Here is a 54,576-nt window from a genome sequence, read left to right as displayed (position 1 = left end):
GCCACCTGGAGCAGCCGGGCTGCCTGCACGCCAACATGGACCTCTACAAGTGGGCGTACAAGCTGCTGCCGGCCCTTTCGAGCGAACTGGTCATGGACTGCTTCGAACTCTCCTGGCGCATCCGGGCCATGGACATGCAGGCTTCCCCGTACGACCTCGCCGAGTGGGGCTATCCCGCCATTCCCATCGAAACTCCGCAGGGTAAGGCTTCCTACGTTGAGCACCAGCGCAATTTTGCCGCCGAGGCTGCCGCCTTGCGGGAGAGGCTTGCCCTGGACCTGGACGCCCTCGCAGCGGGAGCGCCGAGGTGATCGACCTGTCCATCAGCGTCCGCGATGCCCCGGATGCCCCCGAGTACGTTTTCCGGCTGGTGGCGGAGGACGGAACTTTGGCGGCCGAAACCACCCTGCCGGCACCCGAGGCCGCCCTGGCGGCCGTGGAGGAATTCGGGGAAGACATCTTCTTTCCCCGGCCCGGGCCACCGAGGCTGTGCACCCAACAGTACGGGGGACCCCAGGTTGCCGTCGTTTCCGGCACGTTCCATGGGCGCCCGGTCCATTCGGTCTTCACCCGGACGGACGGCTGCGAGATCGCCCGGTGGAAGGCCATGGCTCCCCTGCTGGGCGGTAACGCCACCTGACCGCCGGACGCCGGGCACGAAAAAGGGTCCCGGACGAAAATCGTCCGGGACCCTCCCCCCATGCTCAGGTGATGGTCATGCTCCGGGTACTGCCTGCGCAATGGCCATCTGGGGCGCGCCGGCCGGGGCCTGGGCAGAGCCGGAACCCACCTGCACGTTTACCCAGGTCTTGATGCCGTTGCTGCCCAGGCTCAGCCGCGAAAGGTATTGCCCATCACCCAGGCCGGCCCAGTTCAGGGTGGCCGAGGTGGCCGTCCCGTTGGGTGCCACGATCGGGTTGGGGTTGACGGTGAGGTTGCCGGCGTCGCCCGCAAAGCTCACCGCCTGGACCGAGGCAGTGGCAGGCCCATTGTCCGGGGTGGCGTACAGGTTGGCCACCACGTAATAGGTGCCCGGCCGGGGCGATTCCAGGTCAAGGAATTCGCTCGCCGAGGCCGTTGCCACCTGGGTTGCCGTCAAGCCGCCCGAACCGTTGGGTGCGTACACCACCATGTCCCAGTCGACGTCGTTCGACTGCGCCTGGATGCCCAGCCGCGCGAAGGTGGAGCCGGCGGGAACCTGCACCTGGACCAGGGCGTTGTGGGCATCATTCGTGGGTGCGTACGCGCCCGGGGTCTTGGTGATCGCGGTCTGGTTCAGTGGCGCCAGGCCTTCCACGCCGACGGCGATCGGGCTGTCCGAGCCCGACACCAGCTCCATGGAGCCGCTGCCCGTGCCCGTGGCCGAGCTGAACGAGAACGACGGAGCGATCTGGGCGTCGACCGGGCGGATGGCAATCGGCGATGTGACGGTCCGCGGGCCCTTCCACGTGAGGCTTCCGGTGCTGAATTTGCCGACCGGTGCGCTGACGTTCCGGATGGTCAGTGTTACTTCACGCGTTTGTCCGGCCTTGGCGAAGTTCAGCGCCTTGGGTTCGACATTGACGTTGAAGCCCGGCATGTTCACCTCGGGCCGGTACATGCCCGGCACCAGGGCCGTCAGCTTGCGCTTGACCTGGACCTCACCCACCAGGCTGCCCAAGGCGACCGACGGGAGGTTGAGGTCGCGGGCGGCGATGGAGCCCGCCTGCGGGGCCCCGGTATCAACGCCTTGTCCGTTCAGGAAACCAAGCCAATCCTGGATGCCGGAGTCGTAAACGAGGCCGGGATCGAGCACCCGGGTGGAGTCGATGTGGCCGGCGCCGCCCTGGAACGGATCCGTGTTTGGCGACCCGTCCGCGTTGACCAGCGGGTAGGCGGTGGTCATCATGGCCGACTTCACCATGGCGGGTGACCACTTCGGTTGCTTGCCAAGCACGAGGGCGCCGAAGCCGGCAATGTGCGGTGCGGCCATGGACGTACCGGACATGAAGCCGAACTGGTCGCCATGGTTGCCGATCGTGGAGACGCCGGCAAGGACGTTCACGCCAGGGGCGGAAATATCAGGCTTGAGCAGGTCGCCGCCTGAAGCGAGGGTGGGCCCGCGGGACGAGAAGCCCGCGATCTGGGGCGCCGGCGCCGGGGGAAGTCCGGTCAGGTCACCCTTGACCAGGCTCACCGTCAGTGCCGTGTTTGCCTGCAGCTTGGACTTCAATTCCAGGCTCTTGGGCGCGTTGACGTGGACGGTGGGAATGACGTGGTTGTCGGCGTCCTCGGAGCTGCTGGTGAGATTCACCAGGATCATGCCGACACCGCCCTTGTCCTGGACTTCCTGGCTCTTGGCAGTCCGGTCCACTACTCCACGGTCACAGACCACCACTTTGCCGGCCACCTTGGCGGGGTCCAGGGTTCCGGGCCCGCACAGGTTGGCGTTGGCCGCCCCGGGAGCAGCGGCAGCAGCGGCCACCACGACAGGCTTGTCCGCAACCTCTGATTTCATGATGGAAGCGCCGCGGTACAGCGAACCATCGGAAACCTTGACCGTTCCCACCAGGTCGCTGGGAAAGGTGGAGGCGGCCACGGTGGTCAGCCACGGTGAGGCATGGTTCACGGTGGAGGCCGTCGGGCCGGAGTTTCCGGCAGAGGCCGACACGAAGACGCCTGCGGCGGCTGCGTTCAGGAAGGCGAGCGCCACGGGATCGGTGGTGCTGTTGTTGTTGCCCGAAATTGAGTAGTTCAGGACGTCCACGCCGTCCTTGATGGCCGCGTCGACGGCCTCAACCGACGATGACGAGTAGCAACCGCCGGTGTCCGGGTTGGTGTCCTCCCAGCACACCTTGTAGACCGATACCTTGGCCGCCGGAGCCACGCCGGAGCTCTTTCCGAAGCTGGCCCCATCAATGACCTGCTCGACGTTGGCATTGCCCGCTGCCGTTGTGGCCGTATGGGTGCCGTGGCTGCCCACGTCCACCGGGGAAATCTGCTCCTCGGGGGCCCGATCGCCCGGGGTCACGTACTGGAGGAAGGAGTCGGCGAAGTAGCGGGCGCCGATCACCTTGGAGTTGCAGAGCGAGCCGTCGAAGCCGGCACCGGTTCCCTGGCCTTTTTGGCATTCGCCTTCAAAGGTGGTTCCGTCCGCCTTGAGCATCGCAATCTTGCCGTCGCCGGTGCGGTAGGGGACGCCCACCTGCGGCGTACCCTGCAGGGGCTGCAGCGGTTCGCCCTGGAGGAAGGGGTTGTCCGGGGCGTAGCCGGAATCGATGACGCCCACCACCACGCCCTTGCCGGCGTTGGCTTCACCCCCGAACTGCTTGGCCCAGGCCCCGTCCGGACCGGTGAGCTTGAGGAAGTCGGTGGTGGTGTAGTCGGGTTTGTTCTCGACGTCCGGCGCCACCACGAGCACGCGCTTGTCCTTGGACAGTTCGGCCGCCTGGTGGGCGGTCAGCTCCGCGGTGAATCCGTTGAGGGCGGCGGTGTACTGCTTGGCCGGGGATACTCCCTGGGCTCCCGCAACGTCACGCTGCTGCTGGCGCAGGTGCGCGTCGTAGGCTTTGTAGTTTGGGCTGCCGGCGTCCAGTTTGCGGCCTTGCTGCGGCTTGGTTGCGCCAAGCCCGGCGGCTCCGCCCTCGTAGGCTGCTGCAGCCGGGCCGGCCAGGACCACGATGTACCGGCCGTCCTTGAACTGGCTGTCTTTCGTGGTGGCGGCGGCATTCTCGAGGCTTTGGCTCCCCGGCGCCGCCGTGGCCGGCGTTACTGCCAGCGAGCTTATGAGGAGGGGCAACCCGACAGCCAGGGCGGCTGCCTTCCGAAGTCCCCCAGCCCGCAAGGGGCTCTTTCCAGTTGATTTCACGCGCAACCCTTTCACGATGTACCGCCCAGACTTGGTGGGCGCCCCAGACGACTGGAACTGCAGAAGTAATTACAGATCTTGTAATTAGCTGAGACCAGACTGTTCACAGGGTACAGACTGAGAGCGAGATATGACATAGAGCACATTTTGGAAATTTTCGCTTGTCATATCCGTCCCGCCGGAACATTCGGGCATGCAAAAAGGGCGCCCCGAAGGGCGCCCCGGAGTTGCTGGGGAATGAATTCCGCGCGGCTAGTGGCGTGGGGTCCGCACCACGTCGCTGATCCACTGCCGGGTCTTCTCGTCCAGCGGGCCGGCGACCCGGGTTTCGCGGGCCATGCGGTCCGCCTTCACCTTCTGCAGCACCATCCTGCCCAGGCCGGCAAAAACGGCAGCGGCAACCATCGGCAACAGCACGGACTTGGAATTTTGCGCCATCAACCAATCCTAGTGAACGCCCTCCGGCAACTCCAGAAGCACATCCTTCGGGCCTCCACCCCGGTCCTCCCGGATCGGGGTCTACTCCATGAACATGCGGAATGCGGCGGCATGGGCCCGGGCCGGTAGAATGATAGGGCAAGCTCGCGGAGCGCCCGTCCACCATGTCCCCGACACCCCGGTACGGCGTGAGACGGCACCACTCCGCTGCGCCCTTAACCAAGCTCACGCACAGGAGTTGCCGGATGCCCCGGATCGTTGTTGACGTCATGCCCAAGCCCGAGATTCTGGACCCGCAGGGGAAGGCGATCGTTGGCGCTCTCCCCCGGCTGGGCTTCACCAGCTTCAGCTCTGTCCGCCAGGGCAAGCGCTTCGAACTGACGGTCGACGGCGAGGTGACGGAAGAAATCCTGGCCCAGGCCCGCGATGCCGCCGAGACACTCCTGTCCAACCCCGTGATCGAGGACGTCGTCAACGTCGAGGTCGTCGAGGCCTGAAATGACTGAACTTCCCCTGATCGGCGAGGCCGTGGCCGTCGCCGCAGAGCCGCGCCTCGCCGGCGCCCGGATCGGCGTCGTGACTTTCCCCGGGACCCTTGACGACCGCGACGCCGCCCGCGCCGTCCGCCTGGCCGGTGCCACCGCCGTCGAACTCTGGCACGGCGACACGGAACTTGGCGACGTGGACGCCGTGGTCATCCCCGGCGGATTCTCCTACGGCGATTACCTGCGCGCCGGCGCGATCGCCCGTTTCGCCCCGCTGATGTCAAAGATCATCGACGCCGCGAACAGCGATGCCAAGCTCCCCGTGCTGGGCATCTGCAACGGCTTCCAAATTCTCACCGAGTCGCACCTGCTGCCCGGTTCCATGATCAAGAACGACCACCTGAAGTTCCTCTGCCGCGACCAGGTGCTGCGCGTCGAGAACGCCAACACCGCGTGGACGCTGGACTACCAGGCGGGCCAGGAGATCACCATCCCGCTGAAGAACCAGGACGGCCAGTACATCGCGGACGAGAAGACCCTGGACGCCCTTGAGGCCGAGGGCCGCGTGGTGTTCCGCTACGTCGGTTTCAACCCGAACGGCTCCCGCCGCGACATCGCCGGCATCTCCAACGCCGCAGGCAACGTGGTGGGCCTCATGCCGCACCCGGAGCACGCCGTTGAGCCGGGCTTCGGCCCCGAGGCTGCGTTCTCCCGTGAGACGGGCGCCGGCGGTTCCGACACCGACGGCCTCGGCTTCTTCACCTCCGTACTGAACAAGATTGTGGGAGGCGACAAGTGACCACCGAAACCACCAAGAAGTTCAACATCGACACCGTCGAGAACGCAGCCAAGACCCCGGATACCGAGCTGCCCTGGGCTGAACTTGGCCTGAAGCGGAACGAATTCGACGAGATCGTCAAGGTCCTGGGCCGCCGCCCCACCGGCGCCGAACTGGCCATGTACTCCGTCATGTGGAGCGAGCACTGCTCCTACAAGTCCTCCAAGAACCACCTGCGCCAGTTCGGCCAGAAGGTCACCGAGGAAATGAAGAAGGACATGCTGGTGGGCATCGGCGAAAACGCCGGCGTGACCAACCTGGGGGACGGCTGGGCCGTGACCTTCAAGATCGAATCGCACAACTCGCCGTCGTTCGTTGAGCCCTACCAAGGCGCCGCGACCGGCATCGGCGGCATTGTCCGCGACATCATTTCCATGGGCGCCCGCCCGGTTGCCGTAATGGACCCGCTGCGTTTCGGCGCCATCGACCACCCGGACACGGCCCGCGTCATGCACGGCGCGGTTGCCGGCATCGGCGGCTACGGCAACTCCCTGGGCCTGCCCAACATCGGCGGAGAAATGGTCTTCGACTCCGTGTACCAGGGCAACCCGCTGGTCAACGCGCTCGCCGTGGGCGTCATGCGCCACGAGGACATCCGCCTGGCCAACGCCTCCGGCAAAGGCAACAAGGTGGTCCTGTTCGGTGCCCGCACCGGCGGCGACGGCATCGGCGGCGCCTCCGTGCTGGCCTCCGAGTCCTTTGATGACACCAAGCCCTCCAAGCGCCCCGCCGTGCAGGTGGGCGACCCCTTCGCGGAGAAGGTGCTCATCGAGTGCTGCCTGGAGCTCTTCAAGGGTTCCCTGGTGGAAGGCATCCAGGACCTCGGCGCCGCAGGCATCTCCTGCGCCACGTCGGAGCTCGCCTCCAACGGTGACGGCGGCATGCAGGTTGAGCTGACCTCCGTCCTGCTCCGCGACCCCACGCTGACCCCTGGCGAGATCCTGATGTCCGAATCGCAGGAACGCATGATGGCCGTGGTCACCCCCGAAAACGTGGAAGCGTTCGAGGCCGTGATGGACAAGTGGGCTGTTGAGTATTCCTGGCTGGGCGAGGTGACCGATACCGGCCGCCTGATCATCACCTGGGAAGGCGAGGTGATTGTCGACGTCGATCCCCGCACCGTGGCGCATGACGGCCCGGTCTACGACCGCCCGTTCGCCCGCCCCGAGTGGCAGGACGCCGTCCAGGCCGACACCTTCACGGGCTCGGTGCAGGACGCCGGCCGGCCGGCAGCCCCTGCTGAGCTGGCCAAGGCCGTCACCGAACTCGTGGCATCGCCGAACATGTGCTCCAAGTCCTGGATCACCAACCAGTACGACCGCTACGTCGGCGGCAACACCGCCATGGCATTCCCCGATGACGCCGGCGTGGTCCGGGTGGACGAGGAAACCGGCCTGGGCGTTGCCCTGGCCACCGACGCCAACGGCCGCTACACCTACCTCGATCCGTACCACGGCGCGCAGCTGGCCCTGGCGGAGGCCTACCGCAACGTGGCCACTGCCGGCGCCATCCCCATGGCCGTCAGCGACTGCCTGAACTTCGGCTCCCCCGAGGACCCGGACGTCATGTGGCAGCTCGCCGAGGCCATCCGCGGCCTGTCCGACGCCTGCATGGTGCTGGGAATCCCGGTCACCGGCGGCAACGTCTCGCTCTACAACCAGACGGGCACCACGCCCATCCACCCCTCCCCCGTGGTGGCGGTCCTGGGCAAGCTCGACGACGTCGCCCGCCGCACGCCGTCGGGCTGGCGCGAGGACGGCCAGGCCATCTACCTGCTGGGCACCACGGGCGCCGAGCTGGATGGTTCCGAGTGGGCGAACATGCGCGGCCACCTGGGCGGCCAGCCGCCGAAGGTGGACCTCGAGGCCGAACGCGCACTGGGTGAAATCCTGATCAACGCGTCCCGCGACGGCATGATCGACTCCGCGCACGACCTCTCCGAAGGAGGCCTCGCGGCTGCCCTGGTGGAGTCCTCGCTGCGTTACGGCGTTGGCGCCAGGATCGCGCTTCAGGACGTCATGGACCGCGACGGCGTGGACCTGTTCACGGCGCTCTTCTCCGAGTCGCAGGGCCGTGCCGTGGTAGGCGTTCCCCGTTCCGAGGAGATCCGCTTCACGGACATGTGCACCGCCCGCGGCTTTGCCCACACCCGCATCGGCGTGGTGGATGCGGCCAGCGGCAAGCTGGAGATCAACGGCGTGGAGGGGCTGTCCCTCGACGCACTCCGCGAAGCCCACGAAGGGACACTGCCGAAGTACTTCGGCTAGGCCCCACAGAACGCGGACGGACACTCAAGCCCATAGAGAGGGCTTTGGGTGTCCGTCCGCATTTAAGGACCGGTTCAGTCCTCGCTGTGGAGCTCCCGCTGGCGGGCGCTGAGCAGCTCAATCTCCGGCAGGGCTGCCACGAAGCGCTCGACGGCGGCAAGCACCTCCACGAGGTGCGCCCGGTCAGCAGAAACCAAGCCGACGCCCAGCTGTGTGCGCCGGTACTGGCTGTGGTCCCCCACCTCAGCCACCGAGACATCGAACCGGCGCCTCAGTTCCGCCAGCAGCGGCCTGACAACCGAGCGCTTCTCCTTGAGGCTGTGGACCGGCCCCAGCAGTATGTCGAACTCGATCCAACCGATCCACATGGGTTCATGCTATCGAGGGTCAGATGGTGAGTTCACCCATCAGGTCCCAGCCTCCGCCGTCGAACTGGCGGCTGACGATTTTCGGTGTTTCCACAAGGGCTTGCGGCATGTCCGCCATGGCCTTCTTGAAGTGGTCACTGTTGACGTGGTCGCCGGCAGCGTCGTCCTTGAAGGCTTCCACCAGGACGTATTCGTTGGGGTCCTCCAAGCTGCGGGACCAGTCGAACCACAGGTTGCCCGGTTCCTGCCGGGTGGCCTGGGTGAAATCCGCAACGAGGTCCGGCCAGCGTTCAGACCATTCGGGCTTGACCTTGAACTTGACGACGATAAAGATCACTGGGATGTTCCTTCCGCGGCGAGAGAGCGTGCCCCTTCAATGTACCGGGAAGTAACGTGCCGCTGTGCGGCGCGGGTGACTGGTCCGCCGGCGGCGTAGAACCAGTTGGCGGGCTTGCTGAAGGCGCGGATCCGAAGCCACACCTTCCCCTCCCCATCAAGCTCCACTTCGAAGGACTCTTCGCCACGGGCGGGATGGCCGGGAAGCGTACCGTAGCCAAAGCCGGCCGATTGCGGCCCGTCCAGGTCCGAAGGTTCGTGGACCCACACCACCTGGCACGGCGCATTCAGGCGGAAGGGCCCGACGCCGAATCCGCTCACCACGCGAACGCCGGGCGCCGCCCTCGGTGACCCCGCACGGACCCGCAGCCCGGCCCGCCGCTGCAGCTCCCAGCCAAGGATGCCGTCCGCGACGTGCCGGTACACTGTGGTCCCGGAGCCAAGGTAAGCCTCTTTGAGGACGCGGCCATACCCGGCCGGAGCCGTGCCGGCTTCAGTGCTTCCTGCGCCGGGGTAGTTCAGGCCACCCCCGAGGTGTCCCTCTTCAATCATCGCTTCCGGCCCTTTCGAGGCGCGCCCACCCCAGTTGCTCCTGCTGCTTCCGGCTCAGGCCGGCCACCACCAGGTCATAGGAATCCTCCACCATGTCCCGGATCATCGCTGCCGGCAGGTTGCCATCAAGGCGCACCCCGTTCCAATGGGTCTTGTTCATATGCCACGCACCGGTAATCTCCGGGTGCACTGCGCGCAACTGTACCGCCAGCGCCGGTTCACACTTCAGGCTCACCGAAAAGTCGCGCTCGTCCATGGTGGACACGGCGAACAACTTGGCCTCGTGCCGGGCGCCCCCGGCGATATGGGCACGGACCTTGAAGACTGAGGTTTCCGGTCCGAACGGAAAATCCTCATATACTCCCGGGAACGAAAGGCAGATCGTCCTCAGCTCAGTTGGGTCCATGAAGGAAGCCTATAAAGCCGGACTGCGCGGTGCTAGTCTGCGAGCATGTCACTCGACCAGGGCCCCATACCTGTTCTGGACCTGCATTCCGCACGGCAGGCGGACGGCTCTTTCAGCCCGGAATTCATCGAACAACTGCGGCACGCCACCCACAATGTCGGGTTCTTCCAAATCACGGGATACGGGGGCAGGCCAGGGCAGGCCGAACAGCTTCTGGACATCATCCGGCGTTTCTTCAACCTGCCGCTGGACGAACGGATGAAGCTGGACAACCGTTTGTCACCGCACTTCCGCGGCTACACGCGGATGGGTACCGAAGTCACCCAGGGGCGTGCGGACGCCCGGGAACAGATCGATTATTCGCCGGACCGCGAGCCCGTTCCGGAGGTTCCGGCAGACCAGCCGTACTGGCTTTTACAGGGCCCCAATCTCTGGCCCGGAGAGGCGTTCCCCGAACTCCGGCCGGCCGCCATGGAGTGGGCCGCGCTGATGTCCGGTGTGGGCATGGAACTGCTCAGGGCCATTGCCGTTTCGCTGCAACTTCCCGAAGACTACTTCGACGAACCATTCCGCGATGCTCCCGCCTGGATGGGCAAGCTGGTGCACTACGTGGGCGGTGTGGTGGAAGCCGCCGGCGACCAGGGCGTGGGCTCGCATGCCGACTACGGCTTCGTAACCCTGTTACTGCAGGACAATGTGGGCGGCCTTGAAGTGCTGCCCCCTGGTACCAGCCGCTGGCTGCCGGTGGAACCGCTGCCGGGGGCCCTGGTGGTGAACCTGGGCGAGATGCTGGAGGTAGCCACCGAGGGGTACCTTGCGGCCACCATCCACCGGGTACAGGCGCCGCCTCCTGGCGTCGACCGCTACTCGGTACCGTTCTTCTGGTCGCCCCGGCTGGACGCGGTGATCCAGCCGGTCCCCCTGGCTCCGGAGCTGAAGGCCGCGGCACGGGGCATCACTGATGATCCCGCCAACCCCCTGTTGGCGTCCTTTGGCATGAACATGCTCAAAGGACGCATGCGCGCCCATCCGGACGTCACCGAGCGGCACTATCCGGAGCTGATGAAGCGCTAGAGGTTGTACTTCCAGGCCAATTGGGCCGGACAGGCGTTCATCACCACGTCCATGCCCGCCGCCTTGGCGCGTTCCGCGGCGGCTTCGTCGATCACCCCCAGCTGCAGCCATACGGCTTTGGCGCCGGTGGCGATGGCCTGGTCCACCACGTCACCCACCCGCTGCGAGTTCACGAAGCAGTCCACGACGTCGATAGGCCGCTTTTCCGCCGGAATGTCAGCGAGGGTGCGGTACCCGGTCTCGCCATGGACAGGTTCGCCGGGCAGGTTGACGGGGATGATTTCCATGCCGAGCTTGTCCCGGATGAACAGCGACGTATCGTAGGCGGCGCGCCACTCATTGGTGGTCAGGCCCACGATGGCCCACCGCCCTTTGGTGCGCATGAGGCGTTCAATGACTGCGGGATCGTTGGTGTGGCCCATGCGATCAGCCTACGCCGCACTCTCCGGAGCCGTTGATGCCAGGCACCGGCTGCGCCCGCTGACTACTTCGCCGGGGATTCAGCCTTCCTGCCGCTGCCCTGGCCCGGCGACTGGCCCACTGGTCCCGGCGCATCAGCCGCCTTGGGCGTGGCTGCACCGGGGCCGTCCTGGCCCACTGCCGGAGCCTTCGCCGCGGGCGCGTCCGGCTTGCCTGCTGCCGGCGTCCCCGGAGGCGTGGCGCCTGCCGCCGGTGGTGCGCCGCCGTCGTCCCGGCCGCGGCCGTTCCCGTCCGTCCCGCCTCCCGGCGCGGCGGGAAAAGCAGCCCCCAGCCTGTCCGGCACGCAGGCTACCGGCCTGCCGCCGTCGTCGTGCATGGAAGCTCCGCCGCAGCTTCGCACGGCCCCAGGGCCCGTCGCTCCGGCAGCGTCCTCCAAAAGGCGGGTCGCGTGGCTTCTGCCGGGTGCGGCCGCGGCGGGTGAAGGTGACGAAACCGTGCCCGGGACTTCCCCATCGGCGGCGGGGACCGGGGACCGGTAGCCGCCTCCTGCGGCCGAAGCATTGGTGGTGGACGGCGCGCCCCGCGGTGGAGTCCAGTCAGCCAGCACGTGCTGCACTGTTTCACTTCCGGGTGCGGAGGAGCTGGCGGCAACCCCGCCAACCCCCAATCCCATTCCGGCCACCAGGACCAGGCCCAGGGCGGTCGGGCGGTGGCGCCGCCGACGGCGCGCGAGGTCATCGGCGGGCTGCTCCCCGGCAGGAGGGTCTTCCAAGACGCCTCCCGCCACCGGCGTGCCGGCGGCTGGTGCCAGCAAGGCGGCAAGCTCCGCACTGGGTGCCGGAGCGGGCAGCGAAGCCAGCGAACCGAGCGAAAGCAGGACGTCGCGAAGTTCCGGGTCATCGCCGCAGCCGGCGTCCCGGAGCATGTCGTCGACAAGGGACACGAGGTTGCCTGATGGTTGTGTCATGGCGCGAGGTACTCCTTCACTGACGCCAGCTCCCGGAGTTTCAGCAGCGCACGGCGCTGGAGCTGCTTCACGGACCCGGGGCTCTTGTCCATGGCCTCCGCCGCCTGTTCCACGGTCAGGCCGGCCACGAGGCGAAGTGAGAGCGCTTCGCGCTGGTCTTGGGGCAGCCCGGACAAGAGTTCCAGGACTTCGCCGGGCGAGATGTTGCGCAGGGCTTCCTTTTCGGCGGAGGTGTCTTCGCGCTGGTCGAGCTCGGGCTCGAACGGCAGCTTTACCGGGTGACGGCTTTGGCGCCGGCGATCGTCCACCATCCGGGCATGGGCAACGCTGAAGATGAAGGTCCGCAGCCCCGCTTCGCCTCCCCGCACGGTGTCGAGGCGGGGCAGGACGGAAAGGAACACTTCCTGCATGGCCGCCTCCGGATCGTCGACTCCCCGGGCGGCAAGATAGCCCAGGACTTGTGATGCGTACGTTTTGTAGACGAGGCTGAAGGCAGCAGGCCCGGGGACGGCGTGGTCCGGGGCCGCATCTGTCTGTGCATCGGTCACTGACGTGGTGCTTTCAATCAAAAGGGCGTCGGCAAGGGAAGCGTCTCACGGGAATCCGGAACGCTGGTCCTACTTTACCCTTCAGTAACCTTCCCGACCGGTGAGCGCCACGGGACTCCGTCCGCGTGCGGCCTTGCCAAGAGATCAAAAGAGCCGGCCTGGAACGTGATGGGGGACAGGTTCCAGACCGGCACTTCACTGGGGTAATCGCTGCGGACCCCCGAAGGGTTACGCCCTTGTGAAAGTTTTTTTACTTTATTCATCCCGTCCTCAACGGGTGGCTGCGCTGGCCCAACGCGGCGCGGCCTGCCTGCGCGTTGTTTTCGCCAATGCATAGGCGTGCAGCCTCACCGGCAGCCGCCGGTCATCACACGCCGGTACGACGACGGGCAGGTCGCCAGGAGCGGCGACGCCGGCGGCAGCGGGTACAGCGGCGGGACGGGAGACTGCCCCGGCGGGGCTGAGATCGGTGACCAGGCCCGTCCCCGCACATTCACGAACGGCCGCGATACCGGCAGCTACCGCCGCCTTGTCCTCGAAACCTTGCGAGACGGCCATGACCGACCCATCGGGCCCCAGCAGCCGGAACCTGTAGAGCAGCTCCGGATCAAGAAAGACTTCAATGTTTCCTGCCACGGCATGTCCTTCCGGTCTGGTGTTTTCGACCGGCGACGGCTCTTCGCTGGGTGCATCCCTGCACCGCCAAACGCATAGTGGGACCGTCCGCTGATCAGTTCAAATGGTGTTAACGAGTCTGGCCGCGGCGGCTGCAGGGGTACAAGACCAACTGCGTTAAGCCTGTGTAAATTACTGCCCACGCCCCCAAACGCCGGCGGCGGCCCACCCGCAATGGGTGGCCCGCCGCCGTCGTCTACCGTGTTCCGGAGGGACGTGTCAGTCGTTGATGAGGTCGTTCACCACGATGGTCTGGTCCCGGTCCGGGCCAACGCCAATAGCGGAGAACCGGGTGCCGGACAGCTTCTCCAGCGCCAGCACGTAGTTCCTGGCGTTTTCCGGGAGGTCCGCGAGGGTGCGGGCGCCGGTGATGTCCTCGGTCCAGCCGTCGAAGTATTCGAAGATGGGCTTGGCGTGGTGGAACTCGGTCTGCGTCATGGGCATCTCATCGTGGCGGACGCCGTCCACGTCGTAGGCCACGCACACAGGGATCTGTTCGATGCCGGTGAGCACGTCCAGCTTGGTGACGAAGTAGTCCGTGAAGCCGTTCACGCGGGAGGCGTGGCGGGCCAGGACGGCGTCGTACCAGCCGCAGCGGCGCGGGCGGCCGGTATTGACGCCGAACTCACCGCCGGTCTTCTGCAGGTACATCCCCATCTCGTCGAAGAGCTCGGTGGGGAACGGTCCGGCCCCAACGCGGGTGGTGTAAGCCTTGATGATGCCGATCGAGCGGGAGATCCGGGTTGGGCCGATGCCCGAGCCCACGGACGCGCCGCCGGCGGTGGGGTTTGAGGAGGTCACGAATGGGTAGGTGCCGTGGTCGACGTCGAGGAACGTGGCCTGGCCGCCCTCCATCAGGACCACCTTGCCCTCGTCCAGGGCGGTGTTAAGGACCAGGGTGCTGTCGATGACCAGCGGGCGGAGGCGGTCGGCAAAGGACAGGAAGTAATCAACGATCTCGTCCACCACAACGCTGCGACGGTTGTAGACCTTGACCAGGAGCTCGTTCTTCTGGCGCAGCGAGCCTTCCACCTTCTGGCGGAGGATGGATTCGTCGAAGACGTCCTGGACACGGATGCCCAGCCTGGCCACCTTGTCCATGTAGGCGGGGCCAATGCCGCGGCCGGTGGTTCCGATGGCGCGGCTGCCGAGGAAACGTTCGGTCACCTTGTCCAGCACCTGGTGGTAGGGGGCCACCAGGTGGGCGTTGGCGGACACGCGGAGCCGCGAGGTATCGGCGCCGCGGGCCTGGAGTCCGTCGATCTCCTGGAAAAGGGCTTCGAGGTTCACCACGCAGCCATTGCCGATGATGGGCACCGCGTTGGGGCTGAGAATGCCTGCGGGCAGCAGTTTGAGTTCGTACTTTTCACCGCCTACGACGACGGTGTGCCCGGCGTTGTTCCCGCCGTTGGGCTTGACGACGTAGTCAACACGGCCGCCCAGAAGGTCGGTGGCCTTGCCTTTTCCTTCGTCGCCCCACTGGGCTCCTACGATCACAATTGCTGGCATGGGATCCTCCCCCATTCGTTCGGGCTGCCCGGGTCCGGCCGCGGGGAGCGGACCTGCGCAGCGCCGTTCATGAGAATGCCCCGAACAGACCGGCCGTCGCCGGACCGCGGGGCGGCTCAGCGATGCAAGAGTTCCGGGGCTCTTACCACCCAAGTTTAGCGGATCAGGCACTTTGTCCACTCGATGGGCCCGCCGCGGCCCCGCAAGGGACTGCGGCGGGCCTGGTCTCTTACTCGTCCTCGGCTTCCCCGGCCGGCCGGGACGTCTGTTCGGCGAGAGTGTCCCAGAAGGAGGTGTCGGCGTCGGCAATGGAACCGTCCGCGATCGCCGCGGCGGTGGAGGTCAGGGTGGTGACCGTCTGCTTGATCAGGTAGCCGTTGCTCCGCTGCCCCAGCGCGTAGCCGTCCAGGTAGTGGTCGGACATGCCGCGCATCTCGAAAAGCAGGGTGGCAATTCCGTATTCCACGGAGATGCCGTTGCGGCTGATAGTCTCCGCACTGCCGCCCTGGTACTTGCCCAGGTGGCCCCAGCCGGTGGAGTCCACGTTGTTGAAGACCACGGCGCCGAGCCGCTTGGATTTCTCGACGACGGCGGGATCGGCGTTCGGGGTGGTGGGGTACAGGATTGACCCGGACACCAGCTTGCCGTCGCGTTCAGCGCGGGTGCCCTGGTGGTGCAGGTCGATCATGTAATCGACGCGGTACTTGCGCATCACGTTGCTGTGCAGCGCCTGGGTCTCCGGCTGGACCTTGGCCACGTGGTCCCGGTTCAGGTCCACGCCCTCCGCGTTGTAACGCGTCAGGTGGCGGTCGCCTTTGGCGAGGTAGTTGTCCAGCGGGAAGTTTACGTCCCCCATGGCGCCGTCGGCATTGAGCATGGGCACGATCAGGATATTGACGCCGTCCAGGATGCCGGACGACTTGCCCGTGCCCAGGTGCTTGATGAACTCCATGGCGCCCTCGGTGGTGAGCTGTTCGTTGCCATGCTGCTGGGTCAGGTAGAGGATGGTGGGCTTGGCCGGGTCAGAGATGTATTTGACCAGGTGGATATCGCGGCCCTTGACCGTCTGGCCGATCACTTCCAGCTCCATGGCCGGTTGCTTGGCGTCCTGGTCCTTCAGGAAGGAGACCATCTGACTGTACGTAGCCAGCTTGCTGGTGGTGATCTGGCCGTTGCCGCCGTAGTTCGGGCCTTCGCCAACTGCGTGGGCCACCGGGCCGGACCCGGCGAAGACGGCCAGCGCCAGCGCGCCGGATACGGCAAGGGTCCTCAAAGATTTCGTCACAGTGCGTTACCTCTTTCGAGTGCATCGGGTGCGTTCAGCCGCCATGTTCCCCATTACGGCCCGTGACAAACAGCCAACCAAGCTTGACGAAAGCTGTCAATAGACTGGACAAAACCTGGGAACGGGTTGGGCTATTGCCGGGGAGCGCCACCGCCCAACACCGATCCGCCGTATTCTGAACCGCATTTGCCCACAGGCGGTTCATGGATTTAGGTAAGAGTGGACCATCCGGAGCGGCTGAGAGACCTGGCTCAATGACGCCGCAGCAACCACGGTCCGGCAGGAAAGCTGCCGGCCGAAGGTGCTACTGCCAGGACCGATGGAAGGAAGATTCCAGCATGCCCCTCAACACCGACCATATTCGCGCCACCCACGCCGGGTCTCTGCCTCGCACCGATGAACTCATCGCAGCCAACACCGCAAAGGAATCCGACGGGATCACCCCGGCGTTCCTGGAGCTCCTGGAAGACTCCGTTGTGGGCGTGGTCCAGCGCCAGAAGGACCTGGGCATCGATATCCCCAACGACGGCGAGTACGGGCATACGATGTCCAACTCCGTGGACTACGGGGCCTGGTGGAACTACTCCTTCGCCCGGCTCGGCGGCCTGGAGCCGACCACCGTGGACCGGTGGGCCGAAGCCGAAGTCCGGCGGTCCTCGCCCGGAAACGTTGTCCTGACGTCCTTCCCCGACCGGCGGGACCGGCAGGCGTTCAACGAGGCGTACAACGATCCCTCCTCCGGGATCCTGGCGCACCGGAAGAGCGTGTCCCAACCCAAGATCGCCGGGCCCCTGACATATACCGGCCATGACCTGGTGGCCTCGGACATCAAGAACCTGAAGACCGGGCTCGCCGCGGCAGGCCTCAGCGAGGGGTTCGTGGCGTCCCTCTCCCCCGGTTCCTGCGCCCGCGTCGCCAATGAGTACTACAAGAACGATGAGGAACTCGTCTACGCATGCGCCGATGCGATGCGCGAGGAATACAAAGCCATCATCGACGCCGGCCTGACGGTCCAGCTCGACGATCCGTCCCTGGCCGAGAGCTGGGACCAGATCAACCCTGAGCCGTCCCTGGAGGACTACCTGAAGTTCATCCAGCTGCGCGTCGAGGCCACCAACTGGGCCTTGCGGGACCTTCCGCAGGAACAGGTCCGGCTGCACGTTTGCTGGGGCTCCTGGCATGGTCCGCACACTACGGACATCCCATTCGCCGACATCATCGGCTCAGTGCTGCAGGTCAACGCCGGCGCGTACTCCTTCGAGGCGGCCAATGTCCGCCACGAGCACGAATGGCGTGTCTGGGAGGACACCGCCCTTCCTGAGGGCAAAGTGATCATCCCCGGCGTCGTCTCCCACGCCACCAATGTGGTGGAGCACCCGGACCTGGTGGCGGACCGGATTGTCCGCTTCGCCAAGCTGGTGGGACGCGAGAACGTCATCGCGTCCACCGACTGCGGCCTGGGCGGCCGGGTGCATCCGCAGATCGCATTCGCCAAGCTGGAGGCTCTTGGCGAGGGCGCCCGCCGCGCCACCGGGCGCCTCTGGTAGTTATCCGCCCCTTCCGGGAATGACCGCCGGTCCACTGCGCCATGAATGAGGTGCGCTGGACCGGCGTTTCGTTTCTCCGGGCTTGGTAAACTGGCAAAGGCCGACCCGGAATCGGCCCACCCCAACTAACCACCGTTGATGAGCTGCGCCACCGTGCGCCCATTTTCGGCGGTGGACGCAACATCAATCCCCGCAGGAGAACCAGCCCTTCATGACCGCACTGGCCCCCGAAACATTCCACGAACAGCTCATGAGCCGCCGTTACGAGCCCAGCGTTGCCGCTGTCAACGAGCTGTGCGATTCCCTGCAGGAAGCGAAGCCCGGAACCGTGGTGCCCTACGTGGACCCCATGCACGATGTTGAGGAATGCCGCATCATCAGCCTGTACTCCAATATTGGCGAGATGGACCAGTCCGGTTTCATCACTGCCGGTGACCAGGACGCCGCGACCCGCATGCTGGGCATCCAGTGGAAGCTGGGCCTGCGCCCGGAATTCGTGATGCCCTGGAACGTCCACCCGTGGCACGTCCCGGGGGAGGCCAACGGAAAATTCACCCCGGACCAGGTGCAGGCAGGTTTGAAGCCGCTGCTGAAGTTCCTCGCCCTGGTCCCCCGCGCCTCCGTGATCGTGGCGCACGGCACGGAGGCAAACCGCCTGGCCAACCTGCTGCTGAAGACCGAAGTCCCGCTGCTGTGGCGCCGCGGCCTCAAGACCTACAAGGTCCGCTCCCTGAGTGGCCGCGCCTTCGCCGGTTCACCGGCCCGCCAGGAGGAGTTCCTCGCGGACATGCACACGGCGTACGCCGATGCCATGGCACGCACCGGCATCGCCCACCAGGCCTAGGGTTTCGACGCGGCTCAACCACCGACGACGGCAGGTCACCTTCGCTGGGAAGGTGACCTGCCGTCGTCGTAATTAGTCGTATCTAGCCCTCGATGGCTGCCTTCGCCGCGGGATCGGAGTCGTTCAGGAACTTCTCGATCCGCTCCGGCTCGTCCGCTTCCCCAATAGCCGACGAAGCCCTGCCCAGCGAGTAAAGCGCACGGAGGAACCCGCGGTTCGGCTCGTGCTCCCACGGGATGGGCCCGACGCCGCGCCAACCGTTGCGGCGCAGCGCGTCCAGTCCGCGGTGGTAGCCCACTCGGGCGTACGCGTAGGAGTCGATGGTCCGGCCCTCGGTCCACGCTTCCTCAGCCAGGATCGCCCACAACAGTGAGGACGTGGGGTGCTTTTCCACCAGGTCCAGGGCCTCGTGCCCGGCTTCCAGCTGCGCATTGACCTCGGTCTCGGCAGGCAGGAGCGTGGGCTCAGGTCCCATCAGGTTCTTGCGGAACTCATCCGACATCTAGAACGTCTTTCCGGCCGAACCGAGCTGCTTGGTGGCTTCCACCACGCGGGCCGCCAGGCCGGCTTCGGCGGAAGCGCCCCAGACGCGGGGGTCGTAGGTCTTCTTGTTGCCCACTTCGCCGTCGACCTTCAGGACGCCGTCGTAGTTCTTGAACATGTGGTCGGCCACCGGGCGGGTGTAGGCGTACTGGGTGTCGGTGTCGATGTTCATCTTGATAACCCCGTAGGAGACGGCGTCGGCGATTTCCTGGTCCGAGGATCCGGAGCCGCCGTGGAACACGAGGTCGAACGGGTTGTCCTTGCCGATCTTCGCGCCCACCTGGGCCTGGATGTCCTTGAGGATCTCCGGGCGCAGCTTGACGCCGCCGGGCTTGTACACGCCGTGGACGTTGCCGAAGGTCAGTGCGGTGATGTAGCGGCCGTTTTCGCCGGCGCCCAGGGCGTCGATGGTGGCCAGGGCGTCCTCGACCGTGGTGTAAAGCTTGTCATTGATGGCGTTTTCGACGCCGTCTTCCTCGCCGCCGACCGTGCCGATCTCCACCTCGAGGATCATCTTTGCGGCAGCCGTGCGCTGGAGCAGGTCGCGGGCAATGCGCAGGTTTTCCTGCAGGGTTTCGGCGGAGCCGTCCCACATGTGGGAGTTGAAGAGCGGGTTGCGGCCGGCCTTGACCTCGGCCTCGGAAGCCTCAAGCAGCGGCAGGACAAAGCCGTCCAGCTTGTCCTTGGGGCAGTGGTCCGTGTGCAGGGCGATGTTGACGTTGTAGTTCTTGGCAACTTCGCGGGCGAAGGCTGCGAAACCCAGGGAGCCGGCAACCATGTCCTTGGTGGACGCGCCGGACCAGTAGGCGGCGCCGCCGGTGGAGACCTGCACGATGCCGTCGGACTCCGCCTCCGCGAAGCCTCGCAGTGCCGCGTTCAGCGTCTGCGAGGACGTGACGTTGACGGCGGGGAAGGCGAATCCGCCCGCCTTCGCGCGGTCGATCATCTCGGCGTAGATCTCTGGGGTTGCAATGGGCATGCTGGCTCCTCTGCTGAGTTTCGTCTGTGGGTGGATGACCCTCAAGTAGACCGCTTACGGCTAGGCACCATCCTAGCCATTCCCGGGCAGGCCGGGTGTTTCGGGTCACGGGTTGGTAATACTCAGACCTGCTGGCCGAAGACGTGCCTGCGGACCCAGGCGTGCATGGCGATGGCGGCTGCGGAGGCGGCGTTAATGGACCGGGTGGAGCCAAACTGCTCGATGGACAGGGTGGCGACGGCTGCCTCGTGGACCTCCGGCGTCAAGCCCGGGCCTTCCTGTCCGAACACCAGCACGCAGTCCCGGGGCAGCTCGTAGGTCTCCAGCGGGACGGAGTCCGGGAAGATGTCGATCCCGATGATGGCGAGCCCCTCCCCGTTCGCCCACTGGACGAAATCCGCCACGGTGGGGTGGTGGCGTACGTGCTGGTAGCGGTCGGTGACCATGGCACCGCGCCGGTTCCACCGCCGTCGGCCGATGATGTGGACCTCTTTGGCGAGGAAGGCGTTGGCGGTGCGCACCACCGTGCCGATGTTGAGGTCGTGCTGCCAGTTTTCGATGGCCACGTGGAAGTTGTGCCGCCGCGAGTCCAGCTCCGCAACAATCGCCTCGTGTTTCCAGTAGCGGTACTTGTCCAGCACGTTGCGCCGGTCCCCGTCCGCAAGGAGGTCAGGGTCCCAGTGGTCGCCTTCCGGCCATTCGCCTTCCCAGGGCCCGACGCCGACCTCGGCCTTGGCGGGTTCGGCGTCCCCGGGCTCGTGGTTGGGTTCGTCGGTCATCCCGGGCGTTTGATTCACCCTTCAACACTAGACTGGACCACTGGAGCATTCATCACCGGTGGAGGTAGACGTGGCAGAAGAAGTCCAGGCAGCAGGAAACCCCGCGGTTTACCGCAACGGCCAGGAAATTGAATGCTGGCTGACGGACATGGACGGCGTCCTGGTCCACGAGAACCAGCCTATTCCGGGCGCTGCCGAGTTGATCCAGCGCTGGGTGGATACATCCAAGCGGTTCCTGGTGCTGACCAACAATTCGATCTTCACCCCGCGCGACCTCGCTGCCCGCCTGCGCTCCTCCGGTTTGGAGATCCCGGAGGAAAATATCTGGACCTCGGCGCTGGCCACGGCCCAGTTCCTGAAGGACCAGGTGCGCGGCTCGGAATCCGGAAATCGCGCCTACACCATCGGCGAGGCGGGTCTGACGACGGCGCTGCACGAGGCGGGCTTCATCCTCACCGACCAGGATCCGGACTTCGTAGTGCTCGGCGAGACGCGGACGTACTCCTTCGAGGCCATCACCATGGCCATCCGGCTGATCCTGGGCGGGGCGCGGTTCATCGCCACCAACCCGGATGCCACCGGCCCGTCCAAGGACGGCCCCATGCCCGCTACCGGCGCCATTGCCGCCCTGATCACCAAGGCCACCGGCCGCGAGCCGTACATTGTGGGCAAGCCGAACCCCATGATGTTCCGTTCTGCCATGAACCAGATCGACGCGCACTCCGAAACCACCGCCATGATCGGTGACCGGATGGACACGGACATCATCGCCGGCATGGAGGCGGGCCTGCACACGGTGCTGGTGCTCAGCGGCATCACGCACAAGGACGATATTGCGGCCTACCCGTTCCGGCCCAACCAGGTGCTGAACTCCGTGGCGGACCTGAAGAACCAGATCTAGAAGATACTCACCCGGGAGCCGCCCCGGGGCAAGGGGAAGTATTCATCCAGCAGCTCCGTCAGGAGGGGCCGGTAGATTTGCGGGTTCCAGCCGGGGCTGGCGTGGGCCGGCGCGGCCCCGATGGTTTGCAGGCCGCTGGAGACCATGTTGTCCTTGAACGCCACGGCCCAGGTCTCCGAGGCCGTTTCGTAGTCGACGGTCTGGTCCTTCGGGTTGCCGACATAGGCCATCTTGGCCGTTCCAAGCTGGCCCGCGAACTGGCTGCCCTCGAAGTGGTAGATGTACGCCGACTCGGTCTGGATGAGCACACTGGAGGGGGCGATCGGCGAAAGCTGTTCGAGCGTCTGGTCCAGGATCTGGCGCCAGCTCCGTTCGTCCTTGTGGATGATCCGCTCCCCCAGTTCGTAGCCGCCGCGGAGGGTGGACGGGAACCTGAAGCCGCGCTCGTACAGGAACACCACGCCGTCGAACCAGCTCTGGTCCAGGACGTCATGCGCACTGTAGGGGCTTGAGTCCAGCAGGATGAACTGCACCTGGATGCCTGCCACGGCAAGGAGCCGGGCGGCCACCTGGGTGGCCAGCATGCCGCCGAAGCTGTGCCCGTAGAAGAACAGTTTGGTGATTTTCTCCACCGCGACGTACTCGGAGATCGCGCGGACCACGTCAGTGACATCCAGGCCCAGGTTGGAATACCCGACGGCGGCGAGCCGGGCGCGCTTGTTCAGCGAGCCGCGGAGGGTGTTGAGGATCCACTGGGCCTCTTCCCAGCTGGTTTTGTACCCGGGGAAGAGGAACCAGCAGGCGTCCGGGTAGTAGGCATCGGCGAAATCATCCGCAACAGGCAGGATCTTTGTGGTTTGGCGCTGCGATTGCACTTCACGGGTCAGCAGCATGTCCGCAGCGAGCAACCCGGAGGCCCCGGCACCGGCGAGGAACGTCCGGCGGGAAAAGCGCTTAAGGGCAGCCGCCTCCGCCAGCAGCCGGGCCTGGGGGACCCCGCGCCGGTGTTGCGGACCTGTCTCCCCCTCATACGGCACACCCCTACCGTAAGCACACCTGAAGTAAACGCCGCAAGGACCGGTATGTAACCATTCCGCGACGCGGCGGTCAGCTGGCCGCCTGGCCCTCCGTGGCGGGGAACGGAGCCTGGGGTTTTTGCTGCCGGCGGGCGATTTCCAGGCCGATGTCGTTGTAGCGGCCCAGCAGGTCCGCGCCGTCGAACGCCTGCGGGTTATCCAGCAGGGCGAAGACGGAATCGCTGGCGTGGAGCAGTTCTTCGTCCGAGTACTCCGTCAGCGGGCGGCCGTAGAGTACTTCGAAGAAAATCACCGGCAACTGAGGGAGTCCCTCGGCAAAATCACCGCCGCCGGTGAACAACTCCGTGACATCGTCGTCCATGAGGAGCGGTTGGGTGGTCGACGGGCCGTCGGCATTGCGGTCGTAACTGGCGGTGACAAGCTGGAGGGTCACCCCGGCGGAGGGAAGGCCCGGCAGGGAGTTGGTGTCCATGGCGTTCAGGTCGGCGCGCAACCCGGCGAGCGCCGATGATTCGATGAGGGCAGCCTGCGAAAGATCAACACAAATGCGGCAACGCAGGCCCATCCGCCGGACGCGTCGAATGATGTGGACGAGTTCCGCACGGGTGTCGTGGCGAAGGGTTCCCCGGACTTCAATCCGGACGATGTCAGCTGAGACATCGAGGTCAACTAGTGCGTCAAGCGCGCGGTCCATAGGTACTCCAAAAGAGGTTCTATGGCCGACGGCTCAACCTCCGCAAGCGTAACCTCCAGCGGGAGCCCCGCACAAGCCGTCCCTCAGGCGCTCTGGCCCGGCCTGACGCTTCCCGGCTCCTGGTAGTGGGTGTGCGCGCCTGCCCCGCCGACGGAATCCACCAGCGACCTGGCGATGTCGCGCAGCTTGGTGTTGCTGTTGCTGGACGCCTCCGTGAGGATTTCGACGGCGGCCGCCTGGCTGCAGCGGTTTTGCGCCATGACAATGCCAATGGCGATGTCGATGATGGTCCGCGATTCCAGGGTCGCGCGGAGATTTGAGGCGCTGTCCGCATGCAGTGAGAACCTGACCGCGAGGCGCAGTGCCTGCGAAATCTCCCTGGTGAAGTCCCGCGCACGGGCAGCCGCCCCGCCATCGAACTTGTGCGGGACGTCGGAATAGAGGTTCAAGGCAGCCTTGGCCTCGCCCTGCAGGTTGAAGGGCAGGGAAAGCACCGAACGCAGCCCGTGGGACGCAACAGCGTTGGCGTAGTCCGGCCCCCACCTGTCCTCCTCGAAAAGGTCCGGAACATAGACCTCACGTTCGTCCTTTGCCGCGGTAAGGCACGGCCCTTGGGACAGGGAGTACTGGATTTCATCCACTTCCCGGGCCGAGTCACTGCTCCAGCCGATCGTGGCTGCCTTCCGGTCACGGAGCAGTGTGATTCCGCACAGGGCGTCGTCGCCGTCGCCTGCCATCTGGTGCGCGGAAAACCGCGCAAGCTCGTTGAGGAAGTCCTCAAAGTCAGCGCTGTCCAGAATCAGGTTCTGGACCTTGTCGGTAGCGCTCAAAGGTTGTTCTTGGGTGGGCAAGTGTAGGGTCTCCAAGCAACTGAAGGGTGATAAGGCAAATATTAGGTCACCCGCTGGCCCTGACCAAGTGCGGACCCCAGTCCGAACCGACGCAATTCTTCGGAGCCGAAGGCGGTCAGTCGGACGGAGCGCGGGTGTGAGCCACGGATCAACCAGCCCCGGTCCAGCGCGCCTGCTGCGAACAGTTCGGCAAAAAGTCCGGCCGCGTGGTCTACCCGTTCGGTCCAGTCCAGGCATGGCCGTGCCAGCGCACGGGTGGGGTTCTCCGGTAACGGCATCCCAACGTCGCGGGCCCAGGTCCGGCCGTTGCCAGTAACCGTCCAGTCGGATGAGAGGAGCCCTTTGTCCAGCCAGGTCCGGGTCACTGCAACTCCGAGGGCCCCGGCCAGGTGGCGGTAACAGGTCCGGCCCTGTTGCAGTTCATGGTTATGTTTCTGAGCCCGGAAGGACCGGGGCACCACGGGTTCTGCATGCGGGCTCAGCCGGACCAGCGCCTCCACCGCGTCGGCCACGTTCCGGTTCTTCAGCCTCACATACCTGTGCCGCCCCTGGCGGACGTCCTCGACCAACCCCGCGTCAGTGAGTTTGTTAAGGTGCACCGTGGCGGTCCCGCGGGTGATGCCGGCGCTCTCCGCCAGTTCCGCCGCGGTCCATGCCCGCGCGTCCATGAGGGAGATCAGCATCCTGGCCCTCGACTCCTCAGCCATGGCCCGTGCCGTCAAAGCCAAGTCATCTGCCCAGAGCGGTGCCATGCTCCAATAGTTCCACGGAGATGGTTTGACCGGCACCAAACTGTTGAGGGGCGACTATTGGGGCATGTTCACCGCCATCACCCCGGGCGCCCACTACTTTGGCTCCCTCGTTGTCCTTTTGACCACCGCGAACCCCGATGGCAGCACGAACATCACACCCATATCCTCTGCATGGTCCCTGGGGGACCACTACGTCCTGGGGCTCGGCACCGCCAACCAGGGCCACGCGAATTTGATGCGGAGCCGCGAAGTTGTACTCAACCTTCCGGAGGCGCGCCTGGCCGGGAAAATAGAGCAGATTGCCATGACTACTGGAATGGACCCGGTACCGCCCCAGAAGAAGCGGCTGTACCGGTACGTACCCGACAAATGGGCCCTTACCGGCTGGACGAGCCTTCCGAGCATGGAAGTTTCGCCGCTCCGGATCGCCGAATGCCCCGTCCACATTGAGGCAACGCTGGAAAACAGTCTGGCCCTGGACACGGATATGGAGGCCATGCACGTCCGGGTGCGCAAAGTCCACGTCAGGGAGGACCTTGCCCTCGACGCACGACATGTGGACGTCAGCGCATGGCAACCGCTGTTCTATACGTTCCGCCACTATTTCGGGCAGGGCCACCACTGTGGATCCAACACCAGGGCGGAGCAGCGGCTGCCGGAGCCGGCCGGACGTCCAGGGCAGCGCCCTGCGGCCGCCCTTACCGGGTACTAGGCAAGGCCAAGCTCGTCCTTGCCAAACGCGAACAGGTAGGGAACACCCGTTTCAGCCTCGATCTTCTCCTTGGCGCCGGTGTCGCGGTCAACGATCACGGCAACGGCCACAACGTTCCCCCCAGCCTTCCGCACGCCTTCCACTGCCGTCAGCGCCGACCCTCCGGTGGTGGACGTATCCTCCAGGACCAGCACCTTCCGACCTTCGACGGACGGGCCCTCCACCTGGCGGCCCATGCCGTAAGACTTCTGGGCTTTGCGGACCACGAAAGCGTCAACGGACCGGCCTGCGTCAACCGCGGCGTGCATCACCGCGGTACCGACCGGGTCTGCGCCCATGGTGAGCCCGCCTGCGCACTCAAAGTCGATCCCGGCGTCGTCAGCCAGGGCCAACATCACCTGGCCCACCAGCTTGGAGGCTTCGTGGTGCAGGGTGATCCTGCGCAGGTCGATGTAGTAGTCGGCCTCGGCCCCGCTGGAAAGGATCACCTTGCCGCGGACTACCGCGAGTTCCTTGATCAGTTCGAGCAGTCGGGCGCGGGCAGCGGCAGCGTCAGGCGCAGCGTGAGTGGGCGAAGTCATGGGCTCCAGTTTAGTGGGTGAGCGGGCGGGCAAAGCCTGGCGCGTGCTCCGGAAGCGGACCGAAAGCGATGACCCGGGGCAGGATCCGCCTCAAGACCGGGTTGTGCCTGATAGCGAACAGCAGCGCCTGGCGGAGCCTGGACGTGTTTCCGGCTGCATCGGCTGAAGGAAATTTCCCGGCGAACAACGGAACGAACACGGCCCGGTGCATGATCCGCTGCACGGTTTGCACCACCACGGTGGGCATCCAGCGGCGGCGCTGGACCGCAGCAAGGGTGGCGGTGCGCACCTGTCCGCGACGCAGGTCCGGCGCCAGCCGCTTCGCCGCTGCCACCGCGTCCTGGATGGCCAGGTTGATTCCTACGCCCCCGGCCGGGGACATGGCATGCGCGGCGTCTCCAATGCACAGGAAACCGCCGGCATACCACCGGCGCAGGCGGTTCAGCCTGACATCGAGCCAGTGCAGGTCTTCCACACTGCTGATCGAACCGACGGTGTCCGCCAGGTCGGGTCGGAGTGCGGCCACCCGTCGGCGGAACCGTTCCACACCTTCGGCCCGGATCCTGGCGTCCGCGCCCTTCGGGGCGAGGTAGCCCATCTGGTAATAGTCAGTGCGGTTCAGTGCAATCATCGCTTCCCGGTCACCTATGGCCGGGACCACCCCGGCCGCCCCAGTCCTTCCTGGCGTCCGGCGCGGAAGTTTGAACCACCACACATCAAACGGCACCGGATACTCCTTCGGGGACAACCCCGCGGCCCGGCGCAGCACCGACTGCCGGCCATCAGCCGCCACCACCACGTCGGCGTGAAGCACCTGCTCCCCGCCGGCCGCGGTATCGCCGGCGGACCGGTAGCGCACCCCGGTGACGCGTCCGCCGTCGTCGAACTCCAATCCTGTGGCTTCGCATTCCATCAGGAGGGTGAATCTCGGTTCAGCCTTGGCGGCGGATGCAAGGAAATCCAGGAAGTCCCACTGCGGCATCATGGCCACATAGTTGTACGGGGGTTTCAAGGAGTCGAAGTCAGCCAGGGTAACCAGGCCGGCGCCCGGCACCGGGAATGCCACATTTTGCAGGCGGCTCTGCGGCAGGGCACGGAATCCGGGGCCAAGGCCCAGCTCGTCCATCAGCCGGATCGTGGAAGCATGCACCGTGTCGCCGCGGAAATCCCGCAGGAAGTCGCCGTGTTTTTCCAGGACAACCACGTCCACCCCGGCCCTGGCCAGCAACAGGCCGAGCATCATTCCCGCCGGGCCACCGCCTACCACTGCACACCCCGTCCGTTCCATGCAGTTACGCTACGCCGGGCGCCGCGCGTCCGGAACAGTTGAGGGTTGTTGACAGCGCTGGCTAGGCTGGACCACATGCGCGAACTCCAGGCCAAGATCATTGAAGAAATGGGCGTTCTGCCCCGGATCGACCCCGCAGGGGAGGTGCGCAAGCGCGTCACATTCCTGAAGGAATACCTGAAGGCAACGCATACCAAGGGCTTCGTCCTGGGCATTTCCGGCGGGCTGGATTCCTCCTTGGCCGGGCGCCTTGCGCAGCTGGCGGTGGAGGAACTCCAGGCCGAGGGCGTGGAAGCGAACTTCGTGGCTGTACGGCTGCCGTACGGCGTGCAGCATGATGAGGATGACGCGCAGGCAGCCCTGGACTTCATCAAGGCCAAGACCGAGTGGACCTTCAACATCTCACCAGCGGTTGACGGTTTCGAGGACGAGTTCGAAAAAACGGTGGGCTCGGAGATTTCCGATTTCCACAAGGGCAACACGAAGGCCCGCACCCGCATGATCGCCCAGTACGCACTGGCTGGGGAATTCAACTACCTGGTGATCGGCACAGACCACGGCGCCGAATCCGTGACCGGCTTCTTCACCAAGTACGGCGACGGCGGCGCGGACATCCTGCCCCTGTTCGGCCTCAACAAGCGGCAGAACAGGGCCCTGCTGGCCGAGCTGGGAGCGCCGGCCCGCATCTGGGAGAAGGTGCCCACCGCCGACCTCCTCGATGACCGTCCTGGCCGTACTGACGAAGACGAACTCGGCATCAGCTACGACCAGATCGACGACTACCTCGAAGGCCGCGACGTTCCGGAAACAGTGGCCGAATCGATCGAACAGAAGTTCCTCCGCACCCGGCACAAGCGCACGGTTCCGGTGACCATCTTTGACACCTGGTGGAAGGACCAGGGCCCGGAGGAGCCCCGCGCCGGACTCTAGCGGGTACGCCGCCTGTCCGCGCCGCCCAGCTGCTGCGTAATCCGGTGCGCCTCCGCCATCAGCAGGCCACCAAGTTCCTCCTGCCGTTCGGGTTTGAAGCGCGGCTCGATGCCGGTCAACGACAAAGCCCAGGCCGGCTTGCCGGATCGGTCGAACACCGCCGCACCCATCCCCCAGCTTCCCTCCAGGACCAGCCCGGGGTTTACCGAGTAGCCGGCCAGCCGCGTGCGGGCAAGGTTTTTCCGGACCAAGGCGGCGGTGTGGTTTGCCGCGAATGCCCCCGCGTGGTCAGTCCACCGGTCCAGCAGTTCCTCCTGCTCGCTTTCCGGCAGGAAGGCCAGGATGGCCGTGCCGGCCGACGCAACACCCAGCGGGAACCGCACGCCCTCGTGCAGGACGAAGGAACGCACGGGGAAACTTCCTTCCTCGCGCAGCAGGCAGACCGTCTCAGCGCCACGCCGGATCGAAAAGAAGGCGCTCTCCCCCGTGGCCTCGGCAAGACGTCGAAGGCTGGGGCGGGCAATGTCTTCCATCGGAAAGCGTGCCGCGGCCACGGACCCCATGAGCAGCACCTCCGGGCCGAGCACCCAGTTGCCGGTGGTGGGATCGTGGTCCAGCAGGCCTTCAGCGGCAAGGGAGGAAAGGAGTCGGTGGACCGTGGGGCGGGTGAGTCCTGATTCGCGCACCAGCCCGGCCAGCGGCATGCCCTCCGCGCTTCGACCTACCAGCCGCAGCAGCCCGGCAATCCGCGTCACCACCTGGGCGCCCTGCACCGGCGTCATGGCCACAAACCTCCTAATGTCCACAATATGGATACGTTCGAGCATATCGTCCACACTGTAATTCCCTGGCATTGTGTCCTTGACAGGTTCAATGAGCCGCCCGTAGTCTCCGGAAGCAGATCCTGCGTCCACTAAGTGGACGTTTACTGCTCTCAACGAGGAGACGTCATGAACAAACTCCAGCCTTCTGCCATCGCAGCCCTGGCGGGCGCGCTGCGGGACGGGATGACCCTCGCCGTGGGCGGCTTTGGCCTCAGCGGCATCCCCGCTGACCTGATCGAAGCCGTGCGCGGCTCCGGCGTCAAGGACCTCACCGTCGTCTCGAACAACATGGGCGTGGACGGCAAGGGCCTGGGCATCCTGATCGAAGCCGGCCAGGTCCGCAAGGTCATCGCCTCCTACGTTGGCGAGAACAAGCTCTTCGCGGAGCAGTACCTCGCAGGGAAACTCGAGGTTGAGTTCACCCCGCAGGGAACACTGGCGGAACGCCTCCGCGCCGCCGGCGCCGGCATTCCGGCGTTCTACACCAAAACAGGTGTGGGCACCCTGGTGGCCGAGGGCAAGCCGCATGAGGTGTTCGACGGCGAGACTTTCGTCCAGGAGCGCGCCATCAAGGCCGACGTCGCACTGGTCCACGCGCACACCGCGGACACGGACGGCAACCTCACCTACCGTTTCACTGCCCGGAACTTCAACCCGGTGGTGGCCACCGCAGCGGTCCTCACCATCGCCGAAGCGGAAGTCATCGTCTCCCCCGGCGAACTGGATCCGAACCACATCGTCACCCCCGGGGTCTTTGTCCAGCGGTTGGTCCAGGCCACGGCCCGGGTAAAGGACATCGAGCAGCGGACGGTACGCCAGCGCACTGTGGCTGCCGGCGCCGAAGCGCTGGCCGTCTGAGCCGGGGCCGGGAACTCAAGGGAGAGCACCACCTTATGACCACCACGCAACCCGATGACCTCGATATCCGCCAGAAAGGCCTGGCCCGGATGGCGGAGAGGCTGGCCGGATGGACACAGAAATGGTTCCCTGACGCGTACATCTTCGCCCTGGCAGGGGTGCTGCTCGTCGCCGTCGCAGCGTTGGCGGCAGGCGCTTCGCCCAAAGCCGTGGTGGATTCCTTCGGCAACGGATTCTGGGACCTCACCGCTTTCACCCTTCAGATGTCAATGGTTGTCCTGACCGGATACGTCGTGGCAACCTCGCCCCCGGTGGCCCGGCTGATTGAACGCCTGGCCCAGGTTCCCGGCTCCGCGCGGACCGCCGTCAGCTTTGTTGCCGTGATGTCCATGTCGGTGTCGTTCGTGAACTGGGGTTTGAGCCTGATCTTCGGCGGCCTCCTGGCGCGTGCCGTGGCCCGCCGGGGGGATCTGCACGTCGACTACCGGGCCCTCGGCGCGGCGGCGTTCATGGGGCTGGGCGCAGTCTGGGCGCTGGGGATGTCCTCCTCCGCGGCCCAGCTCCAGGCAACCAAGGCTTCCATTCCGCCGGCGCTCCTGAAGATCACCGGCGTCCTGGACTTCGGCACCACCATCTTCACCTGGCAGTCCCTGCTGACCCTGGTCATCCTGATGCTGCTGACCACCGTCATTGCCCACTTCTCCGCCCCCACGGGCGGCGCCGTCAAAACCGCGGCCGACCTCGGCGTCGACCTTGATGACCAGCCCGAACCGCCGGCCGAAAAGTCGCGCCCCGGCGAGTGGCTCGAATACAGCAGGGTCCTGCCCATCCTGGCGGGGGTGCTCACCCTCGGCTGGCTGGTGTCCCAGCTCCTGACCCTGCCCATCCTGAGCGTGGTCAGTTCACTGAACGGCTACCTGCTGGTCTTCCTGATGCTGGGGCTTGTGCTGCACGGAACCCCGCGCAAATTCCTCCAGTCCGTGACCAAGGCCGTGCCCGCAACCGCAGGCATTTTGGTCCAGTTCCCGCTCTATGCGGCGATGGCGGCCATCCTCACCAAGGCGACGGGCGCGGGCGGCCTCTCGGTGTCCGAGCATCTGGCCCATTTCTTCACCAGCATCGGCGGCAACGGGGCGTTCGCGGTCATCATCGCCCTTTACACGGCCTTCCTGGGGATGTTCGTCCCTTCCGGCGGAGGCAAGTGGCTGGTCGAGGCACCCTACGTCATGCAATCCGCGACGGACGTAAACATGAACCTTGGCTGGACCGTGCAGATCTACAACATGGCCGAGGCCCTGCCCAACCTCATCAACCCGTTCTTCATGCTGCCGCTGCTGGCCGTCTTGGGCCTGCGCGCCCGGGACCTGGTGGGCTTCACGTTCCAGCAGTTCCTGTTCCACCTGCCGGTTGTGCTGCTGTTGGCCTGGCTGCTGGGAATGACATTCGAATTCGTGCCGCCGGTAATACCCAACTGACTACAGACACCCGAATACTGCGAGAAGGAAAAAGGAGTTTCGCCATGGCCTGGACCAGGGATGAGATGGCTGCGATTGCGGCCGGGGAACTGAATGACGGCGACTACGTCAACCTGGGGATCGGCATCCCCACACTGGTGGCCAACAACCTGCCCGAGGGCGTGCGGGTGGTGCTGCAGAGCGAGAACGGGCTGCTGGGCATGGGGCCGTTCCCGCTCGAGGGCGAAGAGGACGCGGACCTGATCAACGCCGGCAAGCAGACCGTCACGGTGTTGCCCGGCGGCAGCATCTTCGATTCCGCCACTTCGTTCGGCATGATCCGCGGGGGCCATGTCAAGGTGGCGATCCTGGGCGCCATGCAGGTCTCCGGCGATGGTGACCTGGCCAACTGGACCATCCCGGGCAAGATGGTCAAAGGCATGGGCGGCGCCATGGACCTGGTGGCCGGAACACCGCGCGTGGTGGTCCTGACCGAACACAACGCCAAGGACGGCAGCGCCAAGATCGTCAGCCAATGCACCCTCCCGCTGACGGGGCTCAGCTGCGTGGACCGGATCATCAGCGACCTCGCCGTGTTTGACCTTTACAAAACGGACGACGGCGGACGGCAGCTCACGCTGACCCGGCTGGCGCCAGGCGTCACCGAAGAGGAGATCCGGGAAAAGACCGACGCCGGCTTCGATGTCCGGCTTGAGAACGAGGAAGTGGCAGCGTGAGCCTGAAAGACCAGTTCGGCAAGGATGTCCTGATCACCGGCTGGGGGCACAGCAGGTTTGGCAAGCTGGCGGACGAGACCCTCGAATCGCTGATTGTCCAGGTGGCCACGGACGCCATCAGCACCGCAGGCGTTGAACCGTCGCAGATCGACGAGGTCTACGTGGGCCAGTTCAACGCCGGCATGATGCCGCTGGCCTTCCCCTCGTCACTGGCCCTGCAGGTTTCCCCGGACCTGGCCAACGTCCCGGCCACCCGTGTGGAGAACGCGTGCGCTTCCGGCTCGGCCGCCTTCCAGCAGGGCACCAAGTCGCTGCTGGCCGGTACCGCAAAAACGGTCCTGGTGATTGGCGCGGAAAAGATGACCCACGCCGGGGCAGACGTGGTGGGCGCCGCGCTTCTCGGGGCGGACTACGACATGGCCGGGAAACAGTCCACCACAGGTTTCACCGGGCTCTTCGCCGAGGTGGCAAAACACTACGCCAAGCGCTACGACGCCGCCGGCAGCCTGGGAGACATACTGGGCAGCATCGCAGCGAAGAACCACCGCAACGGCGTGGACAACCCCTACGCCCAGCTCCGCAAGGACCTTGGCGAGGAGTTCTGCCGGACCGTCTCAGACAAGAACCCGATGGTGGCCGACCCGCTGCGCCGCACCGACTGCTCCCCCGTCTCGGACGGTGCAGCCGCCGTCGTGCTGTCTGTCTCCCCCACCGGCGGTGCCACGGCTCCGGTACGGCTTGCCGGCTTCGGCCAAGCCAACGACTTCTTCCCCACCGACCGCCGCGACCCCACGGCGTTCGAGGCCACCCGGGCCTCCTGGCAGCGCGCCCTGGCGATGGCCGGCGTCGGGCTCGAAGACCTGGACCTGGCCGAAGTCCATGACTGCTTCACCATCGCGGAACTGCTCATGTACGAAGCCATGGGCCTGACCGCCCCCGGCGAAGGCGCCCGGGCTCTTGAGGAAGGCTGGGTGTACAAGGACGGCAAGCTGCCGGTCAACGTCTCCGGCGGACTCAAGGCCAAGGGCCATCCGGTGGGCGCCACGGGAGTCTCGCAGCATGTGCTTGCTGCGATGCAGCTCACCGGGACCGCCGGCGATATGCAGCTGGCGGCCCCGCGCAGGGCTGCGGTGCAGAACATGGGCGGCGTCGGCATCGCCAACTACGTCAGCATCCTTGAGGCTGCCTGACATAGCGCACGGGGGCAGCCCCGTCCTGCTTACTTCGCGGCACCCGCAACAGCATCGGCGCCGGCGGTGGCACAAGCTTCATCCAGGGCGCCATCAGGTGCCCCGCCCACGCCGATGCCGGCAACAGAAACGCCATTGACCTTCAACGGGACACCGCCTGCCAGGAACAGCGTGCCCGGCAGGTCGGCGATCGAGGGACGATTGCCATTGACGCGCTTGGCGAGTTCGCTGGTGGGTGCACCGAAGGCTGCGGCCGTGTAGGCCTTCTGCTTGGCGGCCTCGATGGTGTGGGCGGCGGCGTTGTCCCCCCGGAGCACAGCCTGGACCGTGCCGAAGCGGTCAACGACGGCCACCGTGACGAAGGGCAGCTTGTCTGCCTGGCATTTGGCGAGCGCCGCAGTCACGGCCTGGGCCGACGCTCCGGCAGTGATCCGGTTCTGCTGCACCACTGTTTCCGGAGCCGGCCGGACATCAACGGCCGGTACGACGGCGGGAGCTTCCGCGCCGTTCGCCCGGCCGGTACCGGCGTTCGCGGCCACCGTCGCTCCGGCCGTGGCCAGGATCGCTGCGGCTGCTGCGGCGGTGAGTGCTTTGTGCGACGTCTTCATAATGCTTCCTTCGGTTGGGGTGCTGCTTCCGGGTTCCATCCTTCCGGCCGCGTCCTGGGGCGGCATCGGTTGATGGGCTGTTCCTGGCTACCCCGAAAGGCCGGCCATATCAGCCAAAAGGCTGAGGGCAGCCAGGGCAGGGACGCCTAGCATGGAGTGCAGAGCCACCCATCAGAACCGGATCCCGCATGCCCACCAGAGATGCCCTACCAGCCACAGGTCCGGCGGCCGGCGCCGCCCAGGGTCCCGACGCCCGCCGGTCGCTTCGTGCGCCGGCGGCGAACGGCCGCCTGGGCGGGATCGAGGCCGCGGTCCATCTTGGCTTCGCGGTGCTCCTGGTGGCCTCCGTGGTGCGGTACGTTCTGCGGCACTCACCGGCCGACAACATGCTGGTGCTGGGACTCGCTGCCGCCGCCAGCCTGCTGTACGCCGTCGTAGCCCTGCTGTCGGCTCGGGACCGGCACAGCGTCGCCTGGGTGGTGGCGCTGGTTGGCGTGTGGGCGGTCCTTGTGGTGGCGGCGCCAAGCTTCGCGTGGTGTTCCTTTGCCCTGTTCTTCCTGTGCAGGAGTGCTTTGCGGGGCGCTGCCGCCTACATCCTGGCGGCCGTCATCACCCTGGCAACAGCCGCCGGCCTGTTCCGGCTCGGTAACGGCACCGACATCGCCATGCTGCTGGGTCCACTGGCTGTCGGGACCATGCTGACGCTCATCTATGACAGGATCCAGAACGACGCCGCGGAGCAGCGCCGCCTGAACGCGCAGGTTTCCCTGGCCCAAGGGCAGCTCGCGGCCAGTGAGCGCCGGGCCGGCACCATCGCCGAACGGGACCGGGTATCCCGGGAAATCCACGACACCGTCACCCAAGGGCTCGCCAGCAGCCTGCTCCTGCTCGAAGCAGCGGGCCGCGGGTGGCCGGATGCGACAGCCCGGGACGGTCTGCGCCAGGCCACCGACCTGCTCCGCGCGAACCTGGCGGACACCCGGAGCCTGGTCCACGAGCTCGCCTCCCCCGGGTTGGAATCGACGCCGTTGCCGGACTCGCTGCTGCTTGCCGCCCGGCGGTACATGCCGGCGGCCACCCTGGCGGTGACGGGCGAACCGGGCCCCGTTCCCCCGGAGGTGCGGCACGCCCTGCTGCGGGTTGTGCAGAGTGCCTCCTCCAACATCGCGCTGCATGCTTCGGCTTCGATGGCCGCGCTGACGTTGGGTTTCCTGCAGGACACCGTCACCTTGGACATTTACGACGACGGTGCGGGCTTTGACCCGGCGGCGGCAGCCCCGCCGTCGGCCTCGGGTGGGTACGGCCTGCGGGCAATGCGGCAACGGGTGGAGCAGCTGGGCGGGACCTTCTCGGTGCAGAGCACCCCGGGCGAGGGCACCATCGTGGCCGCGCAACTTCCTTTGGAGGGGCCCTAGATGGGCGGCATTACGGTCCTTCTGGTGGACGACCACCTGGTGGTTCGCAGCGGCCTGCGTGCGTTGCTTGCGACCCAGCCTGATATGGATGTCGTCGCGGAGGCATCGTCGGGTGCAGAGGCGTTGCAGCTGGTCCGTTCGCACGCCCCGGCGGTGGTGGTGATGGACCTTGCCATGGGCCCGGGCATGGATGGTATTGAAGCCATCAGGCAGATTCGAAACCTCGGCACCGGACAAGCGGTCCTGGTTTTCACCACGTACGACTCCGACGCGGATATTGTCCGCGCTGTTGATTCCGGGGCCATGGGCTACCTGTTGAAAGATGCGGCACCGGAGGAGATCTTCGCCGCCATCCGGGGCGCGGTGCAGGGCAGGAGCGTGATGAGCCCGCCGGTGGCCTCCAGGTTGTTCCAGCAGATGCGCAACCCCGACGAGGTCCTCACTCCCCGCGAGGCGGAGCTGCTCAGCCTGCTCACTGAGGGCCTCAGCAACCGCGAGCTCGGCCGGCGGCTGTTCATTTCCGAAGCCACGGTGAAAACCCACCTGGCACACATCTATGCCAAGCTCGGAGTGGATACCCGGGCGGCCGCTATTGCCACCGCCATCCGCCGCGAAGGCATGCGTTAACCGCACATTATGGCCGCTACCCTTGCACCCGGGGCCCGCGCCCCGTACGTTGGGGACTGTGGGGGACTAACTCCCGCGCACCCCGGGACGGTTCCGGGGAGAGAATCAGAGTCACATGAAGGAATGCAGCCATGGCAACAGGCACAGTTAAATGGTTCAACGCCGAAAAGGGTTTTGGCTTCATTGCCCCCGATGACGGGTCCGCTGACGTATTCGCCCACTACTCGGCAATCGCCACCAGCGGCTACCGCTCACTGGACGAAAACCAGAAGGTCGAATTCGATGTGACCCAGGGCCCCAAGGGTCCGCAGGCAGAGAACATCCGCCCGCTCTAAGTCTTCGGCGGCTCCGGCAACTGCCGGGCCCCCCGTACAGCGGCCCCTCCAACGAACGTTGGAGGGGCCGCTGTTTTTTGCCGGCGCTGTTTCGTCGGCGCTTGTTTTCGCCGGCCTTTGTTTTCGTCGGCGCTTGTTTTCGCCGGCGCTGTGTTTCACGGCATTGCGGGTTGGGGATAATTGATCCATGACCGGAAAGGACCAGGACCAGGATCCGTGGGTCGAGTTCGACGCACTCGGGCCCGCCGCACCCGACCGCGTCCCGGGCCAGCCCGGGGGCGAACCCCACGGCTTCGGATTCCGCACCGGCGTACGCAGCGCCCGGGTCGCCGTCGGCTTTGCCGTCTACGCCCTGGCCCTGGGCACCCTCCTGGCCCTGACGGGTTGCATCGTGTTCATCGCCCGGCAGCAGTGGCTGCTGGTGGGGCTCATGCTGATGTTCGAGTCCATCTTTGTCTTTGCCTTCACGCGGCTCGTCGCCCAGGCGCGGCACCGGACACCGCGAAACGGTCAGGCCAAGTAAGCCGACAAGCACCCTTGACCTTGACGCAGCGTCAACCCCTAGGCTCAAGGGCATGGAAGAAATCCGTGGCAACGGCTTGAGGGATTGGCCCATCCAGGATGTGGCCAGGATGGCCGGCACGACCAGCCGCACGCTCAGGCATTACGACGACATCGGGCTCTTGAAGCCCAGCCGGGTGGGCGGGAACGGCTACCGCTATTACGACGGTGCCGCCCTCCTTCAGCTGCAGCGGATCCTTTTGCTGCGGGAGCTGGGCCTGGGGCTGCAGGCCATCGCCGAAGTCTTCCAGCGCCAGGCCGACCCCGTCGCGGCGCTCTCCCGCCACCTTGAGTGGCTGGCGCAGGAGCAACAACGGCTGGCCCGGCAGGCGCAGTCCGTGCAGCAAACCATCGAAACAGTGAAGGCAGGAGGCCAACTGATGGCTGAGAACATGTTTGACGGCTTCGACCATACCCAGTACCGGGAGGAGGTCGAGGAACGCTGGGGCAAGGACGCCTACGCCGCATCTGATGCGTGGTGGCGGGGGATGGACGCCGCGGAAAAGCGGGCGTGGAAGTCCAGGGTGGAGGAGCTGGGCAGGGACTGGAACGCGGCCGGCGCTTCAGGGGTGACGGCGGATGGACCGGAGGCCCAGGACCTGGCACGCAGGCACGTGGCCTGGCTCCAGTCCATTCCCGGAACTCCCGCTGCGGCCGCCGGCGGCGACATCAAGGGATATGTCACCGGACTCGCTGACATGTATGTTGCGGATCCGCGTTTTGCCGCCAACTACGGGGGCATGGACGGGGCCGCCTTCGTGCGGAGCGCCCTGCGCATTTTTGCGGAGAAGCACCTCTGAGGGCACCTGTCAGCGGTTGGCGTTGACCCGCCTGGCCCTCTTGACCCGCCGGACGATGAGCAGGACCACGGCCACGGCGAGCGCAGCGTAGACAGCGTAGTTCAGGACGTGTGAATACTTCTCGATGAGCTGGTACTGGGTGCCCAGCAGGTAGCCGAGGCCAATGAGGGCTCCATTCCACAGCCCGCTGCCGGCGAGGGTGAAGAGGCTGAAGGTGGCCGGTGGCATCGCCGCGGCCCCGGCCGGCAGCGAGATCAGGCTGCGGATGCCTGGGAGGAGGCGGCCGAAGAAAATGGACGATCTTCCGTGGCGGCGGAACCAGGCCGCTGCCTGTTCAAAGTCCTCCCGGTCCACCAAGGGCAGTTTGGACAGCCAGCGGATTGAACGTTCCAGGCCCAGTTTTGCGCCGAGCCAATAGAGCAGCAGGGCACCCAGGTAGGCGCCCAGGGTGCTGGTGGCGAAGACAAGGAGCAGGTTGAGGGAACCTTGCTTGGCAAGGTAGCCCGCCAGGGGAAGGATCACCTCGCTGGGGATGGGAGGCACCACCGTCTCCGCGAGCGTGAAGGCACCCACGCCCCACTCGCCCAGGGTGTCGATAGCCCTCGCCGCGAAGCCCACGATGCCCGTGAGTCCGTGGTGGGGCTGGCTGCACCGGTCATGGTTGTCCACATACGTCTGTCCCCGTTCGCTGGCATGGCCGTCCGTTACCCGTCATGTCCACAATACGGGCCGCGGAATTCGTCGAGCCCCAAGGTCCCCGGAAGCGCGTCCCGGGGTCACCGGTGCTTGAACTGCGGCTCACGCTTTTCTGCGAACGCCGCCATCCCTTCCTTTTGGTCCTCGGTGGCGAACAGCGAGTGGAAGAGCCTCCGTTCAAACAGGACCCCTTGGGCCAGCCCGGTTTCGAAGGCTGCATTCACGGCTTCCTTTGCCGCCATGGCAGCGGGCTTCGACTTGGCGGCGATCAGCCCGGCTGCCTTGAGGGCCTCGGACACCACTTCCTCCGCCGGTACGACCCGGGAGACAAGTCCGCACCGGTCCGCTTCCTCGGCACCGATGAACCTGCCGGTGAGGATCAGGTCCATGGCCTTGGCCTTGCCGATCGCGCGGGTGAGCCGTTGCGAACCCCCCATCCCGGGAAGTACGGCAAGGTTGATTTCCGGCTGGCCGAACTTGGCGTTGTCCCCCGCAATAATGAGGTCGCACATCATCGCGAGCTCGCAGCCGCCGCCCAGGGCAAACCCGGACACCGCCGCGATGGTGGGGATCCGCAGCCGGGTGAAGTCCTCCCAGCCGCGGAACCAGTCCGCGGTGTACATGTCCATGTAGCCCTGATCAGCCATTTCCTTGATGTCGGCGCCCGCCGCGAACGCCTTGGCCGAGCCGGTGATCACCACGGCGCCTACGTTCGGATCGGAGTCCATCGCGGTCACGGCGGCGACCAGTTCCTCCATGGTGGCCTTGTTGAGCGCATTCAACGCCGATGGCCGGTTGAGGGTCACCAGCCCAACCCTGCCTTGTTGCTCCACCAGGATGTTGGCGTATTCAGTCATTCGGGGCTCCCGTCGTCGTGTGCTGCCGTGGTCCGGCTCCGGCCCGTTGCGTCCGTTCCTGTTGCCGCCGCCGTGGTGTCCGCGGCAGCCGGTTCCGCGCTGCCGCGGATATCAGTAATGATGGCGGAGAAGTCGCGGCCGGCGCCGCCCTCCGCGGCAAACGTATCGTAGATGCGGGCGGCGAGCGCCCCCATATGTCCTGCCACTCCCGTGCTGTTGAGGGCATTGACCGCCAGATTGAGGTCCTTGGCCATCAGCGCCGCCGCAAAACCCGGCTGGTAGTCCCTGTTGGCCGGACTGGCGGGGACGGGTCCCGGTACCGGGCAGTTGGTGGTGAGCGCCCAGCATTGGCCCGAGGCCGCGGAGGCGACGTCGAACAGGGCCTGGTGGCTCAGGCCCAGCTTTTCGCCGAGGACAAACGCCTCGCTGACCGCGATCATGGAAACGCCCAGGATGAGGTTGTTGCAGATCTTGGCAGCCTGGCCCGCACCGTGGCCGCCGCAATGGACCACGCGTTTGCCCATCACCTCCAGGAGCGGCCGCACCGACTCGAAGTCCTGCGCTTCGCCGCCGGCCATGAATGTCAACGTCGCTGCTTCGGCGCCCACCACGCCGCCCGAAACGGGCGCGTCGACCGAACGGTGGCCTGCTTCAGCGGCCAGGCGCGCGGCCTCCCGTGCCTCATCGACGTTGATGGTGGAGCAGTCAAGGAACATGGTGCCCGGCGGAGCCGCAGCCAGCAATCCGGGTTGTCCGGCGTTGCCGCGGTAGGCGTCCAGGACGTGTCCACCGCTGGGGAACATGGTCAGCACGACGTCGGCCTCCGCTACGGCGCCAGCCGCGCTGGCCGCGACCGGCACACCATGTTCCCGTGCCGCTTGGACGGCGGCAGGCACCACATCGAAAGCAACCACCGCATAGCCGGCCCGGACCAAGTTCACGGCCATGGGACCGCCCATGTGCCCCAGGCCGAGGAAAGCCACGGTTCCCGTCTCAGGCATGGTCCGCCTCCTCGGGTGCCCGTTCCGGGTGCAGGTCCAACTCCCGGCCCTCCAGCGGTTCGAAGAACCTGTCCACCTGTCCTGGAAGCACGTCAGCCAGTGTTGCCGGTTTCCACTGCGGATTCCTGTCCTTGTCCACAACTTGGGCGCGGATGCCTTCGCGGAAGTCGGGACCGGCCAGGAACCGGATTCCGGCACGGTACTCCTGGGCAAGCGCTTCATCCAGGGTCAGTCCAGCGGCCCGGCGCAGCGACGCCAGGGTGACCTTGACAGAGGTGGGTGACTTGGCTTCGATCGTGTCGGCGGCCTCCACCGCAGCCTCCCTCCCGGGCCCCGCCCACTCCCGGAGGCGCCGGACGATCCCGGCTGCGTCATCCGAGGCGTAGCAGGCGTCGATCCAGTCACGGTGCCCGGCGAGCAGCGAGTCCGGGGCCGGCTGGGTATACCGTTCGACGACGTCTTCCGCGTCATGGTCCACAAGGGCGGCCGCCAGGTCCGTCAGCGATCCTGACGGTACGTAGTGGTCCGCAAGGCCAAGGAACACCGCGTCGCCGGCGCCAAGATGCGCGCCGGTCAGGGCAGCGTGCGTTCCGGCCTCGCCGGGTGCGTGCGAGAGCAGGTAGGTGCCACCAACGTCCGGGGCGAATCCGATGGTGGTTTCCGGCATGCCCGTCCTGGTCCGCTCCGTGACCACCCGGACGCTCCCGTGCGCGGAGATCCCCACCCCGCCGCCGAGGACCAGGCCATCCATGAGGGCCACGTACGGCTTGGGATACCGGGCGATCAGGGAGTTCAGCCGGTATTCTGCCTGCCAGAAACCTGCCGTCCGGTGTCCGCCGTGCAACATGTCCTCGTAGATGGCCACAATGTCGCCGCCGGCGCAGAGGCCGCGTTCCCCGGCGCCCTGCACCAGGACGGTGGCGACGTCATCGTCCCCGGCCCACGCGGTGAGCTGCCGGAGCATCAGGTCCACCATTCCGGCGGTGAGTGCGTTCACGGCTTTAGGCCTGTTGAGCGTGACCAGGCCCAGCCGGCCGCGGCGCTCAAACAGTACTTCCGGGTGCCCGTTGCCGGCGGCACCATCCATTCCCTTGGCTGCGGTCATCGGCTGGCTGCTCCTTCGCATGGTGGCCGGACGAGTGATCCAGGTCATTCTGGTTGCGAATATACCCGCCGCGTCATGCTGGGGACCAACCGCGTGCGGTGCCGCCCGGACTGGCGGGAGGCTTTACCCGGCGCGCAGCTGCCAAGGTAAGTTAGGAACCGTGAAGATAGCTACCTGGAATGTGAATTCGCTCCGTGCCCGCGCCGACCGTGTTGAAGCCTGGCTCCAGCGCAGCGACTGCGACGTCCTGGCCATCCAGGAGACCAAGTGCAAGGACGAGAACTTTCCGTGGGAGCTCTTTGAACGGATGGGCTACGAGGTTGCCCACTTCGGCGTAAACCAGTGGAACGGCGTGGCCATCGCCTCCCGTGTTGGACTTGAGGACGTGGAGCGGACATTCTTGGACCAGCCCTCGTTCGGCAAGGCCGGCAAGGACCCCGTCCAGGAGGCCCGCGCCATGGCTGCCACCTGCGGCGGCGTCAGGGTCTGGAGCCTGTATGTCCCCAACGGGCGTTCCCTGGACGACGAACACATGCCTTACAAGCTCAAGTGGCTGGAAAGCCTGAAAACGCACGCCCAGGGCCTGGTTACGGACAACCCGCAGGCGCAGGTCGCATTGATGGGCGACTGGAACATCGCCCCGTTCGACGACGACGTCTGGGACATCGACTTGTTCGTCAACAACCGCTACACCCATGTCAGTCCGCCGGAGCGTGCGGCGTTCCATGCCTTCGAGTCCGCCGGCTTCACCGACGTTGTGCGCCCCTATACCCCCGGCCCGGGCGTCTACACGTACTGGGACTACACCCAGCTCCGGTTTCCCAAGAAGGAAGGCATGCGGATCGACTTCATCCTGGCCTCCCCCGCCTTGGCAGCCCGGGTCACCGGCGCCTCGATCGACCGCGAGGAACGGAAAGGCAAAGGCGCCTCGGACCACGCTCCCGTGCTGGTGGAGCTGGCGGACTGATGACAGCCCCCTGCGCCCATCCAAGGAGACCGTCATGACGGGAAACCTCTACCGGGGCCAGGCAGGCCTGCCATTTTCCTCCACGCTGCGCGTCTACGAACCCTTGGACGCCTTTCCGGCGGAACAACGACCCGCCCTCCAGGCCGCCGGCGAGCGCGCCGCATCCCGTGCCGCCGTCGAAAACGCTGAACTGCTGGCCTCGCTGGGACGGATCACCCGCTCCGGCGGTGATCCGTTTCCCACCGGGCGCACCGACCTGGTGCGCGTCACCACCGCGCCGGCACCGGACGGCGGAACGGCCGACGACGGCGCTGCCGCCGGCACCGCGCCAGTGTTGCTGTACTGCCCCAGCCAGCTCGTCCTGCGCGCCGGGCTGGCCGCCAACGCCCTGATGGAAGGGATCCACGGCCCGCTGGCGGAGCTGCTGATCCCTGAGGAACAGCGCGACCGGCACCAGGAGCGGATCGACCTGGTGAAGGCACGGGACGGATCCGTCCGCGTGCACACGCGGGCCTCCACCTGGGGCATCCCGTTCAGTTGGTTCTCGCTGTTCATGGAGTCCGACCGCAAGGACGTCGTGGAAGCCGCCGGCCGCATCCTTACGGTCCGCGTCTGGGCCCCGATCACAGACGCCTTGGAGCGGGCCCGCTACGCCGTGGCCAACCTGGCGCTGGCCGCCCCGGACCTTGACATGCTTGACGACCTGGCACAGCTGACCGAATGGCTGGAGCTGTTCCACGTGAACTCCATGGTGGAGCTGGACTATGGTGCCGTCGCAGACAAGGTGTACCCGGACGAATCACCCATGGACATCAGGCTGGGCATCGAGTGCCTGGCTGAGGGCGACATGACCGGCGCCGCGGCCGCCTATCGCAGGCTCGCCTCGCGCTGGATCCCTATCCGGCAGCTTGCCCGCGCTTCTTGAGGCCGTTTCACGCCTTGGGCGGCGCGGTGGTGCGCCGGATAATCAGTTCATGCGGAGCAACGGCGGACCGGACGGACCCGATGTCCCCGTCCAGTTCGTCCAGGAGCATCTTGGTGGCCAGTTCGGCCTGCTCATCCGGGCGTTGCCCAACGGTGGTGAGGCCCATGGCCTCCGCGAAGTCGTGGTTGTCGATCCCCACCACTGACAGTTCGCCGGGGATGTTAACGCCGAGGCGGTTGGCTTCGAAGATGACCCCCATGGCCATTTCGTCAGACGCGCAGAAGATTGCTGTGGGCTTCGGCCCGGAACCGGACCAAAGGCGGCGGAAGGCTTCCTGGCCGCTGCGCACCGTGAAGTCGCCCCATTCGTCCCACTCCGGCCGGGTGGCAAGGCCTGCGGCGGCCATGACGTCCTTGAACGCCAGGATGCGCACCCTCGGGACGTCGAAGTTGAGGTCGGTCTCGTCGTCGCCGTGCAGCAACGCGATGTCCCGGTGGCCCAGGTCGATCAAGTGCCGGACCGCTGTTGAGGCTGCCGCGTAGTCGTCAATGCCGATGTAGGGGCACTCTTCGACGTGGCCGCCCACCACCACCAGCGGGATGTCGATTTTTTGCAGGTGTTCGATTTCTTCGTGGCTGAGCGCCATGCAGAGCACCAGCAGGGCATCGATCTGCTTGTAGACCATGGTCTTGCTGAAGAGCCGCTCGCGGTTGCTGCCGTGGCCGCCGAGGTTGAACAGGGAGAGGTTGTAATGCCGGGCGTGCAGCTCGCGGTCCGCACCCTCAATGGCCTTGGAGAAGAACCAGCGGCTCACGAACGGCGCCAGGACGCCAATGGTCTTGGTGCGTCCCGTGGCCAGTCCGGAAGCAGAGGACGATGCCACGTAGCCCAGGTTTCCCGCGACTTCGAGGATTTTCTCCCTGGTGGCCGGCGAGACGCGGGGCAACCCACGGACGGCGCGGGAGACGGTTGCGGTTGAGACTCCGGCGGCCGCTGCCACGTCCTCGATGCTGACGCCATTATGGCCGCCCCGTTGGGACCTTTCCGTTGTCCGTGCCACCGTGTCCCCTCATAACTCCTGCGCGGCGCAGAGCCGGCTGGCCCTGCGTCTACCCCCAAGCCTCGTATTTTTCCATTCCGCGGCCGGGCAGTGGTAACTGTGGCGGGGACCGCTGTTTTTAAGTGCGCCTACTTGCGGGCCGGCAGCCTACGCCGCAGGCGCACCATTCCGTACAGGGCCAGCAGGGTTGCCAGCAGGCCCAAGGCCCAGCCAATGGCCGGCTGCGCGGTAATTTCCATCCACACAGTGACCACCAGGAGGACCACCGCCCAAAAACCAAGGAAACCGATGATGATGTCGAAATCCTCGCCCGACCTGACCAGCCGGCTGCGGTTGCCCGCCCCCGCTGGTGTGCGGGGGCGGGCACCGTGATCCGTCACTTGACCGCACCTGCCGTGAGGCCGGCGACGATCTTGCGCTGGAAGACCAGGACCAGGATCACCAGCGGAATGGTGACAATGGTGCCGGCGGCCATGATGGCCGTGTACGGGATCTGGTTGGGCTGTGCACCGGCGAAGTTGGCGATGGCCACCGTCACCGGCTGCGTTGCGTCGCTGGACAGCTGGCTGGCAATCAGGAACTCATTCCACGAGGAAATGAAGGCCAGGATTGCGGTGGTGAAGATTGCCGGAGCAGCGAGCGGCATGATGACCTTGCGGAACGCCTGCCCCTGGGTGCAGCCGTCCACGCGGGCTGATTCCTCGAGCTCCCACGGCATTTCCCGGAAGAACGAGGTCATGGTGTAGACCGTCAACGGGAGCACGAAGGAGATGTTCGGGATAATCAGCGCCTGGTACGTACCCATCCAGCCGATGTTGGTGAACAGCTGGAACAGCGGGGTGATCAGGGCAACGCCGGGGAACATGGAGGCACCCAGGATGAAGCCGAGGACCAGGAACTTGCCCTTGAAGTTCAGGCGGGCCAGGGCGTACGCGGCGAAGACACCAATCAGCAGGGACACCACCGTCACGACGCCGCCGATGAACACACTGTTCAGCAGCGCCTGCCCGAACCTGTTGCCAAAGGACGTATCGAAGGCAGTCTTGAAGTTGTCCAGGGTGACATGGGTGGGGAGGATCGAGGTGTCGTAGGTGAAGCCCACCTCACGGAACGCCGTGACCACCATCCAGTAGGCCGGGGCAAGGCACCAAAGCAGCACGATGACCGCACTGATGTAGGTCCTGCCCTGTGCCCACTTTTCCCGGTTCTGGGCTGCCTTGCGGCCCTTGTCCTGCCGGGCCCGCAACGCCGAGGCGTCTGCTGTTGCCGTGGTCATTTCTTCCCCTTTCCTGTGGCGCCGCTCTGCTCAACCACGTTTGCCCCGAGGAAGCGGACAAAGATGAAGGCGACCAGGAAGATGATGATGAACGTGATGGTGGACAGGGCAGCTGCCGCGTTGAAGCCTTGCCTGATCTGGTTGATCACCAGGATGGACAAGGTGGTGGTGTTGTTGGCACCGCCGGTGAGGATGTACGGCAGGTCGAACATGCGAAGCGCATCCAGGGTACGGAACAGGACTGCCACCATCAGCGCGGGCTTGACCAAGGGCAGGGTAATCAGGCGGAACCGCTGCCAGGCAGTGGCGCCGTCCACCTTGGCGGCTTCATAGACTTCCGCCGGAATCATCTGCAGGCCCGCCAGGATCAGCAGAGCCATGAAGGGGGTTGTCTTCCAAACGTCCGCGATGACAACGGCCCACTTGGCCGGCCATTCGCTGCCCGTCCACAGGATGGTGGTGTTGAACAGCTTGTTGGCAATGCCCTCGAAGGCGAAGATGAAGAACCAGAGCTTGGCCGTCACGGCGGTGGGGATGGCCCACGGCACCAGGACAGCTGCACGGACCAGGCTGCGGCCGCGGAATTCACGGGCCATGATCATGGCCATCCAGAAACCCAGAACGGTTTCGAATGCCACCGTGACGACGGTGAAGAAGAATGTCGTAGCGGTGGCGGACCAGAACTGGCCGCCCAGGGTGCCGGGCGGGCAGGCAACAGTTCCGCCGGCAGGGGCCGAACACTGCTGTGCGAGCCAGTTCACATAGTTCTGGATGCCGGCCGGCCCACCTGCGGTGAACAGCCCTGTGGCAGGGTCCAGGCCGGCGTCCTTCTGGAAGGACATGACGATGGCGCTGATGATCGGGTAGACGATCACGATGCCCAGGGCGATGATGGTGGGGGCGAGCAGCCAGGAAGCCCAGCGTCCCTGGCTGGCGATCCTGTTGTCCTCGCCTACGCCCTTGGGCGCGTGATGGACGGGGGTCCCGCCCGACGCCGGTGACTTTACCGGCGTCGGGCCTAGTTCGGTTGCCATGGCAGGACTACGATCCCGCACCGGCGGATTCGATGGATTTCTGCATGTCAGAGAGTGCGGAGTCCACTGTCTTTTCTCCCTTGATAGCGGAGTAGGCGTTGTCTTGGATTGCCTTGGTAACAGCCGGGTAGAAAGGCGTCACAGGACGCGGTACGGCATTCTGGATGGACGTCTTCAGCACCGGCAGGTAGGGCAGCTTGGCAACGAGTTCCTGGTCGTCATACAGCGATCCGAGAACCGGAGCCAACGAGCCCTGGGTAGCGTAAAACTTCTCGGTCTCCGCCGAGGTCATGAACTTCATGAAGTCAAGGGCAGTTGCCTTGTTCTTGGAGTACACGCTGGTGGCAAGGTTGTGGCCGCCGAGTGAGGATGCCCCAGGTCCATCCTTGCCCGGGAGTGCAGCCAGCCCCGTCTTGTCCTTGACGGCCGACGAACCTTCAGTAGTGATCAGGTTGAAGGCGTAGGGCCAGTTGCGCAGGAACAGGAGCTTACCGCTCTGGAACGCCTGGCGGCTGTCCTCTTCCTTGTACGTGATGGCTTCCTTGGGAATGTTGCCGTCAGCGTAGGCCTTGGCCAGGTTCCCCAGGCCGGCCTTGGCCTCGGCAGTGTTCAAGTTGGGCTTGCCGTCCTTGTCCAGGACGGAACCGCCGGCGGAGTTAATGGCCTCGGACGCATTGACCGTGAGGCCCTCATACTTGCTGAACTGGCCCGCGTAGCATCCGATGTTGTTCTGCTTGGCGATGGAGCACATGCCCATCATCTCGTCCCAGGTCTTGGGAGGGGTGGGTACCAGGTCTTTCCGGTAGTAAAGGATGCCGCCGTCCGAGGTTTTCGGGGCCGCATACAGGGTGCCCTTGTAGGTTGCGCTGTCCACAGTCGGCTTGAGCATGGCGCTGGTGTCGATCGCCATCTTGTCCTTCAGCGGCTGCAGCCAGCCCTTGGCTGCGAATTCAGCGGTCCAGACGACGTCCACATCCACGACGTCGTAATCCGACTGCTTTGCCTGGAAGTGCTGGACAAGGTCGTCATGCTGCTGGTCGGCCTGGTCGGTCTGTTCCTTGAAAGTGACTTTTTCGTTCGGGTGGGCCGCGTTCCACTTGTCCACCAGGGGGCGCACCACGTTGCTGTTGTCTTTGCCCTGGACGTAAGTGATGGGGCCGCGGCCGTCGAGGTTGGCGCTGGCGTCACCGCCTCCACCGCCGCCCCCGGTGGTGCCCCCTCCACCTCCACCGCCACAGGCGGACAACGTCAGGGCCAGAATGCCGGCAGTGGCAGCCGGAAGCAGGAATCTCGGGGTTTTCATTAGCTTGAAGCTCCTCGCTGAGTGACAAGTAAGTCGACAGTGCGCTTGCTAGGTGAGGTTGATGTGGTGACCATCACACTAGTAAGGTTGCTGTCTGCAATGCAAGCGTTTACATCAAAAAGTTATCAGAGGGGAACCAAATGACCGATCCAGCCGTTCCGGTGCCGGGCCCAACCCCTTCTGCATGGTGGGCGGACGCCGTGGTTTACCAGATTTATCCCCGGTCGTTTGCAGATGGCAACGGTGATGGCATGGGCGATCTCCGCGGCGTCACGGGCCGTCTTTCCTACCTGGAGTCCCTTGGAGTGGATGCCATCTGGCTCTCTCCGTTCTACAAGTCGCCGCAGGCAGATGGCGGATACGACGTGGCCGACTACCGCCAGGTAGACCCGCTCTTCGGCTCCCTGGAAGATTTCGACGCCATGTTGCAGGAAGCTCACCGGCGCGGCCTGAAAGTCATCGTGGACCTGGTTCCGAACCACACCTCTGACGAGCATGCCTGGTTCCGGGAGGCGTTGGCGGCACCCCCGGGGAGCCCTGCGCGGGACCGATACATGTTCAGGGACGGCAAGGACGAGGTCCCGGGATCCGGCGACGGTGGCCGGGCCCCCAACAACTGGAAATCCGTGTTCGGCGGGCCGGCCTGGAGCCGGGTTCAGGAGGCCGACGGGTCGCCGGGCCAGTGGTACCTCCATCTGTTCGATACCAAGCAACCGGACCTGAACTGGGACAACCCGGAAGTCCAGGAGGAGATGCGCTCCGTGCTGCGCTTCTGGCTGGACCGCGGTGCGGACGGCTTCAGGGTGGACGTGGCCCATGGACTGGTCAAAGAGGCAGGCCTTCCTGACTGGGACGGAGCCGCGGCCATGGTGGAAGGAACAACGGGTCCGCCCAGGGAAAGCCACCTGCCCGGGGATGCTCCCCACGCCCACACCGATGCCGAGGAGCCGCACCGGGCCGTCTCGCCGATGTACCCGCCATCGCCCTTCTTCGACCAGGATGGCGTGCATGAGATCTACCGCGACTGGAACCGGGTCCTGGCCGAATACGGTGGGGACCGGATGATGGTGGCGGAAGCCTGGGTTGAACCCGCCGAACGCCTGGCCAGGTACGTCAGGCCGGATGAGATGCAACAGGCCTTCAATTTTGATTTCCTGCTGGCCGGCTGGGATGCCGGGCGGATGGCTGACGCCATCAATGCGTCCTTGGCAGCGGCCGCGTCCGTGGGCGCTCCGTGCACGTGGGTGCTCAGCAACCACGACACCGTGCGGCACAGCACAAGGTTTGGACTCAAGGATCCGACCACGTTCCCGAAGGGCATAGGCGCCGGTGACGAACAACCGGACGCTGCCCTGGGCCTTGCCCGTGCCCGCGCCGCCACGTTGGTTGCGCTGGCATTGCCGGGTTCGGCCTACCTCTACCAGGGGGAGGAGTTGGGGCTTCCAGAGCACACCACCCTTCCCGACGCGGCCAGGCAGGATCCGACATTCTTCAGGACCCAGGGCGCCGAGATCGGCCGCGACGGGTGCCGCGTCCCGCTGCCATGGGCCCAGGGCGAACCGGGGTTCGGGTTCTCCGGCGGGGACTCCGGCCAGGCGCCCTGGCTCCCGCAGCCGGACAGCTTCGGCCCCCTGGCTGCGGACCAGCAGGACGGCGAGGAAGGTTCAACCCTTGAGCTCTACCGGGCCGCTCTTGCGTTCAGGTCGGCGCGCCACCTTGGCAGGGGAACCGTTGAATGGACAGATGAGCACGCGCCGGACAGTGGGCTGCTGGCATTCCGGAACGGAGATGTCATAGTCCTGTCCAACCTGGGCTTCGCCTCGGCACCTGTGCCCAACGGTTACACCGTAGCGCTGTCCAGCGGGCCTCAACCGGCCAGCGACCGGGCAGCGATGCGGGAAGTTCCCGTGGACTGCACCGTCTACCTCCTTGAGGACTGACCCGCAGGAGGACTGACAGTCGGGCCCGCATGCAGTTCAGCGGACCCGCTCAGCCCGGCTGAAGCGCGTCCGCGCCCCGGCACCGATGTGGATGAGGACCGGAATCTCCTTGCCCACCACGGCGTCCAAGGCGTCCAGGAGCCCCGATACCTCGGCAGCCAACAGGTGTGGCGCCACACCCTGGCGGGGCAAGAGCCGGACCTTGAGCGCGGGCGAGCCCTTCACGTCATAGGTGGTGACGGTGGAACCGGCAAGGTCTGGACGCCCCTCAAGGGCCTGCTTGAGCGCCTGTTCGGCGACGCCGCCTCCGATCCGGACATCGCCGGGAACATCACCGGGGTCGTACTCGGCCGCGAGGACGTTGGCCCGGCCCTTTCCCTGTTGCGCAATCCAGCCCACCATGAGTCCCATGAGGACCAGCAGCGCCAAGGCCACCGCGATCCACAGCCAGCTCTCCTGCTGTCCGGGGAAACGGGTGGAATTGAAGGCCTGGGTAATGCCTTCCCACGCCCCGGAGGCCCAAGCGTGCCACCACGGACCGATTGCGGGCACAACTGCCAGCAAGACCAGCAGCAGGCCCGCCGTCAGCAGGACAACGCCCAGCAGGGTGAGGAGGATCCGGTTCAGCAGGGCAGGGGTACTGGTCATGCGCCGATTACCCCGGACGGGGCCACGTTGACGCGGGCAACGGGGGCAGGTTCCAGCTGCATCTGGTCCAGTTCATCGCTGACTGCGGCAAGGACGCGGCCCTGGTCCACCGCAACACCGGAGGTGGGCCGGACGTTCACCAGGACCTGGCGCTGGGAGACCACCACCATGACTTGCTCCGGCGTGACGTTCGCCGCCAGCCGGGCACGGCGTGCGATCGAGGACGCCACGACTTCGTCGTCCACCACCGCGGCCGAGGACCCGCCACGACGGACGCCGGCCAGCTGGTGGCGCGCCCGCCGTCCCGGAAGTATCCCGTTGAGCAAGAAAATCACACCCAGCATGCCCAGCACCCCGCCGATCGCTCCCAGCAGCAGTGGCGGTACGCCGGACGGCAGATCCACGATCCGTTGGGCCGCCACCTGCGGCTCAATCAGCCAGGCAGGCTGCCCGACGGCATGGACACCGGATTCGAGGACGCCGTAACCGGCCAGCACCAGGACCAGGACGGCAGCTGCGATCGAGACCGCGGCGCGCGTCGAATGCGTCTCGCGGTAGGTGATCCGGCGCATGTCCGGCCCGTCGTTCCCCCGGGCACCAGCCCTTGCACGGCGGTTTTCCACGCTGCCGCTCATTGCACCCGCCCTCCTGTGCTGATCTTTGCCCCGCTGATGCGGATATCCACCCGGCTCAGCCTGGAACCGCTGAGCTCCGAGACCGTCTGCAGAATGGCCGCCTTCGCCTTGACCGTGCGATCCCAGATGGATCCACCGGATCCCTGGACCCGCGCGGGATCAAGCACAATCGATTCCAAAGGCGGGATGCTGATGGGCGCCACGAGGGACAAAGCCAGCAGGCCGTCGTCGTCCGTCCAATCCGCCCGCACGTCCTGCGCCTCGACGCCCAGGGCCTGTGCGGCGGCCGCCTTGGCGAGGCTGGTCAATGCCTGTGTACTGATCCGGTTGTGGCCGCTGAGCGCCTGCCCACTCGCAACGGGCGCTGGTGAACTCATGAGGATGAACGCCGGCCGATGATGGCATCGATCACGCCGCGCAGATCCAGCTTCCCCTCGGCGGCGCGGCCCAGGACGGCACCGATAGCCATGAAGAGCAGGGACGCGATGAATCCCCACAAGCCGAACTGCAATGACATGAAGGCCACGAAGGCGCCCATGGCCGTACCCGCAACGGTGAGGTTCACAGCAACGCCTCCCGGTCCACAGCCGCCGGCGTCGCCGGCTTGACCGGCGGTGGCACGTACACGTCCGTGATCTCGACATTCACTTCAATGACCTGCAGGCCGACCAGTTCTTCGACGGCGCGGTAAACGGCGGCGCGGACGTCATTGGCCAGCGAGTGCAAGGGGGTCCCGTAACTTGCCACCAGGGTGATATCCACGGCTACCTGCGTTTCGCCCACTTCCGCGTGGACTCCGGCTGCATGGTCCGAACTGCCGACGGCATCACGGATGGCACCCAGCGCACGGGACGGAGCCGAGCCAAGGGAATAGACGCCGGGAACGGACCGTGCCGCGATTCCCGCCACCTTGGCTACGGCGGTTTCGGAGATTACGGTGCGCCCGGGCCCCGGACTCGTCACCGGGCTGGCGGCAGGACGGCTTGGCACCACGGGTTGTGGGTTCTGGTCTTCCATCAGGCACTCCCCCTTCTGTTGATTCCACCCTATCCCCAGCCTGCGACAGATGCGCCGGAAACACTGCGGGGCGCCGCGCCCAAGCTTCTGCCCGACGGAAAAGGCCCAGGCGGGGAAGCCCCCAAGGACATCCCCGCCTGGGCGGTATACGGCCGGAATTTACCGGCGGTGGATCAAGAAAGGCCTACTTGTAGAGGCCCTCGCCGCCTACCCGCACGTTGGTAGGCAGGTAACCGAACGGGCCAAGGCCGTTCCGGCCGAAGCTGCGGTCAACCTGCGAGACGCCGTTGCGGAAGTTGATCTTCACGGTCGGCGACAGCGAGCCGCCGCGGACGCCGTTGACGTTGTCGATGAACGACTGCACCAGGCCGCCGGGCTGCACGTAGTGCGAATAGGCCTGGAACTGCCGCCCGTTCTGCTTCGCGGAGGGGCTCTCCGGTGCGTTGGCTGCCAGGTTGAGGTCCGTCGGGGATCCCAGGGCAAGGCCGCTGTTGTTCATCGGCTGGAAGTCGGAACGGATGCCGTCGCCCGCGAAGCCGTAAACGCCGTCGGGACCGCGCATACCGGCTGCATAGGTGAACTGGTGGCTGATGGTGAAGAGGTAGTACTTGTTCTTCCCACCCTCATTCTGGATGAAGATCTGCGGCCGTTCAGTCTGGTCGTTCACACAGTTCGCCGAAAGGATCGGCGGGAGGAAGGACCACTTGGTCAGGTCCTTGTTGTCGGCCACAGCGAGGCCAACGTTTGCGGTCTGGTAGTAGGCGCCGCTGTTCTGGACGTCGCTGACGTTTTCGGCGTGGGGATCGCCCGGCTTGTAGCCGAGGTCCTCGTCCTTGCATTTGTAATCGCCGCGGGTGCCGCCGGTGTTGCCTTCGAAGACCATATAGGTCTTGCCGGGGTGGGCCGGGTCAACGAACGTGTAGGGGTCGCGGAACGCGAAACCGGGGTTCTGCGCCTTGGTCTGGTACATCTTGCCGTCCGGTTCCAGCAGCTTGGTGTGCTGGAACCCATCAAACGTGACGCCGTTCTTGTCAGCATGGATGTTGCCCAGGGCCTTCGCGATCGCAGCATCGGGGGCAATGCCGCCGCCACCGGCATTGCGCTGGGCGATGTCGTAGAACGTGGTGGCCGTGTAGAACACGTTGACGTGGTCACCCTGCATCAGGCGGGTGGAGCCGGACCACTCGGTGTTGCCGATGGAGGTGTTGTCCAAGAACAGGTGGCCGCCGTAGTTCCACTTGTCCTTGGCCGGGTCAGCGTTGGTCTTGCGGAAGAAGTAACCGATCCGGGCATTCCAGTGGCGCTGGTCGAAGCCGTAGCCGGCGTGGCGGTCAGCCACCAGGGAGAAGATGACATCCCAGCCCTTGTAGCTGATCTGGTTGGCATTCTCGTCGGTCAGGGACCAGGTGTCCCAGACCCAGACGTCGTCGTTCATGGTGGGGAAATCCTGGGGAATCTCCGGCATGGTGACGTCGGGGCTCATGGAGTTTTCACCCGGAGTGACCGTCGAGTCGCTCTGGGCCATGATCTGCTTGGCGTCGGCACGGGTCCACTTGGACGTGAAGTCCGACGCCGGATCGAACGCCTGCTGCGTATGTCCGGTCGGGAGGGGGAAGCCCGGAGCGGGTGCCGGCATCTGCTGCACGGCGGGCGGATCGGACGGCTCGTTCGCCTGCGCCGAGGGGACGGCCAGGAAGGCCGAGGCGGCGACGGCCGCGGCCAATGCTGCGGCGGCGGGGCGCCACCGCAGCATCCGGTTTTGGGGGTGCTTGTGCATTGTTGCTCTTCTCGCGGAGTTGTAACTGTTCGTGGAAGACGGGCATATGCCCATTGCCCCGAGAACATCCGCGGCCCCGGCAACACCTCAGGTGCCGTCGGAGACGCCTTTGTGTGTCGGGAATCAGCAGGGCCTGGGTAGGGCCCCGGGCAGATGGGAAGCATGCTTCCCCTTGCCGCGATCCACGCTATGGGGCATCCCGCAGCCATTTCAAACCCTGTTTCAGCGCTCCGAATGACCTACCGGCGGGTAGGGTGCAAGCGCTTACGCAATCCAATGCGCGCGCGTGCCACAACGGTTTGGCGCAGGTCAAATGTTTCGTGGCATGGTCGATTTTTTTGTTTCAACCTGCCCGGATGTTGCGCAGGCCACTGGCTGAGCCGAGGCCAGAGAGCCTCTGCGGCGGGCCCCTTGGGGGGAGAATCGCGTGCCGGTTTCGAGGCCGGGCAACCAATGGGGGCAATGCCGGACAC

Annotated in this window: 61 protein-coding genes and 1 riboswitch (1 of these 62 cut by a window edge); of the genes, 23 read left to right on the top strand and 38 right to left on the bottom strand. The window is 65.8% G+C overall.

Annotated elements, in window-relative coordinates; genetic code table 11:
* Together DC347_RS13910 and DC347_RS13905 are read left to right on the top strand one after the other, a co-directional pair.
* Window positions 1-311 carry the final stretch of a hypothetical protein gene (locus DC347_RS13910; RefSeq protein ID WP_018763152.1) on the top strand. The gene continues 622 nt to the left of window position 1, outside the view, so 311 of the gene's 933 nt are visible here — the last part of the coding sequence; its start codon lies beyond the left edge, outside the window; its stop codon occupies window positions 309-311.
* Window positions 308-640, top strand: coding sequence for a hypothetical protein (locus DC347_RS13905; protein ID WP_018763151.1), 333 nt, complete (start codon window positions 308-310; stop codon window positions 638-640). Before DC347_RS13910 ends, DC347_RS13905 begins: the two co-directional genes overlap by 4 nt.
* Before the next feature lie 75 nt (window positions 641-715).
* Here DC347_RS13905 and DC347_RS13900 read toward each other — a convergent pair whose 3' ends face one another.
* The gene (locus DC347_RS13900) at window positions 716-3,847 is read right to left on the bottom strand and encodes a S8 family serine peptidase (RefSeq protein ID WP_240617798.1); all 3,132 of its coding nucleotides are present in this window, start codon (window positions 3,845-3,847) and stop codon (window positions 716-718) included.
* Between the two features lie 252 nt (window positions 3,848-4,099).
* Window positions 4,100-4,285 carry a hypothetical protein gene (locus DC347_RS13895; protein WP_018763149.1) on the bottom strand — a complete coding sequence of 62 codons (186 nt, stop codon included), beginning with the start codon at window positions 4,283-4,285 and terminating at the stop codon, window positions 4,100-4,102.
* 245 nt (window positions 4,286-4,530) lie between these two features.
* Between DC347_RS13895 and purS the strand changes: the two genes are divergently transcribed.
* From purS to purL, 3 genes are read left to right on the top strand one after another with little or no spacing between them, the layout of a single operon-like run.
* Window positions 4,531-4,782 (top strand): phosphoribosylformylglycinamidine synthase subunit PurS, encoded by a 252-nt coding sequence (purS, locus tag DC347_RS13890; protein WP_015935902.1) that lies wholly within the window; start codon window positions 4,531-4,533, stop codon window positions 4,780-4,782.
* 1 nt (window position 4,783) lies between these two features.
* Window positions 4,784-5,569, top strand: coding sequence for a phosphoribosylformylglycinamidine synthase subunit PurQ (gene purQ, locus DC347_RS13885; RefSeq protein WP_018763148.1), 786 nt, complete (start codon window positions 4,784-4,786; stop codon window positions 5,567-5,569).
* A complete protein-coding gene (gene purL / locus DC347_RS13880; protein WP_109045869.1) occupies window positions 5,566-7,875 on the top strand; it encodes a phosphoribosylformylglycinamidine synthase subunit PurL in 2,310 nt (769 codons plus the stop codon). Before purQ ends, purL begins: the two co-directional genes overlap by 4 nt.
* Window positions 7,876-7,949: 74 nt before the next feature.
* Here purL and DC347_RS13875 read toward each other — a convergent pair whose 3' ends face one another.
* From DC347_RS13875 to DC347_RS13860, 4 genes are read right to left on the bottom strand one after another with little or no spacing between them, the layout of a single operon-like run.
* Window positions 7,950-8,243 carry a DUF503 domain-containing protein gene (locus DC347_RS13875; RefSeq protein WP_018763146.1) on the bottom strand — a complete coding sequence of 98 codons (294 nt, stop codon included), beginning with the start codon at window positions 8,241-8,243 and terminating at the stop codon, window positions 7,950-7,952.
* A gap of 19 nt (window positions 8,244-8,262) precedes the next feature.
* Window positions 8,263-8,580 (bottom strand): putative quinol monooxygenase, encoded by a 318-nt coding sequence (locus tag DC347_RS13870; protein WP_109045868.1) that lies wholly within the window; start codon window positions 8,578-8,580, stop codon window positions 8,263-8,265.
* Window positions 8,577-9,131, bottom strand: a complete 555-nt coding sequence (locus DC347_RS13865) for a DUF1990 family protein (protein ID WP_109045867.1) — start codon at window positions 9,129-9,131, stop codon at window positions 8,577-8,579. The genes DC347_RS13870 and DC347_RS13865 overlap by 4 nt, the downstream gene beginning before the upstream one ends.
* Window positions 9,124-9,537, bottom strand: a complete 414-nt coding sequence (locus DC347_RS13860; protein WP_109045866.1) for an MmcQ/YjbR family DNA-binding protein — start codon at window positions 9,535-9,537, stop codon at window positions 9,124-9,126. Before DC347_RS13860 ends, DC347_RS13865 begins: the two co-directional genes overlap by 8 nt.
* Before the next feature lie 45 nt (window positions 9,538-9,582).
* On the opposite strand from DC347_RS13860, the gene DC347_RS13855 reads away from it, so the two are divergent.
* Window positions 9,583-10,611, top strand: a complete 1,029-nt coding sequence (locus tag DC347_RS13855) for an isopenicillin N synthase family oxygenase (protein WP_109045865.1) — start codon at window positions 9,583-9,585, stop codon at window positions 10,609-10,611.
* Here DC347_RS13855 and DC347_RS13850 read toward each other — a convergent pair.
* The 6 genes from DC347_RS13850 to DC347_RS13825 all read right to left on the bottom strand — a co-directional run bounded on the left by DC347_RS13850 (window position 10,608) and on the right by DC347_RS13825 (window position 16,015).
* The gene (locus DC347_RS13850; protein WP_109045864.1) at window positions 10,608-11,033 is read right to left on the bottom strand and encodes a CoA-binding protein; all 426 of its coding nucleotides are present in this window, start codon (window positions 11,031-11,033) and stop codon (window positions 10,608-10,610) included. The genes DC347_RS13855 and DC347_RS13850 overlap by 4 nt on opposite strands.
* A gap of 62 nt (window positions 11,034-11,095) precedes the next feature.
* Window positions 11,096-11,998, bottom strand: a complete 903-nt coding sequence (locus DC347_RS13845; protein WP_109045863.1) for a hypothetical protein — start codon at window positions 11,996-11,998, stop codon at window positions 11,096-11,098.
* The gene (locus DC347_RS13840; RefSeq protein WP_109045862.1) at window positions 11,995-12,546 is read right to left on the bottom strand and encodes an RNA polymerase sigma factor; all 552 of its coding nucleotides are present in this window, start codon (window positions 12,544-12,546) and stop codon (window positions 11,995-11,997) included. The genes DC347_RS13845 and DC347_RS13840 overlap by 4 nt, the downstream gene beginning before the upstream one ends.
* Before the next feature lie 270 nt (window positions 12,547-12,816).
* A complete protein-coding gene (locus DC347_RS13835) occupies window positions 12,817-13,182 on the bottom strand; it encodes a DUF1508 domain-containing protein (RefSeq protein WP_018763138.1) in 366 nt (121 codons plus the stop codon).
* Window positions 13,183-13,440: 258 nt separating this feature from the next.
* On the bottom strand, window positions 13,441-14,730 hold the full coding sequence (locus DC347_RS13830; RefSeq protein ID WP_109045861.1) for an adenylosuccinate synthase: 1,290 nt from the start codon (window positions 14,728-14,730) through the stop codon (window positions 13,441-13,443).
* A 229-nt stretch (window positions 14,731-14,959) separates the two neighbouring features.
* Window positions 14,960-16,015, bottom strand: a complete 1,056-nt coding sequence (locus DC347_RS13825; RefSeq protein WP_109045860.1) for a M14 family zinc carboxypeptidase — start codon at window positions 16,013-16,015, stop codon at window positions 14,960-14,962.
* A 221-nt stretch (window positions 16,016-16,236) separates the two neighbouring features.
* Window positions 16,237-16,341, top strand: a riboswitch (SAM riboswitch).
* A gap of 12 nt (window positions 16,342-16,353) precedes the next feature.
* Between DC347_RS13825 and DC347_RS13820 the strand changes: the two genes are divergently transcribed.
* The gene (locus DC347_RS13820; RefSeq protein WP_018763131.1) at window positions 16,354-17,562 is read left to right on the top strand and encodes a cobalamin-independent methionine synthase II family protein; all 1,209 of its coding nucleotides are present in this window, start codon (window positions 16,354-16,356) and stop codon (window positions 17,560-17,562) included.
* Window positions 17,563-17,773: 211 nt separating this feature from the next.
* Window positions 17,774-18,406, top strand: coding sequence for a uracil-DNA glycosylase (locus tag DC347_RS13815; protein WP_018763130.1), 633 nt, complete (start codon window positions 17,774-17,776; stop codon window positions 18,404-18,406).
* An 82-nt stretch (window positions 18,407-18,488) separates the two neighbouring features.
* On the opposite strand, the gene DC347_RS13810 is transcribed toward DC347_RS13815, so the two are convergent.
* The 3 genes from DC347_RS13810 to DC347_RS13800 all read right to left on the bottom strand — a co-directional run bounded on the left by DC347_RS13810 (window position 18,489) and on the right by DC347_RS13800 (window position 20,707).
* The gene (locus DC347_RS13810) at window positions 18,489-18,908 is read right to left on the bottom strand and encodes a DUF3151 domain-containing protein (protein WP_018763129.1); all 420 of its coding nucleotides are present in this window, start codon (window positions 18,906-18,908) and stop codon (window positions 18,489-18,491) included.
* Complete coding sequence (gene fbaA / locus DC347_RS13805) at window positions 18,909-19,928, bottom strand: class II fructose-bisphosphate aldolase (RefSeq protein WP_109045859.1); 1,020 nt, start codon at window positions 19,926-19,928, stop codon at window positions 18,909-18,911. It abuts the gene before it with no gap.
* Window positions 19,929-20,050: 122 nt separating this feature from the next.
* Window positions 20,051-20,707 carry a TrmH family RNA methyltransferase gene (locus DC347_RS13800; protein WP_018763127.1) on the bottom strand — a complete coding sequence of 219 codons (657 nt, stop codon included), beginning with the start codon at window positions 20,705-20,707 and terminating at the stop codon, window positions 20,051-20,053.
* A gap of 58 nt (window positions 20,708-20,765) precedes the next feature.
* Between DC347_RS13800 and DC347_RS13795 the strand changes: the two genes are divergently transcribed.
* Entirely contained in the window at window positions 20,766-21,608 is an 843-nt protein-coding gene (locus DC347_RS13795) for an HAD-IIA family hydrolase (RefSeq protein WP_109045857.1), read from the top strand.
* Here DC347_RS13795 and DC347_RS13790 read toward each other — a convergent pair.
* The 4 genes from DC347_RS13790 to DC347_RS13775 form a co-directional block, all read right to left on the bottom strand.
* Window positions 21,605-22,645: an alpha/beta fold hydrolase gene (locus DC347_RS13790; RefSeq protein WP_109045856.1), complete on the bottom strand. Its 1,041-nt coding sequence runs from the start codon at window positions 22,643-22,645 to the stop codon at window positions 21,605-21,607. The two genes, DC347_RS13795 and DC347_RS13790, sit on opposite strands and share 4 nt — an antisense overlap.
* 70 nt (window positions 22,646-22,715) lie before the next feature.
* Window positions 22,716-23,339, bottom strand: a complete 624-nt coding sequence (locus DC347_RS13785) for a hypothetical protein (protein WP_018763124.1) — start codon at window positions 23,337-23,339, stop codon at window positions 22,716-22,718.
* Window positions 23,340-23,422: 83 nt separating this feature from the next.
* Window positions 23,423-24,169 carry a GAF and ANTAR domain-containing protein gene (locus DC347_RS13780; protein WP_018763123.1) on the bottom strand — a complete coding sequence of 249 codons (747 nt, stop codon included), beginning with the start codon at window positions 24,167-24,169 and terminating at the stop codon, window positions 23,423-23,425.
* 62 nt (window positions 24,170-24,231) lie between these two features.
* The gene (locus DC347_RS13775; protein ID WP_109045855.1) at window positions 24,232-24,942 is read right to left on the bottom strand and encodes a helix-turn-helix transcriptional regulator; all 711 of its coding nucleotides are present in this window, start codon (window positions 24,940-24,942) and stop codon (window positions 24,232-24,234) included.
* 25 nt (window positions 24,943-24,967) lie between these two features.
* Here DC347_RS13775 and DC347_RS13770 point away from each other — a divergent pair, with 25 nt between their 5' ends.
* Window positions 24,968-25,654, top strand: coding sequence for a flavin reductase family protein (locus DC347_RS13770; RefSeq protein WP_206073942.1), 687 nt, complete (start codon window positions 24,968-24,970; stop codon window positions 25,652-25,654).
* On the opposite strand, the gene pyrE is transcribed toward DC347_RS13770, so the two are convergent.
* Window positions 25,651-26,235 carry an orotate phosphoribosyltransferase gene (pyrE, locus tag DC347_RS13765; protein WP_018763120.1) on the bottom strand — a complete coding sequence of 195 codons (585 nt, stop codon included), beginning with the start codon at window positions 26,233-26,235 and terminating at the stop codon, window positions 25,651-25,653. The genes DC347_RS13770 and pyrE overlap by 4 nt on opposite strands.
* 10 nt (window positions 26,236-26,245) lie before the next feature.
* Window positions 26,246-27,523: an FAD-dependent oxidoreductase gene (locus DC347_RS13760; RefSeq protein WP_109045854.1), complete on the bottom strand. Its 1,278-nt coding sequence runs from the start codon at window positions 27,521-27,523 to the stop codon at window positions 26,246-26,248.
* A gap of 75 nt (window positions 27,524-27,598) precedes the next feature.
* Between DC347_RS13760 and nadE the strand changes: the two genes are divergently transcribed.
* The gene (gene nadE / locus DC347_RS13755) at window positions 27,599-28,453 is read left to right on the top strand and encodes an ammonia-dependent NAD(+) synthetase (protein WP_109045853.1); all 855 of its coding nucleotides are present in this window, start codon (window positions 27,599-27,601) and stop codon (window positions 28,451-28,453) included.
* Here the strand turns inward: nadE and DC347_RS13750 are convergent.
* A complete protein-coding gene (locus tag DC347_RS13750) occupies window positions 28,450-29,241 on the bottom strand; it encodes an IclR family transcriptional regulator (protein WP_206073941.1) in 792 nt (263 codons plus the stop codon). The two genes, nadE and DC347_RS13750, sit on opposite strands and share 4 nt — an antisense overlap.
* A gap of 162 nt (window positions 29,242-29,403) precedes the next feature.
* On the opposite strand from DC347_RS13750, the gene DC347_RS13745 reads away from it, so the two are divergent.
* From DC347_RS13745 to DC347_RS13730, 4 genes are read left to right on the top strand one after another with little or no spacing between them, the layout of a single operon-like run.
* Window positions 29,404-30,135, top strand: coding sequence for a CoA transferase subunit A (locus tag DC347_RS13745; protein WP_109045852.1), 732 nt, complete (start codon window positions 29,404-29,406; stop codon window positions 30,133-30,135).
* Between the two features lie 35 nt (window positions 30,136-30,170).
* Entirely contained in the window at window positions 30,171-31,610 is a 1,440-nt protein-coding gene (locus DC347_RS13740) for a short-chain fatty acid transporter (RefSeq protein ID WP_109045851.1), read from the top strand.
* Between the two features lie 44 nt (window positions 31,611-31,654).
* Complete coding sequence (locus DC347_RS13735) at window positions 31,655-32,326, top strand: CoA transferase subunit B (RefSeq protein WP_109045850.1); 672 nt, start codon at window positions 31,655-31,657, stop codon at window positions 32,324-32,326.
* Window positions 32,323-33,516 carry an acetyl-CoA acetyltransferase gene (locus DC347_RS13730; protein WP_109045849.1) on the top strand — a complete coding sequence of 398 codons (1,194 nt, stop codon included), beginning with the start codon at window positions 32,323-32,325 and terminating at the stop codon, window positions 33,514-33,516. Before DC347_RS13735 ends, DC347_RS13730 begins: the two co-directional genes overlap by 4 nt.
* Window positions 33,517-33,545: 29 nt before the next feature.
* Here DC347_RS13730 and DC347_RS13725 read toward each other — a convergent pair whose 3' ends face one another.
* A complete protein-coding gene (locus DC347_RS13725) occupies window positions 33,546-34,124 on the bottom strand; it encodes a heme-binding protein (RefSeq protein ID WP_109045921.1) in 579 nt (192 codons plus the stop codon).
* Window positions 34,125-34,312: 188 nt separating this feature from the next.
* On the opposite strand from DC347_RS13725, the gene DC347_RS13720 reads away from it, so the two are divergent.
* The 5 genes from DC347_RS13720 (at window position 34,313) to DC347_RS13700 (ending at window position 37,862) form a co-directional block, all read left to right on the top strand.
* Entirely contained in the window at window positions 34,313-35,539 is a 1,227-nt protein-coding gene (locus tag DC347_RS13720; protein ID WP_206073940.1) for a sensor histidine kinase, read from the top strand.
* Window positions 35,540-36,166 carry a response regulator transcription factor gene (locus DC347_RS13715; RefSeq protein WP_109045848.1) on the top strand — a complete coding sequence of 209 codons (627 nt, stop codon included), beginning with the start codon at window positions 35,540-35,542 and terminating at the stop codon, window positions 36,164-36,166. It begins immediately after the preceding gene.
* A gap of 131 nt (window positions 36,167-36,297) precedes the next feature.
* Window positions 36,298-36,501 carry a cold-shock protein gene (locus DC347_RS13710; protein WP_009357211.1) on the top strand — a complete coding sequence of 68 codons (204 nt, stop codon included), beginning with the start codon at window positions 36,298-36,300 and terminating at the stop codon, window positions 36,499-36,501.
* Between the two features lie 187 nt (window positions 36,502-36,688).
* Window positions 36,689-37,024 (top strand): hypothetical protein, encoded by a 336-nt coding sequence (locus DC347_RS13705; protein WP_018763109.1) that lies wholly within the window; start codon window positions 36,689-36,691, stop codon window positions 37,022-37,024.
* Window positions 37,025-37,076: 52 nt separating this feature from the next.
* Entirely contained in the window at window positions 37,077-37,862 is a 786-nt protein-coding gene (locus tag DC347_RS13700; RefSeq protein WP_109045847.1) for a MerR family transcriptional regulator, read from the top strand.
* A gap of 9 nt (window positions 37,863-37,871) precedes the next feature.
* Here the strand turns inward: DC347_RS13700 and DC347_RS13695 are convergent, their stop codons facing one another.
* From DC347_RS13695 to DC347_RS13680, 4 genes are all read right to left on the bottom strand, one after another.
* Window positions 37,872-38,531 (bottom strand): DedA family protein, encoded by a 660-nt coding sequence (locus DC347_RS13695; protein WP_109045846.1) that lies wholly within the window; start codon window positions 38,529-38,531, stop codon window positions 37,872-37,874.
* 107 nt (window positions 38,532-38,638) lie between these two features.
* Entirely contained in the window at window positions 38,639-39,415 is a 777-nt protein-coding gene (locus tag DC347_RS13690; RefSeq protein WP_109045845.1) for an enoyl-CoA hydratase, read from the bottom strand.
* Window positions 39,412-40,416 (bottom strand): 3-hydroxyisobutyrate dehydrogenase, encoded by a 1,005-nt coding sequence (gene mmsB / locus DC347_RS13685; RefSeq protein ID WP_109045844.1) that lies wholly within the window; start codon window positions 40,414-40,416, stop codon window positions 39,412-39,414. The genes DC347_RS13690 and mmsB overlap by 4 nt, the downstream gene beginning before the upstream one ends.
* Complete coding sequence (locus tag DC347_RS13680; RefSeq protein ID WP_018763104.1) at window positions 40,409-41,521, bottom strand: enoyl-CoA hydratase/isomerase family protein; 1,113 nt, start codon at window positions 41,519-41,521, stop codon at window positions 40,409-40,411. The genes mmsB and DC347_RS13680 overlap by 8 nt, the downstream gene beginning before the upstream one ends.
* A 160-nt stretch (window positions 41,522-41,681) precedes the next feature.
* On the opposite strand from DC347_RS13680, the gene DC347_RS13675 reads away from it, so the two are divergent.
* Together DC347_RS13675 and DC347_RS13670 are read left to right on the top strand one after the other, a co-directional pair.
* Window positions 41,682-42,488 carry an exodeoxyribonuclease III gene (locus DC347_RS13675; RefSeq protein WP_026264965.1) on the top strand — a complete coding sequence of 269 codons (807 nt, stop codon included), beginning with the start codon at window positions 41,682-41,684 and terminating at the stop codon, window positions 42,486-42,488.
* A gap of 34 nt (window positions 42,489-42,522) precedes the next feature.
* The gene (locus tag DC347_RS13670; RefSeq protein ID WP_018763102.1) at window positions 42,523-43,413 is read left to right on the top strand and encodes a hypothetical protein; all 891 of its coding nucleotides are present in this window, start codon (window positions 42,523-42,525) and stop codon (window positions 43,411-43,413) included.
* Between the two features lie 7 nt (window positions 43,414-43,420).
* Here DC347_RS13670 and DC347_RS13665 read toward each other — a convergent pair whose 3' ends face one another.
* The 5 genes from DC347_RS13665 to DC347_RS13645 form a co-directional block, all read right to left on the bottom strand.
* The gene (locus tag DC347_RS13665) at window positions 43,421-44,473 is read right to left on the bottom strand and encodes a LacI family DNA-binding transcriptional regulator (protein WP_018763101.1); all 1,053 of its coding nucleotides are present in this window, start codon (window positions 44,471-44,473) and stop codon (window positions 43,421-43,423) included.
* Window positions 44,474-44,601: 128 nt separating this feature from the next.
* A complete protein-coding gene (locus tag DC347_RS13660; protein ID WP_018763100.1) occupies window positions 44,602-44,853 on the bottom strand; it encodes a hypothetical protein in 252 nt (83 codons plus the stop codon).
* Entirely contained in the window at window positions 44,850-45,749 is a 900-nt protein-coding gene (locus DC347_RS13655; RefSeq protein ID WP_109045843.1) for a carbohydrate ABC transporter permease, read from the bottom strand. Before DC347_RS13655 ends, DC347_RS13660 begins: the two co-directional genes overlap by 4 nt.
* On the bottom strand, window positions 45,746-46,783 hold the full coding sequence (locus tag DC347_RS13650) for a carbohydrate ABC transporter permease (protein WP_109045842.1): 1,038 nt from the start codon (window positions 46,781-46,783) through the stop codon (window positions 45,746-45,748). The genes DC347_RS13655 and DC347_RS13650 overlap by 4 nt, the downstream gene beginning before the upstream one ends.
* Window positions 46,784-46,790: 7 nt before the next feature.
* On the bottom strand, window positions 46,791-48,086 hold the full coding sequence (locus tag DC347_RS13645) for an ABC transporter substrate-binding protein (RefSeq protein WP_109045841.1): 1,296 nt from the start codon (window positions 48,084-48,086) through the stop codon (window positions 46,791-46,793).
* A 251-nt stretch (window positions 48,087-48,337) separates the two neighbouring features.
* Here DC347_RS13645 and DC347_RS13640 point away from each other — a divergent pair, with 251 nt between their 5' ends.
* Entirely contained in the window at window positions 48,338-50,026 is a 1,689-nt protein-coding gene (locus DC347_RS13640; RefSeq protein WP_109045918.1) for a glycoside hydrolase family 13 protein, read from the top strand.
* Window positions 50,027-50,062: 36 nt separating this feature from the next.
* Here the strand turns inward: DC347_RS13640 and DC347_RS13635 are convergent, their stop codons facing one another.
* The 6 genes from DC347_RS13635 to DC347_RS13610 all read right to left on the bottom strand — a co-directional run bounded on the left by DC347_RS13635 (window position 50,063) and on the right by DC347_RS13610 (window position 54,103).
* Window positions 50,063-50,674 (bottom strand): hypothetical protein, encoded by a 612-nt coding sequence (locus DC347_RS13635; RefSeq protein WP_018763095.1) that lies wholly within the window; start codon window positions 50,672-50,674, stop codon window positions 50,063-50,065.
* Entirely contained in the window at window positions 50,671-51,309 is a 639-nt protein-coding gene (locus tag DC347_RS13630; RefSeq protein WP_109045840.1) for a hypothetical protein, read from the bottom strand. The genes DC347_RS13635 and DC347_RS13630 overlap by 4 nt, the downstream gene beginning before the upstream one ends.
* A complete protein-coding gene (locus tag DC347_RS13625; RefSeq protein ID WP_109045839.1) occupies window positions 51,306-51,686 on the bottom strand; it encodes a hypothetical protein in 381 nt (126 codons plus the stop codon). Before DC347_RS13625 ends, DC347_RS13630 begins: the two co-directional genes overlap by 4 nt.
* Window positions 51,683-51,874, bottom strand: coding sequence for a membrane protein (locus DC347_RS13620; protein ID WP_018763092.1), 192 nt, complete (start codon window positions 51,872-51,874; stop codon window positions 51,683-51,685). Before DC347_RS13620 ends, DC347_RS13625 begins: the two co-directional genes overlap by 4 nt.
* Window positions 51,871-52,326, bottom strand: coding sequence for an Asp23/Gls24 family envelope stress response protein (locus tag DC347_RS13615; RefSeq protein ID WP_109045838.1), 456 nt, complete (start codon window positions 52,324-52,326; stop codon window positions 51,871-51,873). Before DC347_RS13615 ends, DC347_RS13620 begins: the two co-directional genes overlap by 4 nt.
* Window positions 52,327-52,510: 184 nt before the next feature.
* Window positions 52,511-54,103, bottom strand: coding sequence for a glycoside hydrolase family 68 protein (locus tag DC347_RS13610; RefSeq protein ID WP_018763090.1), 1,593 nt, complete (start codon window positions 54,101-54,103; stop codon window positions 52,511-52,513).
* Window positions 54,104-54,576 lie beyond the last annotated feature (473 nt).

It is taken from the genome of Pseudarthrobacter sp. AG30, assembly GCF_003116525.1.
Lineage (GTDB): Bacteria > Actinomycetota > Actinomycetes > Actinomycetales > Micrococcaceae > Arthrobacter.
This window is presented reverse-complemented; position numbering and strand designations above follow the sequence as displayed.

Bases quoted from the DNA above. Each gene is read 5' to 3' on its own strand.
- DC347_RS13895 (WP_018763149.1), bottom strand. From the start codon at position 4,285: ATGGCGCAAAATTCCAAGTCCGTGCTGTTGCCGATGGTTGCCGCTGCC.
- purS (WP_015935902.1), top strand. From the start codon at position 4,531: ATGCCCCGGATCGTTGTTGACGTCATGCCCAAGCCCGAGATTCTGGAC.
- purQ (WP_018763148.1), top strand. From the start codon at position 4,784: ATGACTGAACTTCCCCTGATCGGCGAGGCCGTGGCCGTCGCCGCAGAG.
- DC347_RS13875 (WP_018763146.1), bottom strand. From the start codon at position 8,243: ATGTGGATCGGTTGGATCGAGTTCGACATACTGCTGGGGCCGGTCCAC.
- DC347_RS13865 (WP_109045867.1), bottom strand. From the start codon at position 9,131: ATGATTGAAGAGGGACACCTCGGGGGTGGCCTGAACTACCCCGGCGCA.
- DC347_RS13860 (WP_109045866.1), bottom strand. From the start codon at position 9,537: ATGGACCCAACTGAGCTGAGGACGATCTGCCTTTCGTTCCCGGGAGTA.
- DC347_RS13855 (WP_109045865.1), top strand. From the start codon at position 9,583: ATGTCACTCGACCAGGGCCCCATACCTGTTCTGGACCTGCATTCCGCA.
- DC347_RS13850 (WP_109045864.1), bottom strand. From the start codon at position 11,033: ATGGGCCACACCAACGATCCCGCAGTCATTGAACGCCTCATGCGCACC.
- DC347_RS13845 (WP_109045863.1), bottom strand. From the start codon at position 11,998: ATGACACAACCATCAGGCAACCTCGTGTCCCTTGTCGACGACATGCTC.
- DC347_RS13830 (WP_109045861.1), bottom strand. From the start codon at position 14,730: ATGCCAGCAATTGTGATCGTAGGAGCCCAGTGGGGCGACGAAGGAAAA.
- DC347_RS13820 (WP_018763131.1), top strand. From the start codon at position 16,354: ATGCCCCTCAACACCGACCATATTCGCGCCACCCACGCCGGGTCTCTG.
- DC347_RS13815 (WP_018763130.1), top strand. From the start codon at position 17,774: ATGACCGCACTGGCCCCCGAAACATTCCACGAACAGCTCATGAGCCGC.
- DC347_RS13810 (WP_018763129.1), bottom strand. From the start codon at position 18,908: ATGTCGGATGAGTTCCGCAAGAACCTGATGGGACCTGAGCCCACGCTC.
- fbaA (WP_109045859.1), bottom strand. From the start codon at position 19,928: ATGCCCATTGCAACCCCAGAGATCTACGCCGAGATGATCGACCGCGCG.
- DC347_RS13800 (WP_018763127.1), bottom strand. From the start codon at position 20,707: ATGACCGACGAACCCAACCACGAGCCCGGGGACGCCGAACCCGCCAAG.
- DC347_RS13785 (WP_018763124.1), bottom strand. From the start codon at position 23,339: ATGGACCGCGCGCTTGACGCACTAGTTGACCTCGATGTCTCAGCTGAC.
- DC347_RS13775 (WP_109045855.1), bottom strand. From the start codon at position 24,942: ATGGCACCGCTCTGGGCAGATGACTTGGCTTTGACGGCACGGGCCATG.
- pyrE (WP_018763120.1), bottom strand. From the start codon at position 26,235: ATGACTTCGCCCACTCACGCTGCGCCTGACGCTGCCGCTGCCCGCGCC.
- DC347_RS13760 (WP_109045854.1), bottom strand. From the start codon at position 27,523: ATGGAACGGACGGGGTGTGCAGTGGTAGGCGGTGGCCCGGCGGGAATG.
- nadE (WP_109045853.1), top strand. From the start codon at position 27,599: ATGCGCGAACTCCAGGCCAAGATCATTGAAGAAATGGGCGTTCTGCCC.
- DC347_RS13745 (WP_109045852.1), top strand. From the start codon at position 29,404: ATGAACAAACTCCAGCCTTCTGCCATCGCAGCCCTGGCGGGCGCGCTG.
- DC347_RS13740 (WP_109045851.1), top strand. From the start codon at position 30,171: ATGACCACCACGCAACCCGATGACCTCGATATCCGCCAGAAAGGCCTG.
- DC347_RS13735 (WP_109045850.1), top strand. From the start codon at position 31,655: ATGGCCTGGACCAGGGATGAGATGGCTGCGATTGCGGCCGGGGAACTG.
- DC347_RS13725 (WP_109045921.1), bottom strand. From the start codon at position 34,124: ATGAAGACGTCGCACAAAGCACTCACCGCCGCAGCAGCCGCAGCGATC.
- DC347_RS13720 (WP_206073940.1), top strand. From the start codon at position 34,313: ATGCCCACCAGAGATGCCCTACCAGCCACAGGTCCGGCGGCCGGCGCC.
- DC347_RS13715 (WP_109045848.1), top strand. From the start codon at position 35,540: ATGGGCGGCATTACGGTCCTTCTGGTGGACGACCACCTGGTGGTTCGC.
- DC347_RS13710 (WP_009357211.1), top strand. From the start codon at position 36,298: ATGGCAACAGGCACAGTTAAATGGTTCAACGCCGAAAAGGGTTTTGGC.
- DC347_RS13705 (WP_018763109.1), top strand. From the start codon at position 36,689: ATGACCGGAAAGGACCAGGACCAGGATCCGTGGGTCGAGTTCGACGCA.
- DC347_RS13700 (WP_109045847.1), top strand. From the start codon at position 37,077: ATGGAAGAAATCCGTGGCAACGGCTTGAGGGATTGGCCCATCCAGGAT.
- DC347_RS13690 (WP_109045845.1), bottom strand. From the start codon at position 39,415: ATGACTGAATACGCCAACATCCTGGTGGAGCAACAAGGCAGGGTTGGG.
- mmsB (WP_109045844.1), bottom strand. From the start codon at position 40,416: ATGCCTGAGACGGGAACCGTGGCTTTCCTCGGCCTGGGGCACATGGGC.
- DC347_RS13680 (WP_018763104.1), bottom strand. From the start codon at position 41,521: ATGACCGCAGCCAAGGGAATGGATGGTGCCGCCGGCAACGGGCACCCG.
- DC347_RS13670 (WP_018763102.1), top strand. From the start codon at position 42,523: ATGACGGGAAACCTCTACCGGGGCCAGGCAGGCCTGCCATTTTCCTCC.
- DC347_RS13655 (WP_109045843.1), bottom strand. From the start codon at position 45,749: ATGACCACGGCAACAGCAGACGCCTCGGCGTTGCGGGCCCGGCAGGAC.
- DC347_RS13650 (WP_109045842.1), bottom strand. From the start codon at position 46,783: ATGGCAACCGAACTAGGCCCGACGCCGGTAAAGTCACCGGCGTCGGGC.
- DC347_RS13645 (WP_109045841.1), bottom strand. From the start codon at position 48,086: ATGAAAACCCCGAGATTCCTGCTTCCGGCTGCCACTGCCGGCATTCTG.
- DC347_RS13640 (WP_109045918.1), top strand. From the start codon at position 48,338: ATGGGCGATCTCCGCGGCGTCACGGGCCGTCTTTCCTACCTGGAGTCC.
- DC347_RS13635 (WP_018763095.1), bottom strand. From the start codon at position 50,674: ATGACCAGTACCCCTGCCCTGCTGAACCGGATCCTCCTCACCCTGCTG.
- DC347_RS13630 (WP_109045840.1), bottom strand. From the start codon at position 51,309: ATGAGCGGCAGCGTGGAAAACCGCCGTGCAAGGGCTGGTGCCCGGGGG.
- DC347_RS13625 (WP_109045839.1), bottom strand. From the start codon at position 51,686: ATGAGTTCACCAGCGCCCGTTGCGAGTGGGCAGGCGCTCAGCGGCCAC.
- DC347_RS13615 (WP_109045838.1), bottom strand. From the start codon at position 52,326: ATGGAAGACCAGAACCCACAACCCGTGGTGCCAAGCCGTCCTGCCGCC.
- DC347_RS13610 (WP_018763090.1), bottom strand. From the start codon at position 54,103: ATGCACAAGCACCCCCAAAACCGGATGCTGCGGTGGCGCCCCGCCGCC.